Genomic DNA, 45,358 nt, shown 5'->3' on the forward strand with positions numbered 1-45,358 from the left:
GCACTCGGGAGGGTGTGGGAGAGTAGGTCGCCGCCGGACATTCTTTGAACACGGGAAGGCCCCGCCAACGATGGCGGGGCCTTCCCGCGTTTAACCACCAACCACCCCACGCCCCGACTAGGCTGGGGCTATGAATTCGTCCCTGTTCTCCCACGCGCAGCAAGAGCCTGAACCCTCCAAGAGCGGTGATCCAATCCACTGCCGCGTCACCGTGCCGCGGGAAAGCCAGGAGGCTTTCAGCGGCTTCACCGATCTCATCCATCTCTGGTGGCCGGTGGACCGCCAAAGTGTGGCGGGCGAGGGCAGCCACGTGGAGTTCGAGGACCATGTCCTGACAGAAACGACGCTGGATGATGAGGTTCATGTCTGGGGCGAGATCCTGGAATGGACACCCGGCAGCCACTTGCGCTGCACCTGGCACCCGGGCACGAGCCCCGCGACGTCGGGGGAAGTCGAGGTCGACTTCGTGGACGTCGGCGATGGCCGCACTGAACTGCGCCTGACCCACTCCGGCTGGGAGAACATGCCCGAGGGCGGGCGCGAGCGGGCCGCCTACGCCCAGGGATGGCCGCAGGTGCTTGGCCGCTACGTCCGGTTCATGGGAGGGACTGCGTGACCAGCAACAGCAACGGAACGACCACCGGAGGCCCCGAAAGCGTGACTGGTTCTTTTCTGGAGGAACTTCAGCGTGCCCTGCCGGCGAAATCGGTCAGCACCGACCCCACGGACTTGGCTGCCTGCGCCACCGACCAAGGCCCGGTCCTCGACCACCAGCTGCCCATCGCCGTTGTCCGCGCGCAGAGTGTGGAGGACGTGCAGGCCGTGATGCGGAGCGCCCACGCTGCGGGAGTGCCCGTGGTGTGCCGCGGGGCGGGCACCGGGGTCTCCGGCGGCGCGCACGCGTCCAGGGGCTGCCTGGTGCTGAGCCTCGCGGCCATGGACCGGATTCTGGAGATCCATCCGGAAGACGAGATCGCGCGCGTGGAGCCGGGCGTGATCAACGCCGACCTGAATGCCGCCGTCGCCGAGTACGGGCTGATGTACGCGCCGGACCCGGCCAGCTACCGCAGCTCGACGATCGGCGGGAACATTGCGACGAACGCCGGCGGGTTGCGCTGCGCCAAGTACGGGGTGACCCGCGAATCCGTGCTGGGGCTTGACGTGGTGCTCGCCGACGGGACGCTGATCCGCACCGGCCACAGGACGTTCAAGGGCGTGGCCGGTTACGACCTGACCGGACTGTTCGTAGGCTCCGAGGGGACCCTGGGCGTGGTGGTCGGCGCGACGCTGCGGCTGCGCTACCTGCCGGCCGCCCTGGAAACGGTGGCGGCGTTCTTCCCCGACGTGGCAACGGCCGCCGCCGGGGTGCTGGCGGTAGGACGGGCGCGCGTGCAGCCGGCGATCATGGAACTGCTGGACGCAAACACCATGGCGCAGCTGGACCGGGAACAGGGGTCCAACCTGCGCAGCCGCGGCGCCGCGCTGCTGCTGATCCAGACCGACGGCCATGCGGCAGAGGTGGAAGCCGGCATCATCCGCGAGGTCCTCACCGGGCTCGGCGCCGAGATCAAGGCGGCGGACACCGCCGAAGCAATCCGGCTGATGGATCTGCGCCGGCACAGCCGCGGCGCCGAGGTGGACGATGACTACCGGGTGGGGGAGGACGTCGCGGTTCCCCGGTCCCAGCTGGTGCACTACATCAACGAACTGCAGAAAATCGCCGAGCGCCACGGCGTCGGACTGAAAGTGGTCGCGCACGCGGGCGACGGCAACCTGCATCCGACGTTCTGGGTCGGGCCCGGGGACGTGGCCAAGGTGGCGGCGCTCAACGAGGCGCTGGACGAGTCCATCGACGTCGGGCTGGCGCTGGGCGGCACGATCACCGGCGAACACGGCATCGGCCAGTTCAAGGTGCGGTGGCTGGGGCGCGAACAGAGCCACGAGGTGCTGGAACTGCAGCGCCGGCTGAAGGATGTGTTCGACCCTCGGGGGTTGCTGAATCCCGGCAAAGCGTTGCCGGCGCGGATCTCCGAGGCCACGTCGGCGTGAGCCGCGGCGGGGGAACGCATGCCGGCCGTCCACGCGCCCGCCAGTAGGCTGGTGGCATGAGGAAAGAGACGCTGTGGGAAGAGATGAAGCGCCGGAACCCGGGCCATTCGGCGTGGTACATCCAGCGCTTCGAGCAGATGCGCGCCGAAGGCGTCGACCTGCACGGTGAGGCCCGGCTGGTGGACGCCATGGTGCCGCGCGGCAGCAGGGTCCTCGACGCCGGCTGCGGGCCGGGCCGGCTGGGCGGCGAACTGGCGCGCCGCGGACACTCGGTGGTCGGCGTCGACATCGATCCCGAGCTGATCGAAGCGGCCCGCAGGGACCATCCGGACTGTACCTGGCTGGTCGGCGACCTGGCGGAGCTGGACCTGCCCGCGCAGGGCGTCGCCGAGCCGTTCGACGTGATCGTCAGCGCCGGCAACGTGCTGACCTTCCTCGCCCCGGGCACGTCGGGCGAGGTGCTGCGCAACCTGGCCGGCCACCTGGCTCCCGCCGGCCGGCTCGTGACCGGGTTCGGCGCCGGCCGCGGCTACGACTTCGACGAGTTCTTCTCCGACGCCGCAGCGGCGGGCCTGACCCCCGACCTGCGGTTGGCCACCTGGGACCTGCGCCCGTTCACCCCGTCGTCGGACTTCCTCGTGGCGATCTTCAGCAAGAGCGGAGGGCAGCCTGCCTGAGCGCTGTCAGCCTTCGTCCGTCGCGGCCGCGTCCAGGGCGGCGGCGGTCCGCGCATCCGGATCGAGCATGATGGCGGCCTCGTCGCGGCGGTGCCGCAGCACGGTGTCGACGTAGGACTGCACGGCCTCCGCCAGCGGCACGTTGCGGTCCTGCGCTTCGGAGATATACCAGCGGTGCTCGAGCACTTGGTGGACCACTTCGGCCGGTTCCAGCTTGCCCGCCAGTTCGCGCGGTATGGCCCGGACAATCGGTTCGAAGACATGACGGACCCAGCTGTGGGCGCTGATCTCCTCGCTCTGCTCCGGCTGGTTGTCCGCCCGGTAGGCATCCAGGTCATTGAGCAGCCGGCGTGCCTGGTTCGCCTGCACGTCGAGGCCCGTGAGCCGCAGCAGCCGGCGCTGGTGGTGCCCGGCGTCCACCACCTTGGGTTGGAGCTGGATGGTGGCCCCGTCTGCGGTGGTCTTGATGGAGAATTCCTCCACGTCGAACCCCAAATCGTTGAGCCGGCGGATGCGGGCGTTGACCCGCCACCGCTCGCCCAGGTCGAATGATTCCTCCGCCGTCAATTCCACCCACAGCTTGCGGTAGCTGTCCATGATCCGCTCGCTGGTGGCCACCGGATCCACTCTTTCCTCGAGCAGGCCGCCCTCGACGAGGTCCATCATCTCGCCGGCGATATTCACCCGCGCGATCTCGAGGTCGTGCTCGCGCTGGCCGTCGGAGAGCCGCTGGTGCAGCTCACCGGTTTCGGCGTCCACCAGGTAGGCCGCGAACGCTCCGGCGTCCCGGCGGAAGAGCGTGTTGGAGAGCGAGACATCGCCCCAGAAAAACCCCACCAGGTGCAGGCGCACTAGGAGCAGTGCCTGCGCGTCGATCAGGCGGGTCAGCGTCTCCCGCCGCAGCGTCTGGGAAAACAGGGCGCGGTACGGCAGCGAGAAACGAAGATGCCGGGTGACCAGCACCGGTTGCAGGGGAGTGCCGTCGGTGCGCAGCCGCCCGGTCATCACGGCCACCGGTTCCACGCAGGGGATGGCCAGCCGCTGCAGCTTGCGCAGCATCTGGTATTCGTGCCGGGCAGCTTCTTCGGCGGTCTCCTTGATCGCCACCACGCCCGCGCCCAGCGGGGCGAACCGCACCACGTGCCGGGACAGCCCGCGGGGCAGCGCGGCCAGGTTTTCCGGCGGCCAGTCTTCCAGCGCAAGATGCCAGGGCAGGTCCAGCAGCCGTTCGTCGGTGGTGGCCGCGGTGATGTTCAGCGACGCTATCGAGGCGGCCCCGCCGGACAGGGCCGCGTCGGCGGTCCCCTGGACGGGACCGCCGGTGCCGGGATGTTGGTCAGCCATGATGACTACATCCTAGGCGCGGGGCCTAGTCGGCTGTCTTGCCGGCTTCGATCGGAGTATTGAGGTCCTCCACCGAGGCGGGCGGCGTGCCGGGGGCATGCTCGCCCAGCCGCAGACCGTTCTCGGTGTCGAACAGGTGCACGTGGCCCTCCTTGGGCCGCACGTAGGTGGTGCTGCCGGCCGGAGGCGGGGTGCGTCCGTCGACGCGGCCGGTGATGTCGTAGCGTTTGCCGTCCAACTCGGTGTGCCCGTAGACGTACGCGTCGGCGCCAAGTTCCTCGACGACGTCCACGAACACCGCGAGCCCCTGTCCGTCCTCTGCGCGCTCCAGGTCCTCCGGCCGGACCCCCAGCGTGACGGTGTTTCCGTGCGCGGCGTCCAACAGGTTGCGCGGCACCGGGTATGTCAGGCCGCCGAACTGGACACCGCCGTCGGTCACCGGCAGTTCCAGCAGGTTCATGGCCGGCGAGCCAATGAAACCGGCCACGAAGACGTTGGCCGGCCGGTCGTAGAGGGCGCGCGGGGTGTCCACCTGCTGCAGGATGCCGTCCTTGAGCACCGCCACGCGGTCGCCCATGGTCATGGCTTCCACCTGGTCGTGGGTGACGTAAACGGTGGTGACGCCCAGCCGGCGGGTCAGGGAGGCGATCTGCGTGCGGGTCTGCACGCGAAGCTTGGCGTCCAGGTTGGACAGCGGTTCATCCATCAGGAAAACCTGCGGATTCCGCACGATCGCCCGGCCCATCGCCACGCGCTGGCGCTGGCCTCCGGAGAGCGCCTTGGGCTTGCGGTCCAGGTACTCCTCCAAATCCAGCAGCTTGGCCGCCTCGCGGACCCGCTCGACGCGTTCTTCCTTGGACACGCCGGCGATCTTCAGGGCGAAACCCATGTTGTCGGCAACGGACATGTGCGGGTACAGCGCGTAGTTCTGGAACACCATGGCGATGTCACGGTCTTTCGGCGGTATGTCGGTGACGTCGCGGTCGCCGATCAGGATCCGTCCCGAGTTCACGTCTTCCAGGCCGGCCAGCATCCGCAGCGAGGTGGACTTGCCGCAGCCCGAGGGGCCGACGAGGACCAGGAACTCGCCGTCGGCGATCTCCAGCTTGAGGCTGTCCACCGCGGGCTTTTCGGTGCCTGGATATAAGCGCGTGGCATTGTCGAACGTTACCGTTGCCATGGTTGTTTTCCCTTCACGGGCAGGTACGTGCCCGACGATCCGTAGTGATGGGTGCGTGTTCAGTTTTCGAGCGGCCGCACGGCGGTGTGAGGCGGCTCACGCCCTCAGTATGCCACGGCTGTCAACGAGCCCCTGGGGTGCGGCGACCGGGGACACGCGCTCCAGGAAAGCTGCCCGGCAGCCGGCAGCCGGTCGCCGCCCTGCCGCGCTAGGCCGGCAGGGCGGCGGCCCGCAGTTCGGCCAGCAGCGCCAGCGCGGCCGCGAACGTCTGGGGAGAGTCCACCCGGTAGGCCGCGGCGGTGTCTCCCGGCCCCACCTTGACCCCGACGTCGGAGCCGCGCAGCACGGCGAAGGCGTGTTCGTCGGTGACGTCGTCGCCGGCGAAGAACACGGCGGTCGCGCCGGTGAACGAGCGCAGCAGCCCGAGGCCCTGGCCCTTGTCGGCGCTGAGCACCGAGGTCTCGAGCACGCGCTTGCCGTCGCTGAGAAAGAGCCCGGGGACCTCCTGGAGCGCGGCGCGGGCGCGCTCGGTGGCCGCCGCCGCCACGGCGTCGTCGGTGGTTCGGGTATGGAGCACGACGCCGGCCGGCTTGGCTTCCAGCCGGGTGCCCGGATGGGCGGCCACTACGTTTTCGACGACGGCGGTGGCTGCCGCCAGCGCCTGCTGCTGCGCTTCGTCCAGCACCAGGGGAGGGCTGTCCGGTCCGGTGAAGACCTCGCCGCCGTGCGAGCCGATGAGCAGGGTCCGGTCGTCCGGGGAGGCGACGGCGCGCAGGCTGGCCAGGGCCCGGCCGGAGATGAAGGCGGTGGACGTCCCCGGCAGCGCCGCCAGCGCGGCCACGGCGGCTGCCGAGGCCGGCAGGGGGCGGGCGTCCTCGGCCCGGGGCACGATCGGCGCCAGCACGCCGTCGAAGTCCAGCGCCACCAGCAGCGTCTCGGTGCCGGCGAGCCGCTCCAGCGCCTCCCGCAGCTCCAGCGGCACCAGATCGCGGGCGCCGGGGTCAGGCGCGGCGGCGTCAGGGGCGCCGACGCCGGGGACACCGGCGTCAGCCCTGCCGGCGCCGGGGCTCACGGGCAGGTGCGGCTGCCTCTCGTCGCGGCGCTCAGTCATCGGCCTGCGGCTGTTGCAGGGCCTTCAGGAACGCGCGCGACCAGTGTTCGACGTCGTTCTGCAGGATCTGCCGGCGCATGGCCCGCATCCGGCGGGTGGCCTCGGCCGGCGGGATGTTGACCGCCCGGATGATGGCGTCCTTGAGCCCGTCGATGTCGTGCGGGTTGACCAGGATGGCCTGCTTGAGCTGGTCCGCGGCGCCGGCGAATTCGCTGAGCACCAGCGCCCCGTCCACCCCCTTGCGGGAGGCTACGTACTCCTTGGCCACCAGGTTCATGCCGTCGCGCAGCGCCGTCACCAGCATCACGTCCGCGGCCAGGTAGAGCGCCACCATTTCCTCCACCGGGTAGCTGTGGTGCAGGTAGCGGATGGCGGTGTTTTCCAGGGTGTCGAACGTGCCGTTGATCCGGCCCACAGAACCTTCGATTTCCTCGCGCAGCAGCCGGTAGGACTCGACGCGCTCGCGGCTGGGCGAGGCCACCTGGATCAGCACGGCGTTCTCCACGTTCAACTTGCCGTCTTCCAGGAGTTCGCCGTAGGCCTTGACCCGGTGCCGGATGCCCTTGGTGTAGTCCAGCCGGTCCACGCCCAGCAAGACGGTGTCGGGGTTGCCCAGCTCCTGCCGGATCTGCTCGGAGCGGGCGATCACGTCCGGCCGGTTGGCCAGCTCGCTGATGTGGGCCACATCGATGGAGATCGGGAAGGCGCCGGCCTTGCAAAGGCGGGCGCCGCCGTCGTTGTTGACCACCTGCACCTGCTGCTGGCGCACATTCAGGCCGCTGAAGCGGCGCACGCAGCGCAGGAAGTTGCTGGTGTCGCTGGGGCGCTGGAAGCCGACCAGGTCGGCCCCGAGCAGGCCCTCGATCACCTGCCGGCGCCACGGCAGCTGGGCGAAGATCTCCAGCGGGGGGAACGGGATGTGGTTGAAGAAACCGATCTTCAGGTCCGGGCGCATCTCCCGCAACAGCTTGGGAACAAGCTGCAGCTGGTAGTCCTGCACCCAGATGGTGGCACCCTCGGCCGCGATCTCCGCGGTTGCTTCGGCGAAGCGCCGGTTGACCGTTTTGTAGCATTCCCACCAGGCGCGGTGGAACTCCGGCGGGGCGATCACGTCATGGTAGAGCGGCCAGAGCGTGGCGTTGGAGAAGCCTTCGTAATACAACTCGACGTCGTCGGCGCTCAAGGTCACCGGGACCAGATGCATGTTGTCGTGGTCGAACGGGTCCACTTTCTCGTCCGGTACCCCCGGCCAGCCCACCCAGGCGCCGTCGGTCTTCGCCATCACCGGGGCCAGCGCCGTGACCAGCCCGCCGGGCGAGCGCCGCCAGAGACCCTGACCGTCGTCCTCGGGCGCTCGGTCCACCGGCAGGCGGTTGGAGACGACGATCAGGTCGTACTCCCCGAACTGAGATCCTTCTGCTTCCTCGCCGTTCATCTCTGCGGAATTCGCCAACTGACCTCTCCTTTGTGTATACCGTCCTGTTCATGACTTTATAAGGAATGGCAACCCGAGGCTTCCCCGGAGCGCGCTGAGGCATCAAACGTGAACGCGGCCACTCGTTCCGCCTGAACATTGAAGTTGCAACTAAACTAGACCTGTAGTGCCCTGCCTGGGCGAAGCAGACCAACAAGACGCGAGGATCCATGGCTACCCAAAACAGCCCTAAGTCGACCAAGGCCGAGCGCACTGCTGCGGCCCGCGAGAAGGCCCGCCAGATACGCGAAGAGCAGCAGAAGCGCGAAAAGCGGAACTCGCTGCTGGTCAAGGGCGGGGTGGTCGTCGCTGTCCTGGTGATCATCGCGGTGATCGCCGGGGTTGTCATCTCCAACCAGCGCGGGCAGGTCGCCGACGTCGGTGCCGCGCCGGCCCACGGCAACGAGTTCGGCGGGTACACCGTCACGCAGGACGGCCTGGCGGCCACCGAGCCCATCCAGGTCGACGTGAACAACATCCCGGAGCCGGCCTCCACCGAGGGCGACACCATCGTGCCGGCGGGCGTTGCTGCCGCGCCCGAGGGCGAACCGGCGAACATCGTGGTGTACGTGGACATGGGTTGCCCGGTCTGCAAGGACTTCGAAGGACAGTACGGCGGGTACCTGACCGACCTCACCTCCTCCGGCGAGGCGACCGTGGAGTACCGGGTGGCGACCTTCCTCGACCGCGTGTCCACCACCAACTACTCGTCCCGGGCAGCCAACGCCGTGGCCTGCGTGGCCGACTCCCACCCCGAGGCCTTTAACGGCTACCTGACCCAGCTCTTCGCGCAGCAGCCGACGGAAGGCGGGGCCGGACTGGACAACGCCACCCTGACGAGCATCGCGGAAAGCGCGGGAGCCACCGACGTCGCCTCCTGCATTGACGACGGCGAATTCCGCCCCTGGACCGCGTTCGTCAACCAGACGTTCAACGAATACCAGGTCGGCGGCACCCCGGCGGTCTTCGTTGACGGCCAGAAGTGGACGAACTCCGGCAACTTCCAGGAGTTCGCCCAGGGCATCATCGACGCCCGCGCCTAAGCCATCCGCCGGGTTGGTCCCGGCCGGCATCCGGGCGGCGGTTGCTGCGGTTTCACGCAGGGCCGCCGCCTGGGCTACCCTTATCTAGCCGGTTTTGTCCGGCACGCTGGCCCTTCGGCCAGCACGCCTCCTTAGCTCAGTTGGCCAGAGCACCTGTCTTGTAAACAGGGGGTCGCCGGTTCGAATCCGGCAGGGGGCTCCACGAACCCCTCTTTGACTAGGCAAAACGTTGGTTGAGAGGGGTTCTTTTATTTGGGGTAGCGAAATCCAAGAATATTCCAAGAATTGACGGCTTCCCAACCGGTCTGGAGCAGGGCGCTTGCAGGGGCGTGGTGAGGTTTCCACCGATCTCGCACGCATGGTTGGAAAGCGGGCAAGAGGCCTGCCGACCGAGTGGAGAAGGACTCCACGAAACCAGCAACAATTCGAGTGGCTTTGCCCCGTCGTCTCTCGATGAGCCCGAGCAGCTCCTGACACGAGCCGAAGTTGCCCTTTGGTAGACAAGGTATTGGGTCAACAGGGCAAATCCACCAGACGCGCTTGTTGCTTCCGATGCTGACGCCTGCGGGGGTAGAGGCAGGTTTTTGGTCGGATGCCACTGCTTTGCCAGCGCGGGCCGCTGCCGCGGTCAGTATCGGACGCACTCCGGCGACACTGTTGGACGCATTGACTTTCTTCCCGGCTGGTAACGGCCAACGGAGCCCGAGACACGCTGCCCTGCAGGCATCCTGATGTACTTGTTGTTCGTAGTGTCCGCGGCGCACCCCAACGACGGATGCGCTCACACATGTCCCCTCGTACAAGCATCGCTCTTGCAATGAATCGATAAATCTGTACGTTGATGTTAGCAGCGCCACTTTCTATCCGTTTGCTGCACAACATTGTTTCTTGGTTATTAAGGGGTAAGCATGAAGAAGAAGACCGCAGTTCTTTCACTCGTCGCCGTTGCCGGGTTCTCCGTTCTGTCTGCTACACCGGCTATGGCCGTGGGCACCGCCTACGACAACTGCAGTGACGCAGCAGCCCAGGGCGTTTACAACATCCCGGCTGGTTCCCCGGGCTACGGAACCCATCTCGATAGTGACCTCGATGGCATCGGCTGCGAAAACAGCAGCGCCGCGCCTGCCCCCGCCGACAATACGCAGCAGGTGACCCAGATGCCCGTCGGCGGCGCTGACACTGGTGTACCGACCGAAAACCCCGCCAATATCAGCGCTCTCGCCCTGACCGGCGGCCTCGTCTTGGCGGCAGTCGGCGGACGAAGCTACCTGGTACGCCGTCGTGCGGCAGCACAGGCCTAACAGCGACCTCAGTCGTAACCACTGACGCATGATTGACTCACTAATCGGCCGCCGCGGAAGCCATCTGGCTACCGCGGCGGCCGCCCTGATTCTCCTGGCCGGCTGCGCCGCGCCCGCACCTGAACCAGCCGCGCAAGCCGCTCCCTTGGGCCAGGCCACGTCGGCAGCTGCCCAGGCGGAAAACCCCGCCGCGGAACCCACGCAGACGACAACTCCCGCTGCTGCTGAGACCAAACAATCGAAGCCAGAATCTTCTGCTGCGCCGTCGCCCGAGGAAGTCCAAGAGCCGGTCCTGCCGGAATCCCCGCCGGTCACAGTGGCCATCCCGTCGCTCGGCGTGCAGTCGCAGCTGCTGCGGCTCGGCCTGCAGGATGATGGCACACTCGAAGTGCCTCCGGGAGATCCCGGTTCGCCTGCTGGCTGGTATATCCATTCCCCCACACCTGGGGAACGCGGGCCGGCGGTGTTCCTCGGCCACGTCAATGCCTACGGCAATGGACCCGGTGTCTTCGCCGGTCTGCGCGCGCTGAAAGGTGGAGACACCATCGAAGTCGCTCGGGAAGACGGCACCACCGCCATCTTTACCGTCGACCGCGCCGAGGCCTACTCCAAGGAAACTTTCCCGACGCAGACTGTGTATGGGAACACGGAAGGGGCCGAGCTTCGCCTCATCACCTGCGACGGATACGATCCTGCGACCGGAGAATTCGACGACAACTACGTGGTCTACGCAAAACTACGCACCTGATCCGCGTGAAAGATGCCGCGGCGCTGGGACTGATTCGCTTGATATGGAATGGGGGTAGACATGAAAGCCAAGCGGGAGACTGATTTCCGCCGGAATCTGATTGATCTGGTTAGGGCGCGCAACCCCGTACTCTTGGTCGAATCGCACGAGGACAGCCGGGTCCTGGAGATAATCCTAAGTGTTGCTCGGGATCCGGCGATCAAGAGACCCCGCAACGTCGCCGCTTTCACGCTGAGCCGCGGCCTGCATGTTCCGGGCGAAACGGGGAAAGCCGTAGCCCCGGTTGATGCTCTGGCTGCTGTAATGAAGATCCCTGACCCGACCATCTTTGTCTTCTACGATCTTCAGCATTTCCTCGGAGGCCAGGGCCGAGGCCCTGAACCCGCTGTCGTGCGTGGCTTGCAGGACGTAGCCCGGGAGTTCCGAACAGGGCAGGTCCCTCATACTTTGGTGATCGTTGCGCCAAGCCTGACTCTGCCGGTCGAACTGGAAAAGGAGGTGTCTGTCGTCGACCTTCCCCTGCCCGGCAGAGTCGAAATTGCGTCTGTGCTGGATGACATCATCAGCGCTAACGCGTCGCAGATTGAAGTCGATCTATCCGAGGACGACCGGCAGCGGCTGCTGCAAGCCGCGCAAGGACTGACACTCAGGGAAGCCGAGAATGCATTCGCCCGTGCCATTGCTTCTGATCGGCGCCTTGATGCCGCAGACATTGAAATGGTCCTCGAGGAGAAGCGACAAACCATCAAGAAGTCCGGCCTGTTGGAGTTCATCGATGACGTAGGCTCCATCGACGACATCGGCGGGCTGGAAAACCTAAAGACCTGGCTGAACAAGCGCAACGGGTCCTGGCTGCCGAGCGCACAGGAGTGGTCGATCCCGGCTCCAAAAGGCGTACTGATCACCGGTGTGCCTGGATGCGGGAAGAGCCTGACAGCAAAGTGCATGTCCTCCCTATGGGGGCTGCCCCTACTAAGGATGGATGTGGGGCGCGTCTTTTCCGGCCTCGTGGGTTCCAGCGAGCAGAACATGCGCGCCTCGCTAAGACTGGCGGAGGCGGTCGCTCCTTCGATTCTATGGATCGATGAGATCGAGAAAGGATTCGGGGCGGCCAGCGGGGGCGACTCAGGTACCAGCCAGCGGGTCTTCGGTACCTTCCTGACCTGGCTGCAGGAGAAATCACAGCCGGTGTTTGTTATCGCGACGGCGAACAAAATCGACGGTCTTCCCCCGGAACTGCTGCGCAAGGGACGATTCGACGAGATTTTCTTCGTGGACCTCCCGACAACGGCGGAACTTAAGGTCATCTGGAAGATTCAACTGCAGCAACGGCTAACCCCAGGCTCGAAGGCATCCGGGGAAATCGCGGTCAGTAACGCACTGCTCGAGCGGCTTGCAGAGGAGAGCAACGGCTTTTCAGGTGCCGAGGTCGCGGAGGCCGTGGTCAGCGCCTGCTTCGACGCTTATTCGGAACGGCGGGCGCTGCGCGATACCGACCTTATCCGCACGATCAAAAACACCGTGCCGCTCTCGACCACCCAGTCGGAGCAAATCAGAGCCATTCGCCATTGGGCCTCCCAACGGGCAGTTGCCGCCACCTCCGCCCAAGACCAGTCCGAGTATGACGTCCCGGTTTCTGCCGACACCGGCGACGTCGCGTCCTGGCGCGGCGGCCGCCGCATAGATTTCTAGGAGTCAACCATGAGTCTCGAAGTGCTGCTGATTCCGGCAGGGATCGCCGTGATAGCCGCCCTGAAGGAAGCCCGCAGTTCGGATCTGTGCGAAAAGTGCAAAACGACCCGCATCACCGACCAACCACTGCTCATCGAGGCCCTCACGGCCATCGGAGCGGCGGACATGAAGGTTCACGAGGGACGTGTTACCGGACTTAGCCCATTGGGACCATTTACGTTCCAGCGCATCGGCGATGTGTTTCTCGGTCGTGTGGACAAAAACGAGTCACAAACGGATGCGCTGCTCTCCCAGCTGGACCAGGCTGTCGGTGCGATCCTACAGCACCGCACGGTCGAAAACGTGCGGGCCCAGGCCGCAGCCATGGGAATGAGGCTCATTACCCAGCAGGCAGCCGACGGCAACGTTGAACTCGTGTTCGAGGAGGCGCCGTGACCAAGCGCATTACAGTCATTGTCGATCCGAACGGGATGATTACTGTCACCGCGAGCGGTCAGCCCGGACCGAAATGTCTGGATGAAATGGCGACCATCAAGTCGCTGATACCGGGTGCGACGACTGTCGATTCACGTCTGACGCCGGAGTTCCACCAGAGTGCCACGGAAACCGTTTCCCAGGCACAGGGGCATAGAGAATATATGGAGAAACTGGAATGACCCCAGAAGAAAAGCTGTGTTCCCGGAAGTGGCGGCTGCTCAACAGTGCCGGAGTGCTATGGAGCATCCTCTCCTTCGGGTTGCTTACCTGCGTCAACTTCCTTGTCCGGGGGATCAAGTCCAAGAACCGTCGCTGGATCATCTACGGGATAGGTTTTGCAGTCCTGTCGGTCGTTCTGCTCATCTGGAGCTCTAACGTCAACAGCGGCACTAAAGAAGCACCTGTCTCGACCCCCGGGTCCACCGCGTGGGGGTGGGTCTGGTTCCTGAGCTGGGTCGGCGGCATCGTCCTGTCCGTGATGACCAACCGCAAGTGGCTCATGTGGAAGGCCCACCATGGGAACAACAAGTGGTACGCGCAGCCAGCCACAGCGTATGGAATGCACCAAGCGCGTCCCGGCATGCAGCCAGGACAGCAGCAGGTTCCGCCTGCATGGCCCTATCAGGCGCAGGGGCAACAGCACCAAGGCCAGCCGTATCCTCCTCAAGCGCATCCTTTCCAACAACCGCGATACATGGGGCCGACCCAGCCACATGCACAGATGAGCGGCCAAAGCTACGCAGCGGGAAGCGAACCAGGATCGGGACATTCCCCGTTGCAGGCCCAGCAGAGCCAACGGCCCGTAAACGTCAATGGGGCGAGAGCTGAGGATTTCACCGCGATTGGAATGGACCAAGCCACCGCCGAGAAAATCGTTGACACCCGCTACTACCTTGGTGGCTACAGATCCTTCGAGCACATGCTTGCAGCAACGGGAGTTGCGCCCCACATCCTCATACCCCTCCGTGGGTCACTGAGTTTTGAAGCTCCACGGGATGGACAGTCAACATCGGCCCCCGACGCTCCAAAGCGTGACGCCGGTGGCCGGACCTTGGACCTATGATGCCCAACCACCCGCGGGTCGCCAGCGTGGTTCACGCCACGACGGCCGAAGGACCAGGCCTGCGGACGGCAATTTGGGTACAAGGGTGCAGCATCCGCTGTCGCGGGTGCATCAACCCCCATCTCTTTAGTCTGACGGGCGGGGAAATCATGTCACCGGAACAAATCATTCGGGATTCCCTCGCTGCAGGGGTCGAGGGGCTGACGCTGCTGGGCGGCGAGCCCTTCGACCAGGCTCGCCCTTTGGGGGGTCTGGCATCCCTGGCGCAGAAACGCGGACTAGGCATCATCACCTTCACCGGCTACGAGTTCAATGACCTGGCATCCCGTGGCCACGATGCGCAGTCCTTGCTGGCCAGCACAGATCTACTGGTCGACGGACCCTACCGGGCAGACATGCTCGAACAGAAGAGGGCGCTAGTTGGCTCCACTAACCAGCGCTTCATCCATCTGACCGACCGATATGCCGATTACGATCCCAAAACACATCGGAACCGCGTCCACGTGCGGATTGCCTATGACGGCACAGCCGCCATAGCTGGGTTCCTAGATTCTGCAGCCCTGAAGTCTCTTATGGAGACAACGGGGATGAAACGCGCACGACGAGTCCAATCCGGACGACCGGGCCGTTAGTGCACAGTCAGCGCTGCGTCCGTGCATCGTAAGGCTGGCACCGTTCCTAAGTCTCCGAAAGCTTCGAGAGAGATAGGTGCAGATGAGAACAACTGACTGCCAGAGTCTGTTGTTCATCTCATACCCATTGTCTGGGAGCTACATATGCGCCGTTGTCGGCGTTGAGGTCGGCTCGCCACGGGAGTTGTAGCAGCAGGTTGCCGCTAGATAGGGCACCCCAGCACCCAGTGGACCGAGGCGTGGCCCGCGCCGGCCCGTCAGCAGATTGGTATAGCCTTCTTCTCAGCTTGACCTTCCCGACAGAATGGACCAGTCGTGCAGATTGAACGACTTCTCGCACAAGCCGCGGATCAGAGGACCGGCAGGCTCGCCCTGGGACTATCTCTCCTTGGCCTAGCACTATTCCTGGCCGGCCTGCTGTTGCCGACAATCTGGGTGCTCATGTGGGCGTCGTTGCTGCCGTTGCTGGCAGGCCTCATCGCCGGCCTCGTGGCGCTCTCGAAGAATGCGGGCAGGAAGCCCGGAGTCTGGGCGATCGTCATCGCCATGCTGCCCATCCTCGCCGCAGCCGTCTTTGGTGCGCTGGTGTGGATGGCGCTCCACAGCGTTTCCTTCCTTTAGCAGAGAAGCCCCGCACACCGAGTGCGAGGCTTCTCTATGCAGCAGAAGAAATCGGCCGGTAAATCTCATAGGCTCCAGCGGATCACCACCCCTGCCAACGGGGCTGTCCCTAGGCTGCCTTGACGGCTTTCACCTCGGGGCAGGGCCATTCAACGAGCCGGACGAAGTTGCCCTCCTCGTCGTAGCAGCAGTCCTCGCAGATCACCGGTGCGGGCAGTTCGTCGCAGGCGTCGCAGCGGCCGCACGAGTTGGGATCCATGAAGTCGATGCCGATGCCGCGGGAATGTGTCGTGGCCATCTCGTCCTCCTTCTCTCCATCTGAGGTTGCTGCCAACCTAACACCGGCCTCTGACAGGATCGGAGATTTCCAGCGGCGTTGCCGGGACCGGCACGGATTCGGGTACACAGGCCGCAAGGAGCGGATCATCATATGGCACGGGCTGAGGCTGAGGGCTGAGGGGCAAGGGACCAAGGATGTGAGGGGTCAGGAAAGGCGCCACGGTGACCATCCGCCGTCGCCGGATTGGCTCTAAATTGGGGCGGCGCGAGGCTCTGCCGTCACCGATCCCCGGGCCAGCACCTCAACCCATTGTGTGCCCGCCAATCGGCGCCTACCCTAAGAGCCAAGGGTAGGAGTTGGCCATGGAAGTCACCCTTTTCGTTATCGACCTCGTGCTCGCCTTTGCCCCTTTTATGGTGCTGGTGCTTGTGCCGAATCGACGGGAAGGCCGACCCGTTGCGCCGCACCGCCGCTCCCCATCCGGCTTGGCAGCTGCCCGCCGGGCCAGGAAGAAGGTAGTCCCGGAAGGGGCCGGGAATCCTCTCCTGCCAGCGCCGGCGGGTGTCGGTGGAGTAACCGCGGCGACAGTGCGGCTGCGGCCCGCCCGGCGGCTGACCCGGCCGAGGTTCCGTCGCGGCCCAGGACGTCACACCAGGGGACCGCGATAAACGGGAGCATGGAACCGGCGGGTTGAAGCAGCTTCCATGGTGCTCACGGTTGTTTGCCCCCTGCCCGCTCCGGAGCCTTTGAACCGCGGAACCGATCCTTGTCTGCGGCTTGTTCCCCACCGCGAAGACTATTGATCGATCAGTGATTTCCCTCCGCTCTGCTCCGCCTTCATATGCCTGCCGCTACGGCGTGTCCATCCGGGCGCGATGAGGCGTCTGCCGTAGACATGAATGGACATGGAGAAGAAGAAACCCCTCGCACTTGCCTGCTTGGCGCTGGCCGTCCTGCTGTCCGGCTGCACCTCGCCCGCCGAAGCGGACCAGCCCCTGGTCGCCCCCACCATCGAGGTGACCGACAGCCCCGAACCGACCCGGGTTCCCGAAACCCCGGAACCGACCGAGAAGACGGAGGAGCCCAAGGCCCCGCCGGCGCAGGAACCGGAGGAGGAGCCTGCCGGCACCGCCCTGGAACAACTGGAAAGCATCGCGATCAAGGGCCGCGCCCCAAAGACCGGATACTCGCGCGACCAGTTCGGTGACGGCTGGCTGGATCCGGACCGTAACGGCTGCGACGCGCGCAATGACATCCTTCAGCGCGATCTGGACTACGCGGTCCTCAAGGCCGGCGGCTGTGTGGTCACCTCAGGGGTGCTGACCGATCCCTTCACCGCCACGACCATCGACTTCGTCCGCGGCAACAAGACCAGCACCGCCGTCCAGATCGACCACGTTGTCGCCCTCTCGGACGCCTGGCAGAAGGGTGCCCAGCGGCTGGCCAAGAACCAGCGCGAAGTCTTCGCCAACGACCCGCTGAATCTGCTGGCGGTGGACGGACCCACCAACGGCTCCAAGTCCGACGGCGACGCTGCGACCTGGCTGCCGCCGAACAAGGCGTTCCGCTGCGAGTACGTGGCCCTGCAGACCGCCGTCAAAGCCAAGTACGGACTCTGGATGACCCAGGCCGAGCACGACGCCATCAAGAACATCCTCTCCACGTCCTGCCCGGACCAACCGGTCCCGGCCGACGGGGGAGTGGACGAGCCAGTGGCAGCCGCGCCGGCGGCACCCAAGCCCGCTCCAGCCCCAAACCAACAGCCTGCACCGGCGCCTGTCCAGGAGGCGCCAGCCGGCGGGAACGTGTTCTACAAGAACTGCACCGCCGTGAAGGAAGCCGGCGCGGCCCCGATCCGGGCGGGCGACCCCGGCTGGGACACCAAATTCGACCGCGACGGCGACGGCGTCGGCTGCGAGAGCTGACGAAAGCAGACCAGCGCGGCTGAATCGCCCGAGACATGGTTTCCACGAGGGGCCGGCAGCGCGGCGGTGGCATGACGGTCAGTAACGGCGCCGCAGTCTCATCCGGAGGGGGCGGCCGTCCGGGTCGAAGAGGAGCCGGTAGGCCGGGGCTGCCAACCGGCGCTGCCAAGGGGATCCCTCCGCCGGGGTATGGGAGCGCAGCCGTCCTTGCGGCCGCGGCAGCAAGCGACCTGCACGGTGCCAGGCATCGAGCTCGTCGGCGCTTGAGCGGACGGCGCGTACAGCCTCGCGGGGATCGAGGAGGTCAGCATTATCGCCGGGGACGCGTCCCAGATGTTCGCAGAGTAGCCGCAGGCGCAGGTCACGGGCGAACGGGCGGGCGCCGTCACCGAGTTTTGCCGGGTCTGCCGGTGGCCTCGGGTCGCGCTGTTCGTCGAGCACGGCGGCCGTGAGTTCGGAATCGTGGCTCCAGGATCGCCGGTTCAGGTTGGCGCTGCCCACGGCGGCCCAGACGTCGTCGACCACGCAGACTTTCGAGTGGACGTAGATTGGCCAGCCCCGCCCGTTTTCGATGTCCAGCATCAGCAGCCGGTCGCCTCCGGCGTCGTGCACCATGCGCCAGGACAAACCCTGACCGAACAGCGCCGGTGGAACCTTGAGCCTGCCCTCCTGGTCAGGGAAGCGGGGGCAGACTGCGATGACATGGAGGCCGGGATGGCGGTGCAGGGCTTCCGCGAAGACCCGGCCGACGTCGGCTGACCACAGATACTGGTCCTCCACGTAGACCAACTGTCGTGCTCGCCGCAGCGCCTTCGCGTAATCGCGGGCCACGCTGCGCTCGCCGCCGGGTGCGAACGGGTAGCCCGGAGAGCGTTTGGGGTAGGTGCGCAGCAACTGCACCTCGCAGTCACCCGCGGCAGGCGGTGCCGGCCGCGGGGGAGGCAAGGGGGAAGCCTGCTGCCGGAGGCCGCGGATCATGTCCGGCAGCCGGTGCCATGGCAAGCGTGCCATCGGTGCGGGGTCGTCCCAGCGCTCACGAAACACTTTCTCCACCTCAAGGACGACCGGTCCGCGCAGCAGCAGCTGCACATCGTGCCATGCCGGAGTCGGTCCGTAGGCGCGGGCAAATCTGCGGGGCTGCGGGTCCCCTCGATGGGTCTCGTCGTCGCCGCGGGACCGGGCCAGATCCATCCCGCCCACGAAGGCGACGTCGGTGGAAGGATGGGCCGCGCGCCGGATGACCACGAACTTCTGGTGGTGACTGCCGAATCTGCGAACGCGGTGGTCGAGCAGCATCTCGGCGCCCGAGGCGTTGATGGCGGCGGCCAACTCCCGGTTCTGTCCCAGCGTGCCCACTATCCAGGAGGGATGGGATCGCCACAGGAGCCCCTTGACCGTGGCTCCGCGCCGCGCGCTGCGGCTCAGCGCTTCCGCCACGGTCAGGCCGGCGGTGAGCAGCTCGTCGGCGTCCATGCGCCACCCGGCAATGAGGACCAGGTCCCCCGGCCCCGTGGCATGCAGCTCAGCGGCCAGGAGCGGGAAATACTCCCGGCCGTGCACAAGCACGCGCACCTCGTTGCCGGCCGTCCATGGGAGCAGCTGTGTAGCGTCGTTGCCCCGCTCGGCCCCCGACAACAGCCAGTGATCGAGAGAAGAGCCGGTCGCTTCTCCCGCCAGCCTCATCTCAGCATCATGCCCGCCCGCCGGGGCACCGGCAATGCACAGTCCCCCGGACCGGGTCCGGGATGCCACACCGGGCTCGGCTTAGCGGCTGCAATGACTTGCGACAGGTACTCCCAGCGGGAGTGCTTCCCGGGTCATTCCCGGGTGGACTCGGGCAAGGAAGCCCCGGGTGAGCCGTACTGGAAAAGCCGGGGCGTGGCTGCGGAAAGTTCTTTGGCACAGCGGACCAGCATTGCGCCGAGGATTTCCCGGTCTTCAGGTGACCACGTGGGAAGGATTTCGTCGAAGGCCGCGGCGCCATCCTGGCCGATTTGCCTTTGCAGTTCGATTCCACTGGCTGATGTGCCAAGAAGGGTGGCGCGGCGATCCGCGGGGTCAGGTTGCGATCGATCAGTCCTCTGCCTTCAAGCCGGCGGACTTGCGGGTTCATGGTCGATTTATTCACTCCCCACTGTGCGGCTAGGTCCGAAAGGCGCGTTGGGCCGTTCCCGGTGAGGTATTCCAGCAGCGCCGTATCGGTTGGTGAGAGGTCAGCGGCTGCCGGGCCGAAGACGAAGTGTCGGATTTTTTTCCTGCTGGCCCACTGGAGCATCAGGGCGAAGCCGTGACGGACCTGCACTCCTGATGTCGGCCTGTCGCCGTCGCCCGCTTGCGTCGCTGTATCGGTCATGGGGGAAGCCTATCCAGAAAGATTCGGTTCGGCTAACCTAACTAAATTTGCTAAGCTTGATGCGTCCACAAAGACAACACCATTGGAGGTAGGAACATGACCACCACATCATTCCAGCATCAGTCGACTGTTTCCGGTCCGGCGGCTCCGGGAACCTCAGCCGTGCTCGCCGAGTTCAAGGACTACCTGCAGGCGCAGCGCCTGGTGGACCGCCTCTCGGATGAGAAGTTCCCGGTGGAGCACGTGCGCATTGTCGGCCTCGGCATCAGCAGCGTGGAGCAGGTCACGGGCCGGATGACCAAGGGCAAGGCCGCGCTGGCCGGAGCTGCGGGCGGCGCCTGGTTCGGCCTGCTCATCGGACTTCTGTTCGGGCTCTTTGTCCCCGGTATTGTCTGGCTGAGCGTGCTGCTGGGAAGCGTGGTCATCGCAGCAGTATGGGGGGCCGCCTTCGGTTTCATCGGGCATTGGAGCACCGGGGGACGCCGGGACTTCAAGTCGGTCAAGTCCCTCGAAGCCGAGCGCTACGCCGTCATGGTCGACGCCGACTACTTCGCCACGGCGGCTGCCATCGCCAACCGGTAGCCTGCCCGAGGGGGCGGGCGTCCCCTCCGGTAAACCGCGGGAGAGCCCCGGGAGCGGTTCACCCTCGTCGGGCCCACCTCTGACCCGTGGCTAGCTGAACGACCGCATCCACCACCGTTGTGGCGTCACTTGCGGGATTCGGGGTCCTCGTCTCCAATGTGTCCGGCGGCGTTCGCGTCAAGGACACGCTGGACGAAGGCGGAGTACTCCTCCATGTAGTGGCGCAGGAAGGCCTGCGTGGACTCGTCCCTGACCTCGCCGTCGTCGCCGTAGATGTCCGGGTTGAAGCTGATGTAGGCCTCGGGGGCGTTGAGCTGCGGGGCGTCCAGGAAGCTGAGAACGCTGCGCATGCTCGACTGCATGACGGCGGTGCCGATACCTCCCGGGGAAGCGCCGATGATGCCGGTGGGCTTGCGGGCGAAGGAGTTGGTCCCCCACGGGCGGGACCCCCAGTCAATGGCGTTCTTCAAGGCTCCGGGGATGGACCGGTTGTATTCGGGTGAGATGAAAAGGATGCCGTCGGAGGCCTCCACCGCTTCCTTCAGTGCCCGGCCCTCGGCGGGGTAGTCGGCGTCGTAATCCGAGTTGTAGAGGGGGAGGTCCCGGATGGGGATCTCGTTGAACTCCATACCCTCCGGGGCGAGCTTAATCAGCGCCTTCGAAAGGGTCCGGTTGATGGAGCCGCTGGCCAGGCTCCCGACAAAATATCCGATCCGATAGTTGGGCATGACGGTTTTCCTTCCAGTCAGCCGGCCGGAGCCGGCATTCATCCTGAGGCCCGGACTTGACCCGGCCCGGCGATTGTCAGGCCACTCCCGTACTAGCACGACGTGCCGCACGCCGCCAGAGCAGCGGACGGAGCGGCACTACGATCGGCAGGATCCTCCGCGTTTCCCGGCGTAGCCCGGATGATGGGCAGCCTCGGGCGCCGGGCGGCTGGGGCGGCCTGACCCTCGACAGCCCGCCTGCCCGCGTCGACAATGGACAGACCCGGTCCGCCTGCAGGCGGCCCCACCTCGACCCGAGGAGCATGCGGTGACCGACAGCAGCGTCGAGGCAGAGAACGCGGCCGCGGCCGCCGTCGTTAGCCACCACCGTGAGATGCTGGCCCGGCTGCAGGCGACGACGGCGGAGCTCACCCGTGCCCTCGACACCGGAGACGAAGACACCGTCTACAACGCGCACGGCATACTGCTGGAGTGGGGCGAACGGGAGATGTTGCCACACGCCGAGTTGGAAGAAGCCCAACTGTACGGGCCGGCCGGGGCGACCGGGGAAGCCCGGCTCCTGGTGGAGTCGCTGCTGGCCGACCATACCGCGCTGGCCTCGCTGCTGGACGAACTCCGGGGCGCCGAAGGAATGGAGACGGCCACGGTGGCCGCCTCGATGTGCAGCGTGTTCGCACTGCACATCGAGAAGGAGAACAGGCTGCTGGTGCCTTTCATTGCCCGGACTCCGGATCTGTCCTTGTCCTCGGCGGTGGAGGGCCTGGTGGAACTCGTCGGCGGCACGCACGTGCACGCGCCGGACGAGAACAAGCGCGCCCACGGGTGAGGGCATGCCGGCGGCTGAGGAGCCAACACGTAAGCGACGGTGAAGGGAGCAATGCTGTGAGCGAAGACCGCCCGGAACTGGATCCGGACATCCCGCAGAACGAAGACGGCATCGTCATCGAACCCGGATCGGAGATCGACCGGGACCTCGAAGAAAACCTGCCGGCTGACAACGACGGTGCCGGGCCGGAAGGGGAGCAGCTCTTGGGCGGGGAAGAGTAGCCCGGCAGAACCAGCTCCGCAGGACGCCCCGGCGCGCGCCGGTCAGGAGCGCGGCTGGACGCCGCCGGCCCTCGACCCTCGGGCGCTCGGCGTCAGCTGCCGATGATCAGGGTTTGCCAGCCGCCGACGCCGATGACGGCCCGCGAGCCAAGCTTGTTGATCAGCACCGGGTAGTGGTACAGATTGCCGCGGGAGTCGCGGGCCAGTACGCCTTGCTTTCCGTCGCCCAGATGGTCCCGGATCAGGGACAGATGCGTCATCGCGTTCCAGCCCGAGGAGCCGATGATCCGTCTGGTCTCGGAAATGAACTTGCCGGCGCCGTTGGACCGGTACAGCTTGAGCTGGCCCTGGGGTGTCTTGGCCACGACGTCCATCTTGGCGTCGCCGTCGATGTCGGCCGTGAAGATCGGCAGGGACTTCCAGCCGGTGCCCAGCAGCGTGCGGCTGCCGTGATTGAGTCCGGCCGGGTTCGGATAGTAGTAGAGCCGGCCGGTGTCGGTGTTGCGGGCCAGCAGCGCAGGGTAGGGGTCGGCCTGTTTCCACGCGGTAACGGTGACGTCGTAGTTTCCCCACCCGCTGGATCCGATGGTGGCGGCACTTTCCAGTCCGCCGTCCGGCTTGCCGAAGTGAGCCGTCAGTTTGCCGGACTTCCAGCGCACCACCACATCGAGCACGCCGTCGGCGTTCCAGTCGGCCACCTGAACCTGTGACACTCCCTTGAACCCGCTCGCTACAAGCCGGCGCTTGTAAAGGTCGTGGCCCTTGGCCGAGTCGTAGGCGTAGAGGTTCCCCGCGGAGTCGATGGCCGCGACGTCGCCATGCTGGAAGCTGGCGCGCACCATGCCCGGATGCGGGGGCAGCGTTGCCCGGGTGGTTGCGTAGCCGGCCATGTTCGCCACCGCCACGTACATCCCGTACCAGTCCTTGTGCGTGGTCTTCATATACCCCACGCCGATGTCCGTGGCGTTGGGGCTGAGCAGGCCGGCGCGGTGCGCGGGGGAGTTCATCCACCAGTCCACCACCTCGCGGGCGGAGTTGTTGATGGCGATGTTCTCGGTGTACCAGTCGAAACCGCGCGGGATTTCGTTGCTGCCGTAGCCCGGGCGATGGATCTTGTTCATGTCCAGCGTGTTCTTGTTGATCCGCGTGTTCAGCTCCTCGGACCACTGCTGGGCAACATTGCCTACGTTCTGGTTCCAGACCACGGGCGAGAGGCCGTTCTGCGCGCGGTAAAGGTTGGTCAGCCGCAGCACCTCGGCGACGAACGGATCCTGCGCGTTCCTGGTGACCGCCGAGGCCGGGGCCACCCCCGCGAAAGCGAGGGCGAGCAGCAGGATGAGGGCAATAAAAGGTTTCACAAGAACGCGCACATCATTCAGGGTACGGGTTGAACGATAAAACCACGATGGTGAGACCCCTGGCGGACGTCCCCGCGCGCAAAGAAATGACGCCCGCCCGAAAAATCACCACCAAGGCGAGCACGACGACGGCGGGAGGCTTCCCCGCGAAGCCTCCCGCCGCCGTCGAACGCTGACGCGCGCCAGCCCCGCCCGTTCGGCGACTACTCCGCCAGCTGCTCCCGCACCAGCGGCGCCACCTTGGTGCCGTAGAGCTCGATGGAGTTCATCAGCTTCCCGTGCGGGAGGGTGCCCAGGCTGTACTTCATGTCCCAGCGGGACAGGCCCAGGCCCTTGGCGACCTTCACGATCTTGGTGGCCACGGTCTCCGGGGAGCCGACGAACAGGGCGCCGTCCGGGCCCGCCTCGGCCTCGAACTGGCCGCGGGTCATCCGGCTCCAGCCGCGCTCGCGGCCGATCCGCTCCTGCATGTCCGCATACGGCAGCCACATCTCCTCGCGGGCCTGCTCGTCCGTGTCCGCGATGTAGCCGGGGGAGTGCGCTCCGACGGGCAGCGCCGGCTTTTCGAACTGGTCCAGCGCACGCTGGTAGAGCTCGGTGAAGGGGGCGAAGTTCATCGGTGCCCCGCCGATGATGGCCAGCATCAGCGGCAGGCCGTAGTGGGCCGCGCGGACCACCGACTGCGGGGTGCCGCCGACGGCGATCCAGGTTTTCAGGCTGCCGGAGGCCGTGGGCGGGTAAACCCGCTTGTTGTCCAGCCGCGGCCGGGTGCGGCCGGCCCAGGTGACGGGCTCTTCCTTGAGCAGTTCGGTGAAGAGGTGGAGCTTCTCGTCGAAGAGGACGTCGTAGTCGGCCAGGTCCAGGCCGAACAGTGGGAAGGACTCCGTGAACGAGCCGCGGCCCAGGATGACTTCGGCGCGGCCGTTCGAGGCGGCGTCCAGGGTGGAGAAGCGCTGGAACACCCGGACCGGGTCGTCGGAGCTGAGCACGGTCACGGCCGAGCCCAGGCGGATGCGGCTGGTCTGGCCGGCGATCGCGGCCAGCACCACATCGGGGGCGGACACCGCGAAGTCCTCGCGGTGGTGTTCGCCGATGCCGATGAAGTCCAGGCCGACCTCGTCGGCCAGCTTGGCTTCGGCGATCACGTTCCGAATGACCTCATCGTGCGGCAGGAGCTTGCCGTCGGCTCCGGTGGTGACGTCTCCGAAGGTGTCCAGCCCGAGCTCGATTGTCTGTGCCACGCGGTGGCCGCCTTTCATGGGTCAGGCATATATGCATATGCATGGTGTCTACTGGCGGCAACCGCGGGCCGGCCCGGGTTATTCCGCGGCGCCCGGGCGGGAGAGCGGGGGGACCAGCTGGCCGGACTCCCGGCGGATCCACCATTGGCCGGTGCTTCGTTTTTCTGCCCACGTGGAAAACCGGTAGTGGTAGAGCGTCGCGCGCACGTAGAGCGGCCGTACACCGTCGAATGGATCGTGCCTGAGCAGCTTCAGCGTGGCCTTGTCGGCTTCCAGCAGCCGCACCAGCAGCGGGATGAACCAGTTTTCGCCGCGGGAGCCCAGCGCCAGGAACCACATCAGCCAGTCGAGCCTCAAGTGGTAGGGCGCGTACTGCCGCGGCATCCGCTGCGGGTCTCCGGGCTTGCCCCTGAACCCGTACTCGCGCCAGTGGACGCCGTCGGCGGACCCTTCCACGGCCACTTCGTAACGTTCCCGCGTGATGGAGCCGAAGGCGCCGTAGGCATTGGCTAGGTGCCAGCTGTTGAAACTGGCGTTCATCAGCTGGTGCCGGCTGAACAGGTTTTTCAACGGCCAATAGCTCAGGTACACCAGCAGGGCGCACACCGCGAGCACCACAACGGTGAACCACACCGGTTCCTGCCGGTACTCCGGCGTGAAGTCACCCACCGGCAGGATGGCCTGCACCGCGTCGTCGGACACCGCCGCGAAGGCGAGCAGGATGGTCAGGGTGTTCAGCCACGCGAAGTTGCCCGACACCACCAGCCACAGCTGCGTGACGATCACGACCGCGGCCGCCATGCTGCCCACCGGCTGCGGAAAGAACAGGAAGAACGGCACCACCAGCTGGGCAAAGTGGTTGCCGGCCACCTCCACCTTGTGCAGCGGTTTGGGCAGGTGGTGGAAAAACCAGCTGGCCGGATTGGGCATCGGCTGGGTTTCGTGGTGGTAGTACAGGGCGGTCAGGTCCCGCCAGACCGGGTCGCCGCGCATCTTGATCATGCCGGCGCCGAACTCCAGCCGGAACACCAGCCAGATGAACAGCCACAGCACCGGGGCCGGCGGCGCCACCCGGTCCGAGCCCAGGAAGGCGGCAAGGAAGCCGGCCTCGAGCAGCAGCGTCTCCCAGCCGAAGCCGTAGAACGTCTGGCCCACATTCACGATGGACATGTACAGGAACCACAGGGCCAGGAACGCGATCATCGGCAGCCACGGCGGTCCCAGCTGCGGCAGGCCGGCCACCAACAGGGCTGCGATGACGACGCCGGCCCACGCCACCGCGCGCAGCCGGCGGTCCGTGTATCCCCAGCGGAAGAGGGTGAAGCCGCGCGGGGTTCTTCGCTGCAGCAACCGGGGCACGGGCAGCAGCCCGTGTTCGCCCAGCAGGGCCGGGAACTGGGCCAGCGCCGAGGCGAAGGCGATCAGGAACACCGCGGCGATGCCCCGCTGCAGCACCTGCCGCGCCAACTCGAACCCCTCGGCACTGAACCATTCCATGGCATGTCCAACGCTACGACCGGCCGGTCCGCTGTCAAGCAACAGGCCCGGCTCGAGGGAGCCGGGCCTGCCGGGGGTTGAGCTTCACCAGGTGGGCCGGCGAAGCGGTGATGCGGGGGAGGTGCGCAGTGGGGTAGGTGCGCAGTTGGGTCAGCCGAAAAGCGCGGAGACCTTCAGCAGCGTCTGGCTGACGCCGTAGAGCAGCGGCACGCCGACCAGCACCCAGCCGAGGGCTACTTGGGCTTTCTTCATCTCAGGCCTCCTTTCCGGCCATCGCGGCTTCGCCGGCATCCCTGGCCGGTGCCTCGTGGTACTTGCTGTCCACCGGCTTGACCATCAGGTTGGCAATGAAGCCGATGACCAGCAGGCCCACCATGGTGAGCAGGGCCGGCTGGTAGGCCTGCGCCGTCAGCTCGCCCGGCTTGCCCTGGGCATCCAGGAAGGCGTTGACGATCAACGGCCCGGCGATGCCGGCGGCGGACCAGGCCGTGAGCAGGCGGCCGTGGATGGCGCCCACCTGGAAGGTGCCGAACAGGTCGCGCAGGTAGGCCGGCACGGTGGCGAAGCCGCCGCCGTAGAAGCTGATGATGACGGCCGCCAGCAGCACGTACAGCCCGGTGGAGGTGTAGCCGAACAGGGCGAGCACCACGTACAAGGCGGCGCCCACGCCCAGGTACAGCATGTAGTTGTTCTTGCGGCCCAGGTAGTCGGAGGTGGTGGACCAGACAAACCGGCCGCCCATGTTCGCGATCGAGAGCAGCCCCACGAATCCGGCCGCAACGCCCGCGGACACCAGCGAAACGCCGTCGGGCTGGCGGAAGAAGTCCTGGATCATCGGGGAGGCCTGCTCCAGGATGCCGATGCCTGCCGTGACATTGCAGAACAGGGCGACCCAGACCAGCCAGAACTGGCGGGTCTTGATGGCATTCTTCGCCGAGACGTTCGCCGTGGTGACCAGGGCCTTGGCCTTGACCTTCGAGGCGTCGAAGCCTTCGGGCTTCCAGCCGTCCGCCGGAACCTTGATCGTGAAGGCACCGAACAGCATGTAGGCCAGGTACACCACGGCCAGGGTCAGGAACAGCTTGCCGACGGCGTCGCCGCTGGCCACCCAGCCCGGGGTCCCGTCGAAACTGGGGTCGTAGAACTGCAGCAGTGCGGTGGAGACCGGGCTGGCGATCAGCGCTCCGCCGCCAAAGCCCATGATCGCCATGCCGGTGGCCAGGCCGGGGCGGTCCGGGAACCACTTGATCAGGGTTGATACGGGGGAGATGTAGCCGATGCCCAGGCCGATGCCGCCGATCACGCCGTAGCCCAGGTAGACCAGCCAGAGTTGTTCGGTGAAGATGCCCATCGAGCCGACCAGGAAGCCGGAGCTCCAGAACACCGCGGAGGTGAACATCGCCATGCGCGGACCGTTGCGGTCCACCCAGGTGCCCATGACGGCGGCGGAGAGCCCGAGCATCACCATGGCGATGGAGAAGATGATGCCGATCTCGGTCAGGCTGACGTCGAAGTGGGCGACCAGGGCGTTCTTGTACACACTGGTCGCGTAGGCCTGGCCGATACACAAATGCACGGCCAGCGCAGCCGGCGGAATCAGCCAGCGGTTAAAGCCCGGAGGGGCGATCGTATGCGATCGGTCCAACCAACTCATCGTCGGGCGTCCTTTCAGGAGAGGGGTGCGAGCAGAACTGCAACGTGTGCTTCAGTTCACATAGTGGCCGATGGTTGGGCCAGGCAACCGGATTGATCCGGCGTGTCGTCCGGCACTGCCCTCGGGGCGCCGCGGCCGGTACGGTGGAGGAATGGAACAGGTCCTCGCCGTTCGGGGCGTGGAGGGCTACCGGCAGTACCGGGCTCCGGCGCTCGCCGTGACTCCGGCGGGCAGCGCCGTCGTCGCCTATGCAGGGATGGGAAGGCAGGGCCGGTCGCCTGCGACCGGCGACCTGCTGCTGCGCCGCAGTTTCGACGGCGGCGCGACCTGGGAACCGCAGCAGGTGGCGTGGGCGGACACGTCCGGACACGCGGCGGGCCGGCCGGGACTGTTTTCCGACGCCGCAACCGGGCGGATTTTCCTGGCCTTCGTCGCGGCGGCCGGAGGCGGCGAAGCGGGGCCGGACCCGGCGGCCACGGCACGGCGCTTCGAACTGCTGTCTTCCGACGACGACGGCGCCACCTGGCAGCACCGGTCGGTCGCCCCGCGGCCTGCCTCGGACGCGATCACGCGGCTCGCCGCCGCCGGGCCGGGCACCGGCGTGCACGCCGGCCGATACGCCGGGCGGTTGCTGGTGCTGTTCGCGGTGATGGCCGAGGGTGCGGGCGCGGGGGCCGCCTCCTGCTACAGCGACGACCACGGGGACACCTGGACCTTGGGAAAGCCGCTGCCGGCGCAGGACTCCGGCCCGGCCGCGGAGGACGGCGGGGGTGCCGCCGTCTGCCTGACCGACGGCCGGGTACTGCTGCATACCTGGGCTGCTCCCCGGCGGTTGGCCGCGGTCTCTGACGACGGCGGGCACAGCTACGGGCCGCTGCAGCCGGTCGACGAACTGTCCGATCCCGGGAGCAGCGGCTCCCTGGTCCGCTTCGACGGGCTGCCGGCCGTGGGCGGGCTGGCCGCACCGGCCAGCGACCGCTGGCTGCTGGCCGCCAACTGCCAGGACCCGCTGCTGCCCCGCAACGTGGTACTCAGCCTCTCTCGGGACAACGGGCACTCGTGGCCGCACAAGCTCACCGTTTTCGGGAGCGGTGCCAGCGGGCCGGCCGCGGTGCGGCTGCCGGACGGCCGCATCGGGGTGCTGTACCAGCGGCAGGGCGGACGCGAGATCGTCTATGCCACCGCAGATCCGGGGCGGCTGCTGGCGGCCTGGCCGCGCGGGGCCGTCACGGCCCGGGACGACGACGCGGCGGGGCAGGGCCCCGTGACCGGGCCGCTGCCGGTGCCCAAGGACTACCCGCTGCGCTTCGACATGGTGCTGGAGGAGGTCCGCAGCCCGGCCGGGGGCGGACCGGAGCCCGGCCACCGCGCCGGGGATGTGCTGGTCTTTGCCGGGCGGGCAAAGATGCTGGGACCGCAGCACCTGAGGGTGCGGCTGGCCGGCGGGTTCGACAACGCCGCCGACTTCCCGCCCCAGGATTTGGGCCCCGGCGGAGAAGCCAGCTACCTCCATCCTGTCCGCACGGTGACGCGCGCCGACGTCGCGGCCGGAGGCCTGACCGTTTCCTTCTCCTGCACCGCGGTCCCGGCGGACGAACCTTCCGGCGGTGCCCCGGTGGCGAGCCGCACGCGGGAGTTCAGCATCGACGTCGTCAGCGGTGAAATCCGCGAGACGTGACGCGCGCCTCGGCACCATCCCGGCGCCCTCCCGGCGAGGTGTGCAAGGATTTAACCCGGGATCAACGAGCGCCGCCCGGCGGTGGCGGAGACGCAGAACGGAGAGGGATTGCAGGACAAGGACCCAGACCAGGAATCCATGTCACCCATGACTCCGCAGGCGGGAATGCTGCCGATCATCAAGCCGAAAAACATCCCGGCCAACGACGCCGGCCGCGGCTCCGGCACCGGACGCGCCGGTTCGGCCGCTGGGCCCCAGAGCACCCACCCTCCGGTGCCACGTCCGACGGACCGGCCGGTAGCCAAGCAGGTCAAGCCCGTTCCCAGCGGCACCGCGCCGCTGCCCGCCTCCGCGGCAGCCTCGCGCTCGAACGCGGCGGCCCGACGGATGCTGCGCAAGCTCGTGCAGGGCGAGGCGCCGCCCACCGCGCCGATGAGCATCGTCGAGAGGCTGGCCGGCAGCCCCTACGCGAACCCGATGATCCAGACGGCCGGGGTCGATGCCTCCGCCCGCATCACGCTGGACTTTGCCCTGGACGTGGCGGAAACCATGTTCCGCTACGGGGCCGGCGCGCTGGAGGTGGAAACCAGCATCATCGCCGTGACCGCGGCCTTCGGGCTCAGCGACATCGACGTGGACATCACCAACCAGTCCGTGGTGATCAACTACGCCAAACCGGACACGATTCCCATTACCGTGATGCGGGTGGTGCGGTCCTGGACCAACAACTACGCCGGCCTGTCCCTGGTGCACGAACTGGTCACCGACATCGTCAACGGCGGGGTGGGGCGCAGCGAGGCGAAGGAACGGCTGCAGGAGATCACCTCGCGCCCCAAGCCCTTCGCCCGGTGGATGGCCATCGCGGCCGGCGGCGTGTTCTCCGGCTTCATCATTGCCTTCCTCGGCGGCAGCGTCTTCGCGGCCCTGGTGGGCGGCATCTCCACCGTGCTGATGGGTTTGGTCGGGCGGAAGCTGAGCAAATGGCGGATGCCGGACTTCTTCATCACCGGCATCGGCGCCTGCCTGGCCACCGTCATGGCGCTGCTGTTCTGGACGCTGCACGTGCCGATGAGCCCGTCGCTGGTGATTGCCGGCGGCATCCTGTTCCTCCTGCCGACCGGTCGGCTGGTCTCCGCCACCCAGGATGCGATCAACGGCTTCCCGGTCACCGCGTCGGGACGCTATCTCTCGGCCTTCTTTACCTTCGCTGCGATTGCCGCCGGCGTCGCCGTGGGGCTGGTGGGCGGCTCGATGCTCGGCGTCAGCCTGCCCGAAGTCTTTGTGGAGGGCCAGGGCCAGTACCCCTACGTGGTGCGGGCGCTGCTGCTCGTCGTGTCAACCATTGCCCTCAGCATGACCGAGCAGACCAAGCTGAACATGCTGCTGCCCACGGCCGCCGTCGGGCTGGTCGGGCTGTTGATCTACGATCTCGCGGTGTGGGCGGGGATCGGCGACCGGATCGGCCCCGCCGTCGGGGCGGTGGTGATCGGGTTCCTCGGGCGCATCGTGGGCCTGCGGATGGGCTCGCCGCAGCTGGTGGTGGCGGTGCCGGCCGTGCTGTTCCTGCTGCCCGGGCTGTCCGTGTTCCGGTCCATCTTCGAGCTGACCGTCAATTCGGAGGCGCCGTTCAACGGCATCCTGGGGCTGTTCGGTGCGCTGACGGTGATCCTGGCCATCGCCGGCGGTACCGTGCTCGGCGACAACCTGGCCCGGCCGTTCACCAAGGGGCTGGGCTCGAACGAAAACCGGCGGGCCCGGCGCCGCTAAGGACGCCGGATCCACCGGGTGCGGGATGGGTTGCCCTGCACCGGGGGCCGGGGTGGGCGTCGGGGATGGGCGCCCGGTGGGCGCCGTCCGCCGGTGGATCGTTGCAGAAAGCCCCCGGCGATCCCGGCTCAGGCCGGGTAGTTCTCCGGGAAGATCTGGCCCGCCGGCGTGCGCTTCTCCGCCTGGAAGGCGTCTTCGGCCCGGCCGTAGGCCCAGTAACCCGAGATGGAGACCTGGTCGCGGGACAACCCGTGGTCCTTGAACAGGACATCGCGCAGGGACTTCACCTCGTCGCGCTCGCCGTGGACGAATGCATCCACGCGGCCGTCGGGCCAGTCCAGGCCGGCTATGGCGTCGCGCAGCAGGGTAGCGGTCCCGGGCGTTTGGCCGCGCCGGAACAGCCAGTGGATTTCCAGGTTGGCCGGAGCGCCCAGCTCCTGCACGTCCGCCTCGGAATCCACTTCCAGGAAGGCATGGCCGCGCGCGTCCGGAGCCAGTGCCTCAATGGCGGCGGCAACTGCCGGCAGCGCCGCGTCGTCGCCGGCCAAAAGGTACCAGTCGGCGTCGGGATCGGGCCGGTACGCGCCACCGGGGCCGTTGAACATCATCCAGTCGCCCGGCTTGGCCTGCGCGGCCCAGGGTCCGGCGAGGCCTTCGTCGCCGTGGACCACAAAGTCGACCACGACTTCGCGGGTGTCGCGGTCCAGCCGGCGCACGGTGTAGGTGCGGGTGACGGGCAGCTTGTCGGCCGGAAGGGTTTCCTTCAGCTCCGCGACGTTGACCGGGAGTTCCACATCGAGCGCGGGGTCCAGGAAGATGATCTTGATGTACTGGTCGGTGGCGTCCTTGGCGGCAAACCGTTCGGCGAACGAATCGAACGCCTCGCCGCCGGCGTAGACCCGGACCATGTGCTGTGAAATCCACTCGGTGCGCGTCACCTGGAGATTCGTCTGCACCCGCGGCGGCCGAGCGCTCCGTCCCGCACGGGCCGGGGCTGCTGCCGGTTGTGTCTGCATCCTGCACTACTCCTGACGAAGGGAAACTGCTACTGAGGAGAACCTAATCCACCGGTCGGGTAATCCCAATTTGCGGATGTTAAAGGTCACACGCGCGCCCAGGAACGCACGGACCCCCACCGCGAACCCCTTGGCCTCAGCGGTCCGGGCAAGGTCCCGGCTGTCCACGTTTGGCCGAAACTGTCCATGTCTTGGAAACCGTTAAGGCCTTGACCTGCGGCGACGCCGGAGCTGCGCGCAAAACATGGACAAAACGTTCCGGCGTCTGCCAGCCGGCAGCCCACGTCGCCCGGCTGCACGACGCGGCTCAGGCCCGGCTGCACGACGCGGCTCAGCGCAGCTCCCAGTGCACCGGTTCGGCGCCTTGGGCGGCCAGCAATTCGTTAACCCGGCTGAAGGGCCGCGACCCAAAGAATCCGCGGGAGGCCGACAGGGGGCTGGGGTGCACGGTCTCGATCCGCGGCACCTGCTCCAGTACCGGAGCCAACTGCTGGGCTTCGCGGCCCCAGAGCAGTGCCACCAGTGGGCCGCCGCGCTGGGCCAGCGCCCGGACCGCGAGTTCGGTGACCTGCTCCCACCCCTTGTTGCGGTGGGAGCCGGCCTTGCCCTCCTCTACGGTCAGCGCGCGGTTAAGCATCAGCACGCCTTGGTCGCTCCAGGCGCTCAGGTCTCCGTGCTGGGGCGGCCGGATGCCCAGGTCCATCTGCAGTTCCCGGTAGATGTTGGCCAGGCTGCGCGGCAGCGGACGCACGTGCCGTTCGACGGCGAAGGCCAGTCCGATCGAGTGTCCCGGCGTGGGATAGGGGTCCTGGCCGACGATCAGGACCTTGACCTTGGACAGCGGGCGCTGGAATGCCCGCAACACGTTGGCCGGCGCGGGCAGCAAGGTTTTTCCGGCGGCGCGCTCGCCGTCGAGGTAGGCGGCCAGGTCCCAGAGCAGGGGTTCGGCGGGAGCAAGAACCTCGGCCCACTCGGGATGAATCACGGCGGAGAGCTCCCGGGGCGAGGCAAACGGGTACGGGGCGCCAAGGTCCGCGGCGGGCGGGTGGGCTGGCAGCGGAAAGAGGGCACCGTCGTCGTAGTTCACAGTTCCATCTTTGCGGAAACCACCCGCCGGCAGGCAATCCGGTCGCGCACGCCGCCCGCCGGGCCGGGACCGGCCCGGGGCGGTGAATGACATGCCTGTGATTCGCCTTTATCATGGGGGAGGTATTGATTGCTGTCAGCAAGTACTAGGAAGCGCAGGTGTGTTGTGGCGGGTTCGGCCGAGGCCAGTGCCTTTTCACTCGAGGCCGAGGTTGACGACGCCAGCCCGCTGAGCGAACGCGACCAGCGCATGCTGGCTCTGGAGCGGCAGTGGTGGAAGTACGCCGGAGCCAAGGAACAGGCCATCCGCGAACTGTTCGACATGTCCGCCACGCACTACTACCAGATCCTGAATGCGTTGATCGACACCGAGGATGCGTTGGCGCACGATCCGATGCTGGTGAAGAGATTGCGTAGACTACGTACGTCCCGCCAGCGCGCGCGCACTGCTCGCCGGCTGGGCACCGACGCCTAGATCCGGGACGGCCTGGTAGGCCGGTTTCCGTTTCGCCACCACAAGGATGCACTGAAAGCGATGAGCAAGTACCCCCGGGATGAGTTCGACCAGGTCCCTGAAACTTCAGACCGCCACGGTGTGCACCGCGCACGGATGGCGACGCCGAAGTCCAACGGCCTGGGCCTGATCGTCCTGGCCGCGGTACTGGCGCTGGCAGTTGGCGCCCTGTCGTTCTTCGTGCTTCCGCTGCTGGGAGGCGGAGGATCTTCGACCACGGCCGCCGGCCAGGCCGCCCCCGCTGCCAGCGTTTCGCCCACGCCAACGGCGCAGGAAACCGAAACCGCCGAGCCGGAAGCGACCGCCGCCGCGAAGCCGACCGAGGAGGCAACGGAAGAGCCCACCGAGGATCCGACCGAGGAGCCAGCCGAGGAACCCACGGAAGAGGCCGCGGCGGTCAACAAGCAGGACCCGGTGATGATCCTCAACGGCACCGGCGTGACCGGGCTGGCCGGCACCGTGTCGCAGCGGGTGCAGGCGGACGGCTGGTCGATCGCGGTCGTGGACAACTGGGGCGGTGCCCCGCTCGCCGGCTCGGTGATCTTCTACAACCCGGGCCAGGAAGCCAACGCGCGGGCCCTCGGCCAATTGCTGGGCATCAGTGCGATGCAGGAAAACGGCAACGTCTCGCAGTACGTCACCGTGGCGCTGGGACCCGGCTACCAGTAAGGCATTCTCCTCGCCGCGCCGCCAAGGTGGCGCTGGGCCCGGCTGCCAGTAAGGCATTCTCCTCGCCGCGCCGCCAAGGTGGCGCTGGGCCCGGCTGCCAGTAAGGCATTCTCCTCGCCGGGCCGCCACGGTGGCGCTGGGCCCGGCTGCCAGTAAGGCATTCGCCAGGCCGGGCCCCCAATAGGCCGTGCGCCTGGATTGCGCGCCGGCCGGGCCGCCAACTGCCCGCGGCGCCGTAGCCCTATTACCCATGCGGAGCGGCCTCAAAGCGGAATTTCGGTTACGCCTCAATAACATTTAAGTGTGCGGTAGCTCACTTCACCCCGCTGCGCGGTTAAGGTGAAACCATCCTGCCGCTGAACCGTACACGGCAGGCTGGAACTACTGAGTATGGAGAACGCTATGGCGCTGGGAACCGTCAAATGGTTCAACGCGGAAAAGGGCTACGGCTTCATCACCGTGGACGAAGAAAATTCCGATGTTTTTGTCCACTGGTCCGCTATTCAAATGGATGGTTACCGTTCCCTCGATGAGGGGCAGCGCGTAGAGTTCCAGATCGGCCAGGGCCAGAAGGGTCCGCAGGCAGAAGAGGTCCGGGTCGCCCCGTAGCAGACCCGCAATGACGACGGCGGCGGAGGCTGGGGTGCCTCCGCCGCCGGTTTCGTCGCGCCGGTTCGTCGCGCCGGTTCGTCGCGCCGGTCGGGCTACTCCTTGAGCGGGATCCCGCGGGCGTCGCGCTTGAACGGCTCTGCCCCGACCAGGATCATGATGCCCTCGACGAACCCCCAGACGGCGCCGAAACCAAACGTCAGGAACGTGACGACAATCTGCACCACGCCGATGGCGACGTGGCCCAGATAGAACCGGTGGACGCCCAGGCCGCCCAGCAGGATGCCGAGCAGCCCGCCGATCAGCCGGGACTTCTGTTCCGGATAGTAGTAGCCCGGGGGAGCCCCGTAGTACTGCTGCTGCCCGTAGGGCTGGCCCTGGCCCGGCTGGCCGGGCTGCGCGTATGGCTGTCCCGGGGCGCCGTACGGTTGCTGGCCGAAGGGCTGCTGGCCCGGCTGCTGTTGCCCCGGAGCCCCGTAACCCGGCTGGCCGGGCTGCGGGTATTGCTGTCCCGCTGCGCCGTACGGCGACTGTCCGCCGAGCGGCCTAGTCGGGTTGGTGCCCGGTGCCAGGGGCTCGGTGGGGTTGCTGGTGTTCTTCTCGTCCGGTGATTCAGACATGGTTCTCCGACCTGTGCCCGGTGCCGGGCCGATTGTTCGCGTGCGCTGTCTTGCCTGCCAATCTACGCGGGAGGGGCCTGTCGTTTCCATGGGGGTCCACCCTGATTGTTGGCCCGGGGGTGCTCAGGGGGATCTCGGCCGGAGAAGCGCGTCATCCGGCAGGCCCAACAGCTTGCACTCGACACCTGCGAGTGCTAATTATTGAGTTAGCACTCTCGCGGGCTGACTGCTAAGAAAGCCCGTAGGGAGTGAAACCCGCCACCTCGGTGAGGTGAGCGGCGCGGCGTACCGAATCCGCCGTCGTCGTGAGCCGTCCGTCGCGGGCACCGCAGGTGGCCAGCAGCCGTCAAAAGCTGCGTCCAGTGTCTATTGTCCAGAAGGGACGTAAGCCGCTATGGCAAAGATCATTGCATTTGACGAAGAGGCCCGCCGCGGCCTCGAGCGCGGACTCAACACCCTCGCTGACGCCGTTAAGGTAACCCTCGGCCCGCGTGGCCGCAACGTCGTGCTCGAGAAGAAGTGGGGCGCCCCCACGATCACCAACGATGGTGTTTCCATCGCCAAGGAGATCGAGCTGGACGACCCGTACGAGAAGATCGGCGCCGAGCTGGTCAAGGAAGTCGCCAAGAAGACCGACGACGTCGCCGGTGACGGCACCACCACCGCCACCGTCCTGGCCCAGGCCCTGGTCAAGGAAGGCCTGCGCAACGTTGCTGCCGGCGCCGACCCGCTGAGCCTGAAGCGTGGCATCGAGAAGGCTGTTGACGCCGTCACCGCCGAGCTCATCGCTTCCGCCAAGGAAATCGAGACCAAGGAACAGATCGCCGCTACCGCGTCGATCTCCGCCGGAGATCCGCAGATCGGCGAGCTGATCGCCGAGGCCCTGGACAAGGTGGGCAAGGAAGGCGTCGTCACGGTCGAGGAGTCCAACACCTTCGGCCTGGAGCTTGAGCTCACCGAAGGCATGCGCTTCGACAAGGGCTACCTGTCCGCATACTTCGTCACCGACGCAGAGCGCCAGGAGACGGTCCTCGAGGATCCGTACATCCTGATCGTCAACTCCAAGATCTCCAACGTGAAGGACCTGGTTGGCATCCTGGAGAAGGTCATGCAGTCGGGCAAGCCGCTGCTGATCATCGCCGAGGACGTCGAGGCCGAGGCCCTGGCCACCCTGATCGTGAACAAGATGCGCGGCACCTTCAAGTCCGTGGCCGTCAAGGCTCCGGGCTTCGGTGACCGCCGCAAGGCCATGCTGGCCGACATCGCCATCCTGACCGGCGGCCAGGTCATCGCCGAAGAGGTCGGCCTCAAGCTGGAGAACGCCACCCTGGACCTGCTGGGCCAGGCCCGCAAGGTGGTTGTCACCAAGGACGAGACCACCATCGTCGAAGGAGCCGGCGAAGCCGACGCCATCGCCGGGCGCGTCAACCAGATCCGTGCCGAGATCGAGAACTCCGATTCCGACTACGACCGCGAGAAGCTGCAGGAGCGCCTGGCCAAGCTGGCCGGCGGCGTTGCAGTCATCAAGGCCGGTGCCGCAACCGAGGTCGAGCTCAAGGAGCGCAAGCACCGCATCGAGGACGCTGTCCGCAACGCGAAGGCTGCCGTTGAGGAAGGCATCGTCGCCGGTGGCGGCGTGGCCCTGATCCAGGCCGGCGCCAAGGCGTTCGCCAACCTCAACCTCGAAGGCGACGAAGCAACCGGCGCCAACATCGTCAAGGTTGCCATCGACGCTCCGCTGAAGCAGATCGCACTCAACGCCGGCCTGGAGCCGGGCGTCGTGGCCGACAAGGTCCGCGGCCTGGCCGACGGCCACGGCCTGAACGCCGCCACCGGTGTCTACGAGGACCTGCTGGCTGCGGGCGTGAACGATCCGGTCAAGGTGACCCGCTCTGCCCTGCAGAACGCGGCCTCCATCGCCGGCCTGTTCCTGACCACCGAAGCCGTTGTCGCCGACAAGCCGGAGAAGGCCGCTCCGGCCATGCCGGGCGGCGACGAGATGGGCGGCATGGGCGGCTTCTAAGCTTCCCCGCCACCACCTCGGCTTGACAGCAGGCCACGGTTCAGCGAGGCGCGGTTCCCGTCACGGGAGCCGCGCCTCGCGGCCTTTAACCCCTTTCCGCAGCGAGCCAGTCGGGCCTCTCGTGCCAGGCTTCCAGCTCGGCGGCGAGGTTGTGCCGGGCATGCTCCAGCCACTTCTCCCGGGCGGACGGGGTCCGGTAGAGCGGATCCAGCGCCAACAGACCACGGACGACGGCGGTGCGCCCGGCGGCGAAGTCGGCGTCGGGCACGTGCGCATAGTCTTTGCGGACGTCCCGGACATAGCTGCGGTACTCCGCCGGCGTTCCGCCGAGGACGGACAGGTCGGCGTCGCACAGCAGGGCACCGGTCCGATCCTGCGGGCCGGGCGAATGGGTGGCCGTGAGCAGAACCAGCCGGACCACTTCGGCCGTCTCCTCGCCGCTGCAGCCCGCGGCCGGCAGGCAGGCAGCCGCGAGATCAGCCGATTCCTGTTCGTCGACGCCGGGCCGGCCGTTGTAGACGGCGTCGTGGAACCACGCCGCCAACCATACTGCCCGCGGCCGGGGAACGGACCCGGCCGGGGCAGTGAGCTGTTCCAGCGCCTCCAGGACAGCCAGCAGGTGGCCGGGGCCGTGGTAGTGGCGGTGCGGTTCTCCCCAACGGTCCAGCAGGTCGCGGCCGAGGTTCTCCTGCCCGGGCAGCATCTCGTTCCACCGGCGGAGCAGCACCCTGCGCAGCCTCTCCGGGCGCTGACGGGCCGGTACCCGCAACCCGCTCGCCTGCAACCGGCGGGTCAGGTCACCGGCGCTGACTTCGACGGCACCCAGCCTGACCAGCTCGGCGTAGCGGCTGGCCGGCACATCGTAGTGGTCCCGGTCGAAGGCCCGCTCGCGGATCCCGGCTGCCGCGGCGAAGCGGTGCAGCTCGGCCAGCGACGTGTCGGAGACCAGATGGGAAAAGTGGGTGCCATGCGCGGGCCAGAGCGGAGGATCGATGAGTATTGCCACGTGCCCAGCCTAGGGCCAGGAATGTAGGCTACGTGCCCCGCGCACCGCCAGGAACGGTGGCCGGATCTGAAAAGATGGAGATTATGACTATCACTGCTGCCGCCGATGGCTCCGCGCTCGGCAACCCCGGACCCGCTGGCTGGGCCTGGTACATCGACGACACCGCGTGGGCTGCCGGGGGCTGGCCACACGGCACCAACAACCAGGGCGAGCTGATGGCTGTGCTGGACCTGTTCCGGGCCACTGCGCACCTGCCGCAGGAACACCTGCGCGTGTTGTGTGACAGCCAGTACGTGATCAACTGCGTGACCAAGTGGATGCCGGGTTGGAAGCGGCGGGGCTGGAAGAAGGCCGACGGCAAGCCAGTGCTGAACGTCGACCTGCTCAAAGACATCGACGCCGCGATCAAGGGCCGCAGCTACGAGTTCGAGTGGGTGAAGGGCCACGCCGGACACAGGCTGAACGAAGCCGCCGACGAACGCGCCCGAGCGGTGGCCCTGGCCTTCCAGAACGGCACCGGCGCACCGGCCGGCCCGGGCTTTCCCGGTGGACCGGGAACCTCCGGCAGCGCCGTCATCGGATCGGGGCCGGCTGCCGCCGCCCGCCCGGGAAACACCCCGGCTGCCGCCGCCCGCCCGGGGAACACCCCGGCTGCCGCCGCCCGCCCGGGAAATACCCCGGCTGCCCGGCCGGCTGCCGCAGTCGTGCCGGAACCCGATCTTTTTTCCGAGTTGGAAGACTTCGCCGACCCGGCCGCTGTCGGGGACGCCGCGGAAGAGCTGGTGGTGCGGCTCGAGAAGGAGCTGCTCAGCCCCGTCGTCCGGGCTGACTACGGGCGCCTGGCCGTGCTGCTGCACCCCGACTTCGCCGAGATTGGCGAAGCAGGCCGGATGTGGACGCGGGACGCGATGATCAGCGAACTCCAGGAAAGCCCGGAGCTGGACGCGTCCATGGAGGTCTTCGCCGTCGAACGGCTGGGAGAAGACAGCATCTTGCTGACCTACCGGAGCATCCGCCGCGACGGTTCGGCCCTGCGCAGTTCGCTCTGGCTGCGCGATGGCGGGCGGTGGCGCCTGCGGTTCCACCAGGGCACCCCCGAGCAGGACTGAACGCCCGGCCGCACACCCGGCGGCGCCGCGGCCAAACCTTGCGGCCTCGCACCGGCCCCGCCCGGACGAAGGTCAGGCCAGGAACATCCGGGCGTTGGCCTCCTCGGCCTGCGAGTACTGCTGGGAGGCGTGGGACAGCGCCGCGTTGATGCTGGCCAAGGATTCCTCCACCTTCAGCTGGGTGGCCCGCCAGTCCGTGATCAGCTGCTGAAAGTTCGTCGCCGCCGAACCGGTCCACAGCGACTCCAATTCGCGCAGCCCGGACTGCATCGTGTTCACCTCCGCCTGCAGCCGACCGATGGTGCCCTGCACGGCGAGGCTCTTGGCGGCCAGAGCCTCGCTGTCTACCTGGAATACGGCCATGGTGTCCTCCGCTCGTGGATGAAGCTGTCCGACACGGTTCAGGCTAGGCAGCGGCGGAAGACGCCGCGAGACCCGAACCGACGGATGTGGAAAACCCCCAAGCGCGGGACGGGCCCGCGGTCACCCGAGGTCGAAGGCGCCGTCCTCGTCCGCCGGCGGGTGATACGGGATCCGGATGGACATGGTTGCCCCGCCGCCCGGGGTTTCAGCCAGCCTGACGCTTCCGTCGTGCTGGGCCACCAGGGCCGCGACGATGGCCAGGCCGAGCCCGGTGCCTCCGGTTTCGCGATCGCGGGAGGTGTCCGCCCGGTAGAAACGTTCGAACACCCGCGCGGCCTCGTCTTCGGAGATGCCCGGTCCGTGGTCGCGGATCTCCAGGACGGAATCCAGGCGGTCGTCGCTTCCCGGCTGGACGCCGACGGCGATCTCCAGCGGTGAGCCGTCGGGTGTGTAGCGCAGGGCGTTCGTGACCAGGTTGGCGACCACCTGGCGCAGCCGGGCCTCGTCGCCCACGATCGGGGCGGGCCGCGGCGCCCCGCCGTCGAGCCCCACGACCGTAATGGCGCGGTTGGGGGCGCTGGCCCGTGCGTCCAACGCCGCATCATTGCCGAGCATGAGGAGATCCAGCGGCCTGGTTTCGAGCGGACGCTGTTCGTCCACCCGTGCCAGGGTCAGCAGGTCTTCCACGAGCTGGCCCATGCGCTTGGCTTCGCTCTCGATCCGGCCCATGGCCGCACCGACGTCGTCGGGCGTCTGCAGCGCGCCGTGCCGGTACAGCTCGGAGAAGCCGCGGATGGTGACCAGCGGGGTGCGCAGCTCGTGTGAGGCATCCTGGACGAAGCGCCGCATTCGCTGTTCGGACGCGGTCCGGGACGCGAAGGCGGTTTCGATGTGCGCGAGCATGGCGTTCAGGGAACTGGACAGCCGGCCCACTTCGGTCGCCGGGTTCAGCACGTCGACGCGGCGGGAGAGGTCCCCGGCGGCAATGGCCGCTGCCGTTTTCTCCACCCGCGCCAAGGGCCGGAAGGAACGGGTGACGGCCAGCCACACGATGCCGATAGCGGCCACCGTGGCCGAGACGGCGATCAGAAGCGTGCTGGCCGCAACCTTGTCGAAGGTGCTGTTCACCTCGCTGTAGCTCACCGCCACCGCGACGGAGCCGGAATCGTTCTGGAGGGGCGTGACCCACACACGCCAGCCCTGGCTGTCCCGTTCGGTGCCGGCAACGTGGAACCCCCGGCCTTCGAGTGCCTGGGCCCGGTCGGGGGTGATGTCCCGCAGGTCCGGGCGGTCACCCGTGGGGTTGGTGTCAAGCGTGAGCTCGCCGCTGCGGGTGAACAAGGCGCCGTAATACCTCGACGAGTAGGACATTCCGGTGGGGGCCGTCGCCTCACGGACCAGGAAGGACGAGATGGACTGGCGGTTCTTGAGCAGGTCCTCGTCGAGCTGCCTCACCAGCGTGTCGTGAAGCTGGGTCAGGATCAGCGCCGAGGTCAGGGACAGGGTGGCGACCATGAGCACGCCCATGATCAGCACCAGCTGCGACCGCAGGGATGCTGACTTCCATCGATCCAGCATGGATCAGCGGCGGTCGGCCGTGCGCAGCAGGTACCCCACGCCGCGCTTGGTCTGGATCAGCGGCGGAGTATCCGGATTCGTGTCGATCTTCCGGCGCAGGTAGGAGATGTAGGACTCGACAATCGAGGCGTCGCCGTTGAAGTCGTACTCCCAGACATGGTCCAGGATCTGCGCCTTGGAGAGCACGCGGTTGGGGTTCAGCATCAGGTAGCGCAGCAGCTTGAACTCGGTGGGGGAGAGGTCGATGACGTCGCCGCCCCGGCGCACCTCGTGCGCGTCGTCGTCGAGCTCCAGGTCGTCCACCTGGATGATCGCGTCGTCTTCCAGCAGCGGCCGGGTGCGGCGGAGCACGGCGCGGATCCGGGCCACCACTTCGTCCAGGCTGAACGGCTTGGTCACGTAGTCGTCGCCGCCGACCGTCAGGCCGGTGACCTTGTCTTCGGTTTCGTCGCGGGCGGTGAGGAAGACCACGGGGAAATGCCGGCCGGAGGCCCGCAGCTTGCGGGTGACGGTGAACCCGTCCATGTCCGGCAGCATTACGTCCAGCACGGCCAGATCCGGTAAATGCTCTTCGGCGGCGTCCAGGGCCTCGCGGCCGTTGGCCGCAGCCACTACCTCGAATCCTGCGAACCGCAGCGAGGTGGACAGCAGTTCCCGGATGTTCGGCTCGTCGTCGACGACCAGCAGTTTGGCTTCGGGCTCAGGCTTTTTCACCCTTTCAGTGTGCTCCCGGTTTCTGGGAGTTTGCTGAGTGAATGCTGCGCGTGTAGGGCGGCCCGGATGCCCCATGCCCGGCCGGGGCAAATGGGTCGTTTGCCCGATGCTGCCACACCTGTCGGCGGCGGATTCTTGATTCGTCGGCGAAAAAGTCCGGCACAAGCCGAAAGGGAAATCATGCAGTCAGCAGTATTGGCCCGCGAATCTGAAGCAACGGATCTTTACGAGGCGGTTGAGGAGTTCGACGGTTCCCGAACCTTGGACCTCCGGCAGTTGCTCCGCGACACGGCGAGGGCGCTGAGCGCGGCGGCGGGCACCGCACGCCGAAGCCTTGCCCGTCGCCGCATGGACCGGCGCCGCTGGGCGGTTGATTACCAGCGGCTGGAGGAAGTCCGCGAAGAGGCCTTCCTCCAGTTGTACCGAAACGGCGGGCTGCGCTGAGGCCGGCGGCAGCGCGCGCGTCGGACCGGCCTACGGCTGCAGCACGTCGTTGGCGTCCTTGATGGTGTAGGCGTAGCCCTGCTCGGCCAGGAAGCGCTGGCGTTTGGCCGCGAAGTCCTGGTCCAGCGTGTCCCGCGCCACCACCGTGTAGAACCGGGCGGCCCGGCCGTCCGACTTCGGGCGCAGGAGCCGGCCCAGGCGCTGGGCTTCTTCCTGACGCGAGCCGAACGAACCGGACACCTGGATGGCCACGGTGGCTTCGGGCAGGTCGATGGAGAAGTTGGCGACCTTGGAGACGACCAGCGTTTGCAGTTCGCCGCGGCGGAACGCGTCGAACAGCCGCTGCCGTTCCTTCACCGACGTCTCGCCCTTGATCACCGGCGCATCCAGGTGCGCGGCAATCTCATCCAGTTGGTCGATGTACTGCCCGATCACCAGGAGCTGCTCGCCCCGGTGCGCCCGCACCAAGGCATCGACCACGGGGGTCTTGGTCGGCGACGTTGCGCACAGCCGGTACTTGTCGCCGTCGTCGGCCATGGCGTAGGCCACCCGCTCGTCCCGCGGCAGGTCCACCCGGACTTCGACGCAGTCGGCGGGGGCGATGTAGCCCTGTGCCTCGATGTCCTTCCACGGCGCGTCGTAGCGCTTCGGGCCGATCAGCGAGAACACCTCGCCCTCGCGGCCGTCCTCGCGCACCAGCGTGGCGGTCAGCCCCAGCCGCCGCCGCGCCTGCAGGTCAGCGGTCATCCGGAACATCGGGGCCGGGAGCAGGTGCACCTCGTCGTAGATGATCAGACCCCAGTCGTTGGCATCCAGGAGCTCCAGATGCGGGTGCAGCCCGCCGCGGCGCATGGTCAGCACCTGGTAGGTGGCGATGGTGACCGGCCGGACCTCCTTGACCGAACCGGAGTATTCACCCACCTCCTCCGCGGTCAGGGAGGTCCGGCGGACCAGTTCGTCCTTCCACTGCCGCGCGGAGACGGTGTTGGTCACCAGCACCAGGGTGGTGGTGGAGCTGGTGGCCATCGCGGCCGCGCCGACCAGCGTCTTGCCGGCCCCGCACGGCAGGACGACGACGCCGGAACCGCCGGCCCAGAAATTCTCCACGGCCAGGCGCTGGTACGGCCGCAGCTGCCAGCCGCCGGGTTCCGCGGATTCGGCCAGCGCGATCGGATGCGGCGTGCCGTCGACGTAGCCGGCCAGGTCCTCCGCGGGCCAGCCCAGCTTGAGCAGCAGTTGCTTGAGCTGGCCGCGCTGGGAGGAGTGCACCACGGTGGTCTCGGCATCGATCCGCGGACCCAGCAGCGGCTGGATCTTCTTGGCGTGCATGACCTCTTCGAGCACGGGGTAGTCGGTGGTGCGCAGCACGAGGCCATGCTGCGGGTCCTTCTCCAGCCGCAGCCGCCCGTAGCGGGACATGGTGTCCTCGATGTCCACGAGCAACGCGTGCGGCACCGGGAAGCGCGAGTAGTTCAGCAGCGTGTCCAGCACCTGTTCGGCGTCCAGCCCGGCGGCGCGCGCGTTCCACAGCCCCAGCGGAGTGATCCGGTAGGAATGCATGTGCTCCGGCGCGCGCTCCAGTTCGGCGAACGCGGCGATGGCGTGCCGGGCCTCGGTGGCCTGTATGTGGTCCACTTCCAGCAGGATGGTCTTGTCGCTCTGGACGATCAGGGGTCCGTTGGCCATTCAGCTGCCCTCCACTAGTTCAATGTCCATGACGCGGTGGATGGAGACGGTGCGCTCGCTGTCACGGTCGGGGTCGAAAACCCGCACCCGCCCGCCGCTGACGGACAACGGGAGCATCACCTGGCGCCGGTGGTTGCCGTCCGGGTCCACGATGCCGATCCGCACCTTCTGTTTCAACCGGACCGCGGTGCGCAGCGTTTCCAGCGCCAGCAGCGGCCCGGCCTCGGCGGCCGGCCGGGCGGGAACGCCGCTGCGCCGCAGCATCGCCAGCTGCGCATCCGTGTCTTCGGCGCTGAGTTCCCAAGGGTTCGTCCTCACCGGGAACGACGACGGCGCCCGGCCGGCCTGCGCCGCGCCGGAACCATCGGCCGGGGTGCTGTCGGCGGAAGTGCGGCCGCC

At 67.2% G+C, this 45,358-nt stretch carries 45 protein-coding genes, 1 tRNA gene and 1 pseudogene; 25 read left to right on the forward strand and 22 right to left on the reverse strand.

The window, feature by feature from the left end; genetic code table 11:
- Window positions 1-130: 130 nt before the first annotated feature.
- The 3 genes from AC5RUH_RS11790 to AC5RUH_RS11800 are packed head-to-tail and all read left to right on the forward strand — an operon-like array spanning window position 131 to window position 2,726.
- Window positions 131-616 (forward strand): SRPBCC domain-containing protein, encoded by a 486-nt coding sequence (locus tag AC5RUH_RS11790; RefSeq protein WP_494128662.1) that lies wholly within the window; start codon window positions 131-133, stop codon window positions 614-616.
- 41 nt (window positions 617-657) lie between these two features.
- Window positions 658-2,049 carry an FAD-binding oxidoreductase gene (locus AC5RUH_RS11795; RefSeq protein WP_494128663.1) on the forward strand — a complete coding sequence of 464 codons (1,392 nt, stop codon included), beginning with the start codon at window positions 658-660 and terminating at the stop codon, window positions 2,047-2,049.
- 56 nt (window positions 2,050-2,105) lie between these two features.
- The gene (locus tag AC5RUH_RS11800; protein ID WP_494128664.1) at window positions 2,106-2,726 is read left to right on the forward strand and encodes a class I SAM-dependent methyltransferase; all 621 of its coding nucleotides are present in this window, start codon (window positions 2,106-2,108) and stop codon (window positions 2,724-2,726) included.
- 6 nt (window positions 2,727-2,732) lie between these two features.
- Here the strand turns inward: AC5RUH_RS11800 and AC5RUH_RS11805 are convergent, their stop codons facing one another.
- The 4 genes from AC5RUH_RS11805 to otsA all read right to left on the reverse strand — a co-directional run bounded on the left by AC5RUH_RS11805 (window position 2,733) and on the right by otsA (window position 7,796).
- Window positions 2,733-4,070: a DUF4032 domain-containing protein gene (locus tag AC5RUH_RS11805; RefSeq protein ID WP_494128665.1), complete on the reverse strand. Its 1,338-nt coding sequence runs from the start codon at window positions 4,068-4,070 to the stop codon at window positions 2,733-2,735.
- A gap of 25 nt (window positions 4,071-4,095) precedes the next feature.
- Window positions 4,096-5,250, reverse strand: coding sequence for an ABC transporter ATP-binding protein (locus tag AC5RUH_RS11810; protein WP_493979431.1), 1,155 nt, complete (start codon window positions 5,248-5,250; stop codon window positions 4,096-4,098).
- 208 nt (window positions 5,251-5,458) lie between these two features.
- Window positions 5,459-6,361, reverse strand: coding sequence for a trehalose-phosphatase (otsB, locus tag AC5RUH_RS11815; protein WP_494128666.1), 903 nt, complete (start codon window positions 6,359-6,361; stop codon window positions 5,459-5,461).
- Window positions 6,354-7,796 carry an alpha,alpha-trehalose-phosphate synthase (UDP-forming) gene (gene otsA, locus AC5RUH_RS11820; RefSeq protein ID WP_494128686.1) on the reverse strand — a complete coding sequence of 481 codons (1,443 nt, stop codon included), beginning with the start codon at window positions 7,794-7,796 and terminating at the stop codon, window positions 6,354-6,356. The genes otsB and otsA overlap by 8 nt, the downstream gene beginning before the upstream one ends.
- Window positions 7,797-8,005: 209 nt before the next feature.
- On the opposite strand from otsA, the gene AC5RUH_RS11825 reads away from it, so the two are divergent.
- The 10 genes from AC5RUH_RS11825 (at window position 8,006) to AC5RUH_RS11870 (ending at window position 15,412) form a co-directional block, all read left to right on the forward strand.
- Window positions 8,006-8,878 (forward strand): DsbA family protein, encoded by an 873-nt coding sequence (locus AC5RUH_RS11825; protein ID WP_494014712.1) that lies wholly within the window; start codon window positions 8,006-8,008, stop codon window positions 8,876-8,878.
- Window positions 8,879-9,003: 125 nt separating this feature from the next.
- A tRNA-Thr gene (locus AC5RUH_RS11830) sits at window positions 9,004-9,080 on the forward strand.
- Window positions 9,081-9,786: 706 nt separating this feature from the next.
- Window positions 9,787-10,179: an excalibur calcium-binding domain-containing protein gene (locus tag AC5RUH_RS11835; protein WP_494026321.1), complete on the forward strand. Its 393-nt coding sequence runs from the start codon at window positions 9,787-9,789 to the stop codon at window positions 10,177-10,179.
- Window positions 10,180-10,207: 28 nt separating this feature from the next.
- The gene (locus AC5RUH_RS11840; RefSeq protein WP_494128667.1) at window positions 10,208-10,927 is read left to right on the forward strand and encodes a class F sortase; all 720 of its coding nucleotides are present in this window, start codon (window positions 10,208-10,210) and stop codon (window positions 10,925-10,927) included.
- 60 nt (window positions 10,928-10,987) lie between these two features.
- Window positions 10,988-12,619: an AAA family ATPase gene (locus tag AC5RUH_RS11845; protein WP_494128668.1), complete on the forward strand. Its 1,632-nt coding sequence runs from the start codon at window positions 10,988-10,990 to the stop codon at window positions 12,617-12,619.
- A gap of 9 nt (window positions 12,620-12,628) precedes the next feature.
- On the forward strand, window positions 12,629-13,054 hold the full coding sequence (locus AC5RUH_RS11850) for a hypothetical protein (RefSeq protein WP_494026318.1): 426 nt from the start codon (window positions 12,629-12,631) through the stop codon (window positions 13,052-13,054).
- The gene (locus AC5RUH_RS11855) at window positions 13,051-13,275 is read left to right on the forward strand and encodes a DUF2997 domain-containing protein (protein WP_494128669.1); all 225 of its coding nucleotides are present in this window, start codon (window positions 13,051-13,053) and stop codon (window positions 13,273-13,275) included. The genes AC5RUH_RS11850 and AC5RUH_RS11855 overlap by 4 nt, the downstream gene beginning before the upstream one ends.
- Window positions 13,272-14,159: a ComEA family DNA-binding protein gene (locus AC5RUH_RS11860; RefSeq protein WP_494128670.1), complete on the forward strand. Its 888-nt coding sequence runs from the start codon at window positions 13,272-13,274 to the stop codon at window positions 14,157-14,159. The genes AC5RUH_RS11855 and AC5RUH_RS11860 overlap by 4 nt, the downstream gene beginning before the upstream one ends.
- Complete coding sequence (locus AC5RUH_RS11865; protein WP_494128671.1) at window positions 14,159-14,791, forward strand: 4Fe-4S single cluster domain-containing protein; 633 nt, start codon at window positions 14,159-14,161, stop codon at window positions 14,789-14,791. The genes AC5RUH_RS11860 and AC5RUH_RS11865 overlap by 1 nt, the downstream gene beginning before the upstream one ends.
- A 315-nt stretch (window positions 14,792-15,106) precedes the next feature.
- The gene (locus AC5RUH_RS11870; protein WP_494128672.1) at window positions 15,107-15,412 is read left to right on the forward strand and encodes a hypothetical protein; all 306 of its coding nucleotides are present in this window, start codon (window positions 15,107-15,109) and stop codon (window positions 15,410-15,412) included.
- 109 nt (window positions 15,413-15,521) lie between these two features.
- On the opposite strand, the gene AC5RUH_RS11875 is transcribed toward AC5RUH_RS11870, so the two are convergent.
- Window positions 15,522-15,710, reverse strand: a complete 189-nt coding sequence (locus AC5RUH_RS11875; protein WP_494014709.1) for a hypothetical protein — start codon at window positions 15,708-15,710, stop codon at window positions 15,522-15,524.
- Window positions 15,711-16,597: 887 nt separating this feature from the next.
- Here AC5RUH_RS11875 and AC5RUH_RS11880 point away from each other — a divergent pair.
- Complete coding sequence (locus AC5RUH_RS11880) at window positions 16,598-17,617, forward strand: GmrSD restriction endonuclease domain-containing protein (RefSeq protein ID WP_494128673.1); 1,020 nt, start codon at window positions 16,598-16,600, stop codon at window positions 17,615-17,617.
- A 78-nt stretch (window positions 17,618-17,695) separates the two neighbouring features.
- Here the strand turns inward: AC5RUH_RS11880 and AC5RUH_RS11885 are convergent, their stop codons facing one another.
- Together AC5RUH_RS11885 and AC5RUH_RS11890 are read right to left on the reverse strand one after the other, a co-directional pair.
- Window positions 17,696-19,300, reverse strand: a complete 1,605-nt coding sequence (locus tag AC5RUH_RS11885; RefSeq protein WP_494128674.1) for a phospholipase D family protein — start codon at window positions 19,298-19,300, stop codon at window positions 17,696-17,698.
- A gap of 7 nt (window positions 19,301-19,307) precedes the next feature.
- Window positions 19,308-19,970, reverse strand: a complete 663-nt coding sequence (locus AC5RUH_RS11890) for a MarR family winged helix-turn-helix transcriptional regulator (protein WP_494128675.1) — start codon at window positions 19,968-19,970, stop codon at window positions 19,308-19,310.
- A gap of 96 nt (window positions 19,971-20,066) precedes the next feature.
- Here AC5RUH_RS11890 and AC5RUH_RS11895 point away from each other — a divergent pair, with 96 nt between their 5' ends.
- Window positions 20,067-20,552 carry a general stress protein gene (locus AC5RUH_RS11895; protein WP_494001795.1) on the forward strand — a complete coding sequence of 162 codons (486 nt, stop codon included), beginning with the start codon at window positions 20,067-20,069 and terminating at the stop codon, window positions 20,550-20,552.
- 125 nt (window positions 20,553-20,677) lie between these two features.
- On the opposite strand, the gene AC5RUH_RS11900 is transcribed toward AC5RUH_RS11895, so the two are convergent.
- On the reverse strand, window positions 20,678-21,280 hold the full coding sequence (locus tag AC5RUH_RS11900; RefSeq protein WP_494026311.1) for an NADPH-dependent FMN reductase: 603 nt from the start codon (window positions 21,278-21,280) through the stop codon (window positions 20,678-20,680).
- A 307-nt stretch (window positions 21,281-21,587) separates the two neighbouring features.
- Between AC5RUH_RS11900 and AC5RUH_RS11905 the strand changes: the two genes are divergently transcribed.
- Complete coding sequence (locus AC5RUH_RS11905) at window positions 21,588-22,106, forward strand: hemerythrin domain-containing protein (RefSeq protein WP_494001793.1); 519 nt, start codon at window positions 21,588-21,590, stop codon at window positions 22,104-22,106.
- A gap of 56 nt (window positions 22,107-22,162) precedes the next feature.
- Complete coding sequence (locus tag AC5RUH_RS11910) at window positions 22,163-22,327, forward strand: hypothetical protein (protein ID WP_494073358.1); 165 nt, start codon at window positions 22,163-22,165, stop codon at window positions 22,325-22,327.
- Window positions 22,328-22,419: 92 nt separating this feature from the next.
- On the opposite strand, the gene AC5RUH_RS11915 is transcribed toward AC5RUH_RS11910, so the two are convergent.
- From AC5RUH_RS11915 to AC5RUH_RS11935, 5 genes are all read right to left on the reverse strand, one after another.
- Window positions 22,420-23,685, reverse strand: coding sequence for a CAP domain-containing protein (locus AC5RUH_RS11915; protein ID WP_494128676.1), 1,266 nt, complete (start codon window positions 23,683-23,685; stop codon window positions 22,420-22,422).
- A gap of 203 nt (window positions 23,686-23,888) precedes the next feature.
- On the reverse strand, window positions 23,889-24,926 hold the full coding sequence (locus AC5RUH_RS11920) for an LLM class flavin-dependent oxidoreductase (RefSeq protein WP_494001790.1): 1,038 nt from the start codon (window positions 24,924-24,926) through the stop codon (window positions 23,889-23,891).
- A gap of 78 nt (window positions 24,927-25,004) precedes the next feature.
- Complete coding sequence (locus tag AC5RUH_RS11925; protein ID WP_494128677.1) at window positions 25,005-26,423, reverse strand: lipase maturation factor family protein; 1,419 nt, start codon at window positions 26,421-26,423, stop codon at window positions 25,005-25,007.
- Window positions 26,424-26,573: 150 nt separating this feature from the next.
- Window positions 26,574-26,675, reverse strand: a complete 102-nt coding sequence (locus AC5RUH_RS11930) for an MFS transporter small subunit (protein ID WP_493968694.1) — start codon at window positions 26,673-26,675, stop codon at window positions 26,574-26,576.
- 1 nt (window position 26,676) lies between these two features.
- Window positions 26,677-28,077, reverse strand: coding sequence for an OFA family MFS transporter (locus AC5RUH_RS11935; protein WP_494023389.1), 1,401 nt, complete (start codon window positions 28,075-28,077; stop codon window positions 26,677-26,679).
- Between the two features lie 151 nt (window positions 28,078-28,228).
- On the opposite strand from AC5RUH_RS11935, the gene AC5RUH_RS11940 reads away from it, so the two are divergent.
- On the forward strand, window positions 28,229-29,755 hold the full coding sequence (locus tag AC5RUH_RS11940; protein ID WP_494128678.1) for a sialidase family protein: 1,527 nt from the start codon (window positions 28,229-28,231) through the stop codon (window positions 29,753-29,755).
- Between the two features lie 138 nt (window positions 29,756-29,893).
- Entirely contained in the window at window positions 29,894-31,522 is a 1,629-nt protein-coding gene (locus AC5RUH_RS11945; protein ID WP_494001786.1) for a threonine/serine exporter family protein, read from the forward strand.
- Between the two features lie 128 nt (window positions 31,523-31,650).
- On the opposite strand, the gene AC5RUH_RS11950 is transcribed toward AC5RUH_RS11945, so the two are convergent.
- Window positions 31,651-32,538: a siderophore-interacting protein gene (locus AC5RUH_RS11950; protein ID WP_494128679.1), complete on the reverse strand. Its 888-nt coding sequence runs from the start codon at window positions 32,536-32,538 to the stop codon at window positions 31,651-31,653.
- A 331-nt stretch (window positions 32,539-32,869) separates the two neighbouring features.
- Window positions 32,870-33,625 (reverse strand): uracil-DNA glycosylase, encoded by a 756-nt coding sequence (locus AC5RUH_RS11955; protein WP_494128680.1) that lies wholly within the window; start codon window positions 33,623-33,625, stop codon window positions 32,870-32,872.
- 165 nt (window positions 33,626-33,790) lie between these two features.
- Between AC5RUH_RS11955 and AC5RUH_RS11960 the strand changes: the two genes are divergently transcribed.
- From AC5RUH_RS11960 to AC5RUH_RS11970, 3 genes are all read left to right on the forward strand, one after another.
- Window positions 33,791-34,099, forward strand: coding sequence for a DUF3263 domain-containing protein (locus AC5RUH_RS11960; RefSeq protein WP_127515197.1), 309 nt, complete (start codon window positions 33,791-33,793; stop codon window positions 34,097-34,099).
- A gap of 60 nt (window positions 34,100-34,159) precedes the next feature.
- On the forward strand, window positions 34,160-34,807 hold the full coding sequence (locus AC5RUH_RS11965; RefSeq protein WP_494128681.1) for a LytR C-terminal domain-containing protein: 648 nt from the start codon (window positions 34,160-34,162) through the stop codon (window positions 34,805-34,807).
- A 402-nt stretch (window positions 34,808-35,209) separates the two neighbouring features.
- Window positions 35,210-35,416: a cold-shock protein gene (locus AC5RUH_RS11970; RefSeq protein ID WP_127515201.1), complete on the forward strand. Its 207-nt coding sequence runs from the start codon at window positions 35,210-35,212 to the stop codon at window positions 35,414-35,416.
- Window positions 35,417-35,511: 95 nt separating this feature from the next.
- Here the strand turns inward: AC5RUH_RS11970 and AC5RUH_RS11975 are convergent, their stop codons facing one another.
- Complete coding sequence (locus tag AC5RUH_RS11975) at window positions 35,512-36,036, reverse strand: TM2 domain-containing protein (RefSeq protein WP_494128682.1); 525 nt, start codon at window positions 36,034-36,036, stop codon at window positions 35,512-35,514.
- Window positions 36,037-36,430: 394 nt separating this feature from the next.
- Here AC5RUH_RS11975 and groL point away from each other — a divergent pair, with 394 nt between their 5' ends.
- Entirely contained in the window at window positions 36,431-38,059 is a 1,629-nt protein-coding gene (gene groL, locus AC5RUH_RS11980) for a chaperonin GroEL (protein ID WP_494014691.1), read from the forward strand.
- An 85-nt stretch (window positions 38,060-38,144) separates the two neighbouring features.
- Here the strand turns inward: groL and AC5RUH_RS11985 are convergent, their stop codons facing one another.
- Window positions 38,145-39,065, reverse strand: a complete 921-nt coding sequence (locus AC5RUH_RS11985) for a DUF4031 domain-containing protein (protein WP_494128683.1) — start codon at window positions 39,063-39,065, stop codon at window positions 38,145-38,147.
- Window positions 39,066-39,148: 83 nt separating this feature from the next.
- Here AC5RUH_RS11985 and AC5RUH_RS11990 point away from each other — a divergent pair, with 83 nt between their 5' ends.
- On the forward strand, window positions 39,149-40,174 hold the full coding sequence (locus AC5RUH_RS11990) for an RNase H family protein (protein WP_494128684.1): 1,026 nt from the start codon (window positions 39,149-39,151) through the stop codon (window positions 40,172-40,174).
- A gap of 72 nt (window positions 40,175-40,246) precedes the next feature.
- On the opposite strand, the gene AC5RUH_RS11995 is transcribed toward AC5RUH_RS11990, so the two are convergent.
- The 3 genes from AC5RUH_RS11995 to AC5RUH_RS12005 all read right to left on the reverse strand — a co-directional run bounded on the left by AC5RUH_RS11995 (window position 40,247) and on the right by AC5RUH_RS12005 (window position 42,829).
- Window positions 40,247-40,537 carry a WXG100 family type VII secretion target gene (locus AC5RUH_RS11995; RefSeq protein ID WP_494001778.1) on the reverse strand — a complete coding sequence of 97 codons (291 nt, stop codon included), beginning with the start codon at window positions 40,535-40,537 and terminating at the stop codon, window positions 40,247-40,249.
- 120 nt (window positions 40,538-40,657) lie between these two features.
- Entirely contained in the window at window positions 40,658-42,115 is a 1,458-nt protein-coding gene (locus AC5RUH_RS12000) for a sensor histidine kinase (RefSeq protein WP_494026299.1), read from the reverse strand.
- 3 nt (window positions 42,116-42,118) lie between these two features.
- Window positions 42,119-42,829 carry a response regulator transcription factor gene (locus AC5RUH_RS12005; RefSeq protein ID WP_494001776.1) on the reverse strand — a complete coding sequence of 237 codons (711 nt, stop codon included), beginning with the start codon at window positions 42,827-42,829 and terminating at the stop codon, window positions 42,119-42,121.
- A 180-nt stretch (window positions 42,830-43,009) separates the two neighbouring features.
- Here AC5RUH_RS12005 and AC5RUH_RS12010 point away from each other — a divergent pair, with 180 nt between their 5' ends.
- The gene (locus AC5RUH_RS12010) at window positions 43,010-43,273 is read left to right on the forward strand and encodes a hypothetical protein (RefSeq protein WP_494109705.1); all 264 of its coding nucleotides are present in this window, start codon (window positions 43,010-43,012) and stop codon (window positions 43,271-43,273) included.
- A gap of 30 nt (window positions 43,274-43,303) precedes the next feature.
- Here AC5RUH_RS12010 and AC5RUH_RS12015 read toward each other — a convergent pair whose 3' ends face one another.
- On the reverse strand, window positions 43,304-44,959 hold the full coding sequence (locus AC5RUH_RS12015; RefSeq protein WP_494128685.1) for a DNA repair helicase XPB: 1,656 nt from the start codon (window positions 44,957-44,959) through the stop codon (window positions 43,304-43,306).
- Window positions 44,960-45,358 (reverse strand): annotated as a pseudogene (locus tag AC5RUH_RS12020) (helicase-associated domain-containing protein); the annotation flags it as partial.

This window comes from Arthrobacter sp. Y3223166, from assembly GCF_059090935.1.

Excerpts from the sequence above, each read along its gene's own strand:
- AC5RUH_RS11925 (WP_494128677.1), bottom strand. The coding sequence starts at position 26,423 with ATGGAATGGTTCAGTGCCGAGGGGTTCGAGTTGGCGCGGCAGGTGCTG.
- AC5RUH_RS11840 (WP_494128667.1), top strand. The coding sequence starts at position 10,208 with ATGATTGACTCACTAATCGGCCGCCGCGGAAGCCATCTGGCTACCGCG.
- AC5RUH_RS11835 (WP_494026321.1), top strand. The coding sequence starts at position 9,787 with ATGAAGAAGAAGACCGCAGTTCTTTCACTCGTCGCCGTTGCCGGGTTC.
- AC5RUH_RS11865 (WP_494128671.1), top strand. The coding sequence starts at position 14,159 with ATGCCCAACCACCCGCGGGTCGCCAGCGTGGTTCACGCCACGACGGCC.
- AC5RUH_RS12010 (WP_494109705.1), top strand. The coding sequence starts at position 43,010 with ATGCAGTCAGCAGTATTGGCCCGCGAATCTGAAGCAACGGATCTTTAC.
- AC5RUH_RS11790 (WP_494128662.1), top strand. The coding sequence starts at position 131 with ATGAATTCGTCCCTGTTCTCCCACGCGCAGCAAGAGCCTGAACCCTCC.
- otsB (WP_494128666.1), bottom strand. The coding sequence starts at position 6,361 with ATGACTGAGCGCCGCGACGAGAGGCAGCCGCACCTGCCCGTGAGCCCC.
- AC5RUH_RS11895 (WP_494001795.1), top strand. The coding sequence starts at position 20,067 with ATGACCACCACATCATTCCAGCATCAGTCGACTGTTTCCGGTCCGGCG.
- AC5RUH_RS11950 (WP_494128679.1), bottom strand. The coding sequence starts at position 32,538 with ATGCAGACACAACCGGCAGCAGCCCCGGCCCGTGCGGGACGGAGCGCT.
- AC5RUH_RS11990 (WP_494128684.1), top strand. The coding sequence starts at position 39,149 with ATGACTATCACTGCTGCCGCCGATGGCTCCGCGCTCGGCAACCCCGGA.
- AC5RUH_RS11800 (WP_494128664.1), top strand. The coding sequence starts at position 2,106 with ATGAGGAAAGAGACGCTGTGGGAAGAGATGAAGCGCCGGAACCCGGGC.
- AC5RUH_RS11860 (WP_494128670.1), top strand. The coding sequence starts at position 13,272 with ATGACCCCAGAAGAAAAGCTGTGTTCCCGGAAGTGGCGGCTGCTCAAC.
- AC5RUH_RS11850 (WP_494026318.1), top strand. The coding sequence starts at position 12,629 with ATGAGTCTCGAAGTGCTGCTGATTCCGGCAGGGATCGCCGTGATAGCC.
- otsA (WP_494128686.1), bottom strand. The coding sequence starts at position 7,796 with ATGAACGGCGAGGAAGCAGAAGGATCTCAGTTCGGGGAGTACGACCTG.
- AC5RUH_RS11875 (WP_494014709.1), bottom strand. The coding sequence starts at position 15,710 with ATGGCCACGACACATTCCCGCGGCATCGGCATCGACTTCATGGATCCC.
- AC5RUH_RS11825 (WP_494014712.1), top strand. The coding sequence starts at position 8,006 with ATGGCTACCCAAAACAGCCCTAAGTCGACCAAGGCCGAGCGCACTGCT.
- AC5RUH_RS11970 (WP_127515201.1), top strand. The coding sequence starts at position 35,210 with ATGGCGCTGGGAACCGTCAAATGGTTCAACGCGGAAAAGGGCTACGGC.
- AC5RUH_RS11975 (WP_494128682.1), bottom strand. The coding sequence starts at position 36,036 with ATGTCTGAATCACCGGACGAGAAGAACACCAGCAACCCCACCGAGCCC.
- AC5RUH_RS11890 (WP_494128675.1), bottom strand. The coding sequence starts at position 19,970 with ATGACCGATACAGCGACGCAAGCGGGCGACGGCGACAGGCCGACATCA.
- AC5RUH_RS11935 (WP_494023389.1), bottom strand. The coding sequence starts at position 28,077 with ATGAGTTGGTTGGACCGATCGCATACGATCGCCCCTCCGGGCTTTAAC.
- AC5RUH_RS11880 (WP_494128673.1), top strand. The coding sequence starts at position 16,598 with ATGGAGAAGAAGAAACCCCTCGCACTTGCCTGCTTGGCGCTGGCCGTC.
- AC5RUH_RS11930 (WP_493968694.1), bottom strand. The coding sequence starts at position 26,675 with ATGAAGAAAGCCCAAGTAGCCCTCGGCTGGGTGCTGGTCGGCGTGCCG.
- AC5RUH_RS11845 (WP_494128668.1), top strand. The coding sequence starts at position 10,988 with ATGAAAGCCAAGCGGGAGACTGATTTCCGCCGGAATCTGATTGATCTG.
- AC5RUH_RS11805 (WP_494128665.1), bottom strand. The coding sequence starts at position 4,070 with ATGGCTGACCAACATCCCGGCACCGGCGGTCCCGTCCAGGGGACCGCC.
- groL (WP_494014691.1), top strand. The coding sequence starts at position 36,431 with ATGGCAAAGATCATTGCATTTGACGAAGAGGCCCGCCGCGGCCTCGAG.
- AC5RUH_RS11885 (WP_494128674.1), bottom strand. The coding sequence starts at position 19,300 with ATGAGGCTGGCGGGAGAAGCGACCGGCTCTTCTCTCGATCACTGGCTG.
- AC5RUH_RS12015 (WP_494128685.1), bottom strand. The coding sequence starts at position 44,959 with ATGGCCAACGGACCCCTGATCGTCCAGAGCGACAAGACCATCCTGCTG.
- AC5RUH_RS11810 (WP_493979431.1), bottom strand. The coding sequence starts at position 5,250 with ATGGCAACGGTAACGTTCGACAATGCCACGCGCTTATATCCAGGCACC.
- AC5RUH_RS11900 (WP_494026311.1), bottom strand. The coding sequence starts at position 21,280 with ATGCCCAACTATCGGATCGGATATTTTGTCGGGAGCCTGGCCAGCGGC.
- AC5RUH_RS12000 (WP_494026299.1), bottom strand. The coding sequence starts at position 42,115 with ATGCTGGATCGATGGAAGTCAGCATCCCTGCGGTCGCAGCTGGTGCTG.
- AC5RUH_RS11995 (WP_494001778.1), bottom strand. The coding sequence starts at position 40,537 with ATGGCCGTATTCCAGGTAGACAGCGAGGCTCTGGCCGCCAAGAGCCTC.
- AC5RUH_RS11945 (WP_494001786.1), top strand. The coding sequence starts at position 29,894 with ATGTCACCCATGACTCCGCAGGCGGGAATGCTGCCGATCATCAAGCCG.
- AC5RUH_RS11965 (WP_494128681.1), top strand. The coding sequence starts at position 34,160 with ATGAGCAAGTACCCCCGGGATGAGTTCGACCAGGTCCCTGAAACTTCA.
- AC5RUH_RS11940 (WP_494128678.1), top strand. The coding sequence starts at position 28,229 with ATGGAACAGGTCCTCGCCGTTCGGGGCGTGGAGGGCTACCGGCAGTAC.